At 46.0% G+C, this 55824-nt stretch carries 64 protein-coding genes and 1 tRNA gene (1 of these 65 only partly in view); 57 read left to right on the forward strand and 8 right to left on the reverse strand.

The window, feature by feature from the left end; genetic code table 11:
* From LG211_RS18595 to LG211_RS18605, 3 genes are all read left to right on the forward strand, one after another.
* Positions 1-498, forward strand: a 498-nt coding sequence (locus LG211_RS18595; RefSeq protein WP_269478176.1) for an EF-Tu C-terminal domain-related protein, incomplete at its 5' end; no start/stop codon positions are given.
* Positions 499-600: 102 nt separating this feature from the next.
* Positions 601-1014 (forward strand): hypothetical protein, encoded by a 414-nt coding sequence (locus LG211_RS18600; protein WP_269478177.1) that lies wholly within the window; start codon positions 601-603, stop codon positions 1012-1014.
* 673 nt (positions 1015-1687) lie between these two features.
* Complete coding sequence (locus tag LG211_RS18605) at positions 1688-2182, forward strand: FliH/SctL family protein (protein WP_269478178.1); 495 nt, start codon at positions 1688-1690, stop codon at positions 2180-2182.
* 45 nt (positions 2183-2227) lie between these two features.
* Here the strand turns inward: LG211_RS18605 and LG211_RS18610 are convergent, their stop codons facing one another.
* Together LG211_RS18610 and LG211_RS18615 are read right to left on the reverse strand one after the other, a co-directional pair.
* Entirely contained in the window at positions 2228-3328 is a 1101-nt protein-coding gene (locus LG211_RS18610; protein ID WP_148396134.1) for a DNA alkylation repair protein, read from the reverse strand.
* A gap of 63 nt (positions 3329-3391) precedes the next feature.
* The gene (locus tag LG211_RS18615; protein WP_269478179.1) at positions 3392-3631 is read right to left on the reverse strand and encodes a hypothetical protein; all 240 of its coding nucleotides are present in this window, start codon (positions 3629-3631) and stop codon (positions 3392-3394) included.
* Between the two features lie 107 nt (positions 3632-3738).
* Between LG211_RS18615 and LG211_RS18620 the strand changes: the two genes are divergently transcribed.
* A complete protein-coding gene (locus LG211_RS18620) occupies positions 3739-3936 on the forward strand; it encodes a hypothetical protein (RefSeq protein WP_148396135.1) in 198 nt (65 codons plus the stop codon).
* A 78-nt stretch (positions 3937-4014) separates the two neighbouring features.
* On the opposite strand, the gene LG211_RS18625 is transcribed toward LG211_RS18620, so the two are convergent.
* The 3 genes from LG211_RS18625 to LG211_RS18635 form a co-directional block, all read right to left on the reverse strand.
* Positions 4015-5502: a Na+/H+ antiporter NhaC family protein gene (locus tag LG211_RS18625; RefSeq protein WP_148396136.1), complete on the reverse strand. Its 1488-nt coding sequence runs from the start codon at positions 5500-5502 to the stop codon at positions 4015-4017.
* Positions 5503-5604: 102 nt separating this feature from the next.
* Positions 5605-6372 carry a response regulator gene (locus LG211_RS18630; RefSeq protein ID WP_269478180.1) on the reverse strand — a complete coding sequence of 256 codons (768 nt, stop codon included), beginning with the start codon at positions 6370-6372 and terminating at the stop codon, positions 5605-5607.
* A gap of 2 nt (positions 6373-6374) precedes the next feature.
* The gene (locus tag LG211_RS18635; RefSeq protein WP_269478181.1) at positions 6375-8108 is read right to left on the reverse strand and encodes a sensor histidine kinase; all 1734 of its coding nucleotides are present in this window, start codon (positions 8106-8108) and stop codon (positions 6375-6377) included.
* Between the two features lie 202 nt (positions 8109-8310).
* On the opposite strand from LG211_RS18635, the gene aroD reads away from it, so the two are divergent.
* The 7 genes from aroD (at position 8311) to LG211_RS18670 (ending at position 18545) form a co-directional block, all read left to right on the forward strand.
* Positions 8311-9096: a type I 3-dehydroquinate dehydratase gene (gene aroD, locus LG211_RS18640; protein ID WP_148396139.1), complete on the forward strand. Its 786-nt coding sequence runs from the start codon at positions 8311-8313 to the stop codon at positions 9094-9096.
* Between the two features lie 66 nt (positions 9097-9162).
* Complete coding sequence (locus tag LG211_RS18645; RefSeq protein ID WP_269478182.1) at positions 9163-9900, forward strand: hypothetical protein; 738 nt, start codon at positions 9163-9165, stop codon at positions 9898-9900.
* Positions 9901-10740 (forward strand): energy-coupling factor transporter ATPase, encoded by an 840-nt coding sequence (locus tag LG211_RS18650; protein ID WP_269478183.1) that lies wholly within the window; start codon positions 9901-9903, stop codon positions 10738-10740. It abuts the gene before it with no gap.
* Positions 10725-11588 carry an energy-coupling factor transporter ATPase gene (locus tag LG211_RS18655; RefSeq protein ID WP_148396142.1) on the forward strand — a complete coding sequence of 288 codons (864 nt, stop codon included), beginning with the start codon at positions 10725-10727 and terminating at the stop codon, positions 11586-11588. The genes LG211_RS18650 and LG211_RS18655 overlap by 16 nt, the downstream gene beginning before the upstream one ends.
* On the forward strand, positions 11585-12391 hold the full coding sequence (locus LG211_RS18660) for an energy-coupling factor transporter transmembrane component T family protein (protein WP_148396143.1): 807 nt from the start codon (positions 11585-11587) through the stop codon (positions 12389-12391). The genes LG211_RS18655 and LG211_RS18660 overlap by 4 nt, the downstream gene beginning before the upstream one ends.
* A gap of 14 nt (positions 12392-12405) precedes the next feature.
* Positions 12406-13038, forward strand: coding sequence for a tRNA (guanosine(46)-N7)-methyltransferase TrmB (gene trmB / locus LG211_RS18665; protein WP_253020375.1), 633 nt, complete (start codon positions 12406-12408; stop codon positions 13036-13038).
* A 245-nt stretch (positions 13039-13283) separates the two neighbouring features.
* Entirely contained in the window at positions 13284-18545 is a 5262-nt protein-coding gene (locus tag LG211_RS18670; protein ID WP_269478184.1) for a Cna B-type domain-containing protein, read from the forward strand.
* 101 nt (positions 18546-18646) lie between these two features.
* On the opposite strand, the gene LG211_RS18675 is transcribed toward LG211_RS18670, so the two are convergent.
* Positions 18647-19297 (reverse strand): M23 family metallopeptidase, encoded by a 651-nt coding sequence (locus LG211_RS18675; protein ID WP_253020373.1) that lies wholly within the window; start codon positions 19295-19297, stop codon positions 18647-18649.
* A 231-nt stretch (positions 19298-19528) separates the two neighbouring features.
* Between LG211_RS18675 and LG211_RS18680 the strand changes: the two genes are divergently transcribed.
* From LG211_RS18680 to LG211_RS18730, 11 genes are all read left to right on the forward strand, one after another.
* Positions 19529-20767: a pyridoxal phosphate-dependent aminotransferase gene (locus LG211_RS18680; protein ID WP_269478185.1), complete on the forward strand. Its 1239-nt coding sequence runs from the start codon at positions 19529-19531 to the stop codon at positions 20765-20767.
* Positions 20768-21241: 474 nt separating this feature from the next.
* Positions 21242-21315, forward strand: a tRNA-Gly gene (locus LG211_RS18685).
* A gap of 205 nt (positions 21316-21520) precedes the next feature.
* Positions 21521-21733: a cold-shock protein gene (locus LG211_RS18690; RefSeq protein ID WP_148396148.1), complete on the forward strand. Its 213-nt coding sequence runs from the start codon at positions 21521-21523 to the stop codon at positions 21731-21733.
* 155 nt (positions 21734-21888) lie between these two features.
* Positions 21889-22680 (forward strand): MerR family transcriptional regulator, encoded by a 792-nt coding sequence (locus LG211_RS18695; protein WP_253020371.1) that lies wholly within the window; start codon positions 21889-21891, stop codon positions 22678-22680.
* Positions 22681-22715: 35 nt separating this feature from the next.
* Positions 22716-23441 (forward strand): ABC transporter ATP-binding protein, encoded by a 726-nt coding sequence (locus tag LG211_RS18700; protein WP_148396150.1) that lies wholly within the window; start codon positions 22716-22718, stop codon positions 23439-23441.
* Positions 23431-24177 (forward strand): ABC transporter permease, encoded by a 747-nt coding sequence (locus LG211_RS18705; RefSeq protein WP_465250816.1) that lies wholly within the window; start codon positions 23431-23433, stop codon positions 24175-24177. Before LG211_RS18700 ends, LG211_RS18705 begins: the two co-directional genes overlap by 11 nt.
* 170 nt (positions 24178-24347) lie before the next feature.
* Complete coding sequence (locus LG211_RS18710) at positions 24348-25088, forward strand: TraX family protein (protein WP_148396152.1); 741 nt, start codon at positions 24348-24350, stop codon at positions 25086-25088.
* Positions 25089-25261: 173 nt separating this feature from the next.
* Positions 25262-26584, forward strand: a complete 1323-nt coding sequence (locus LG211_RS18715; protein ID WP_269478186.1) for an FAD-dependent oxidoreductase — start codon at positions 25262-25264, stop codon at positions 26582-26584.
* Positions 26581-27462: a tocopherol cyclase family protein gene (locus tag LG211_RS18720; RefSeq protein ID WP_269478187.1), complete on the forward strand. Its 882-nt coding sequence runs from the start codon at positions 26581-26583 to the stop codon at positions 27460-27462. Before LG211_RS18715 ends, LG211_RS18720 begins: the two co-directional genes overlap by 4 nt.
* A gap of 148 nt (positions 27463-27610) precedes the next feature.
* The gene (locus tag LG211_RS18725; RefSeq protein ID WP_269478188.1) at positions 27611-28174 is read left to right on the forward strand and encodes a TetR/AcrR family transcriptional regulator; all 564 of its coding nucleotides are present in this window, start codon (positions 27611-27613) and stop codon (positions 28172-28174) included.
* Positions 28175-28277: 103 nt separating this feature from the next.
* A complete protein-coding gene (locus tag LG211_RS18730; RefSeq protein WP_269478189.1) occupies positions 28278-29636 on the forward strand; it encodes an MATE family efflux transporter in 1359 nt (452 codons plus the stop codon).
* 72 nt (positions 29637-29708) lie between these two features.
* Here the strand turns inward: LG211_RS18730 and LG211_RS18735 are convergent, their stop codons facing one another.
* On the reverse strand, positions 29709-30680 hold the full coding sequence (locus LG211_RS18735) for an AraC family transcriptional regulator (RefSeq protein WP_253020365.1): 972 nt from the start codon (positions 30678-30680) through the stop codon (positions 29709-29711).
* Positions 30681-30847: 167 nt separating this feature from the next.
* On the opposite strand from LG211_RS18735, the gene LG211_RS18740 reads away from it, so the two are divergent.
* The 12 genes from LG211_RS18740 to LG211_RS18795 all read left to right on the forward strand — a co-directional run bounded on the left by LG211_RS18740 (position 30848) and on the right by LG211_RS18795 (position 41488).
* Complete coding sequence (locus LG211_RS18740) at positions 30848-32119, forward strand: MFS transporter (protein WP_269478190.1); 1272 nt, start codon at positions 30848-30850, stop codon at positions 32117-32119.
* A gap of 21 nt (positions 32120-32140) precedes the next feature.
* Positions 32141-33223 (forward strand): amidohydrolase family protein, encoded by a 1083-nt coding sequence (locus tag LG211_RS18745; protein WP_269478191.1) that lies wholly within the window; start codon positions 32141-32143, stop codon positions 33221-33223.
* 37 nt (positions 33224-33260) lie between these two features.
* Entirely contained in the window at positions 33261-34928 is a 1668-nt protein-coding gene (locus LG211_RS18750; RefSeq protein ID WP_269478192.1) for an amidohydrolase, read from the forward strand.
* A gap of 2 nt (positions 34929-34930) precedes the next feature.
* Positions 34931-35407 (forward strand): DUF3237 domain-containing protein, encoded by a 477-nt coding sequence (locus LG211_RS18755; RefSeq protein WP_253020360.1) that lies wholly within the window; start codon positions 34931-34933, stop codon positions 35405-35407.
* 17 nt (positions 35408-35424) lie between these two features.
* A complete protein-coding gene (locus LG211_RS18760; protein ID WP_253020359.1) occupies positions 35425-35904 on the forward strand; it encodes a DUF3237 domain-containing protein in 480 nt (159 codons plus the stop codon).
* A 15-nt stretch (positions 35905-35919) separates the two neighbouring features.
* Positions 35920-37140, forward strand: a complete 1221-nt coding sequence (locus LG211_RS18765) for a saccharopine dehydrogenase family protein (RefSeq protein WP_269478193.1) — start codon at positions 35920-35922, stop codon at positions 37138-37140.
* Between the two features lie 643 nt (positions 37141-37783).
* A complete protein-coding gene (locus LG211_RS18770; protein WP_148396164.1) occupies positions 37784-37996 on the forward strand; it encodes a DUF3791 domain-containing protein in 213 nt (70 codons plus the stop codon).
* The gene (locus tag LG211_RS18775) at positions 37993-38376 is read left to right on the forward strand and encodes a DUF3990 domain-containing protein (protein ID WP_269478194.1); all 384 of its coding nucleotides are present in this window, start codon (positions 37993-37995) and stop codon (positions 38374-38376) included. The genes LG211_RS18770 and LG211_RS18775 overlap by 4 nt, the downstream gene beginning before the upstream one ends.
* Positions 38377-38466: 90 nt before the next feature.
* Positions 38467-38694, forward strand: coding sequence for a hypothetical protein (locus tag LG211_RS18780; protein ID WP_148396165.1), 228 nt, complete (start codon positions 38467-38469; stop codon positions 38692-38694).
* A 268-nt stretch (positions 38695-38962) separates the two neighbouring features.
* Positions 38963-40942, forward strand: a complete 1980-nt coding sequence (locus LG211_RS18785) for a thioredoxin domain-containing protein (protein WP_269478195.1) — start codon at positions 38963-38965, stop codon at positions 40940-40942.
* 85 nt (positions 40943-41027) lie between these two features.
* The gene (locus LG211_RS18790; protein WP_148396167.1) at positions 41028-41264 is read left to right on the forward strand and encodes a YdbC family protein; all 237 of its coding nucleotides are present in this window, start codon (positions 41028-41030) and stop codon (positions 41262-41264) included.
* A gap of 68 nt (positions 41265-41332) precedes the next feature.
* Complete coding sequence (locus tag LG211_RS18795) at positions 41333-41488, forward strand: hypothetical protein (RefSeq protein ID WP_227755590.1); 156 nt, start codon at positions 41333-41335, stop codon at positions 41486-41488.
* A gap of 36 nt (positions 41489-41524) precedes the next feature.
* On the opposite strand, the gene LG211_RS18800 is transcribed toward LG211_RS18795, so the two are convergent.
* Entirely contained in the window at positions 41525-41722 is a 198-nt protein-coding gene (locus tag LG211_RS18800) for a DUF378 domain-containing protein (protein ID WP_265333498.1), read from the reverse strand.
* Positions 41723-41808: 86 nt separating this feature from the next.
* On the opposite strand from LG211_RS18800, the gene LG211_RS18805 reads away from it, so the two are divergent.
* The 23 genes from LG211_RS18805 to rpsE all read left to right on the forward strand — a co-directional run.
* On the forward strand, positions 41809-43473 hold the full coding sequence (locus LG211_RS18805) for a nucleoside kinase (protein WP_148396169.1): 1665 nt from the start codon (positions 41809-41811) through the stop codon (positions 43471-43473).
* 27 nt (positions 43474-43500) lie between these two features.
* Complete coding sequence (locus tag LG211_RS18810; RefSeq protein ID WP_269478196.1) at positions 43501-44403, forward strand: PfkB family carbohydrate kinase; 903 nt, start codon at positions 43501-43503, stop codon at positions 44401-44403.
* On the forward strand, positions 44400-45020 hold the full coding sequence (locus LG211_RS18815) for a lactate utilization protein (RefSeq protein WP_148396171.1): 621 nt from the start codon (positions 44400-44402) through the stop codon (positions 45018-45020). Before LG211_RS18810 ends, LG211_RS18815 begins: the two co-directional genes overlap by 4 nt.
* Positions 45021-45114: 94 nt before the next feature.
* Positions 45115-45936, forward strand: a complete 822-nt coding sequence (locus LG211_RS18820) for a PhzF family phenazine biosynthesis protein (protein ID WP_269478197.1) — start codon at positions 45115-45117, stop codon at positions 45934-45936.
* A 1184-nt stretch (positions 45937-47120) separates the two neighbouring features.
* The gene (gene rpsJ / locus LG211_RS18825; RefSeq protein ID WP_148396173.1) at positions 47121-47432 is read left to right on the forward strand and encodes a 30S ribosomal protein S10; all 312 of its coding nucleotides are present in this window, start codon (positions 47121-47123) and stop codon (positions 47430-47432) included.
* A gap of 289 nt (positions 47433-47721) precedes the next feature.
* Positions 47722-48357 carry a 50S ribosomal protein L3 gene (gene rplC / locus LG211_RS18830; protein ID WP_148396174.1) on the forward strand — a complete coding sequence of 212 codons (636 nt, stop codon included), beginning with the start codon at positions 47722-47724 and terminating at the stop codon, positions 48355-48357.
* 25 nt (positions 48358-48382) lie between these two features.
* Entirely contained in the window at positions 48383-49006 is a 624-nt protein-coding gene (gene rplD, locus LG211_RS18835) for a 50S ribosomal protein L4 (RefSeq protein WP_148396175.1), read from the forward strand.
* Positions 49006-49296 carry a 50S ribosomal protein L23 gene (rplW, locus tag LG211_RS18840; protein WP_148396176.1) on the forward strand — a complete coding sequence of 97 codons (291 nt, stop codon included), beginning with the start codon at positions 49006-49008 and terminating at the stop codon, positions 49294-49296. The genes rplD and rplW overlap by 1 nt, the downstream gene beginning before the upstream one ends.
* A gap of 18 nt (positions 49297-49314) precedes the next feature.
* Complete coding sequence (gene rplB, locus LG211_RS18845) at positions 49315-50148, forward strand: 50S ribosomal protein L2 (RefSeq protein WP_148396177.1); 834 nt, start codon at positions 49315-49317, stop codon at positions 50146-50148.
* A gap of 16 nt (positions 50149-50164) precedes the next feature.
* Positions 50165-50443 carry a 30S ribosomal protein S19 gene (rpsS, locus tag LG211_RS18850; protein ID WP_148396178.1) on the forward strand — a complete coding sequence of 93 codons (279 nt, stop codon included), beginning with the start codon at positions 50165-50167 and terminating at the stop codon, positions 50441-50443.
* An 18-nt stretch (positions 50444-50461) separates the two neighbouring features.
* Positions 50462-50794 (forward strand): 50S ribosomal protein L22, encoded by a 333-nt coding sequence (gene rplV / locus LG211_RS18855; RefSeq protein ID WP_148396179.1) that lies wholly within the window; start codon positions 50462-50464, stop codon positions 50792-50794.
* Between the two features lie 17 nt (positions 50795-50811).
* On the forward strand, positions 50812-51705 hold the full coding sequence (rpsC, locus tag LG211_RS18860) for a 30S ribosomal protein S3 (RefSeq protein ID WP_227755586.1): 894 nt from the start codon (positions 50812-50814) through the stop codon (positions 51703-51705).
* Between the two features lie 23 nt (positions 51706-51728).
* Positions 51729-52160: a 50S ribosomal protein L16 gene (gene rplP, locus LG211_RS18865; protein ID WP_148396181.1), complete on the forward strand. Its 432-nt coding sequence runs from the start codon at positions 51729-51731 to the stop codon at positions 52158-52160.
* Positions 52160-52363, forward strand: a complete 204-nt coding sequence (gene rpmC, locus LG211_RS18870) for a 50S ribosomal protein L29 (RefSeq protein WP_148396182.1) — start codon at positions 52160-52162, stop codon at positions 52361-52363. Before rplP ends, rpmC begins: the two co-directional genes overlap by 1 nt.
* Before the next feature lie 18 nt (positions 52364-52381).
* Positions 52382-52642, forward strand: coding sequence for a 30S ribosomal protein S17 (gene rpsQ, locus LG211_RS18875; RefSeq protein WP_148396183.1), 261 nt, complete (start codon positions 52382-52384; stop codon positions 52640-52642).
* A gap of 12 nt (positions 52643-52654) precedes the next feature.
* Positions 52655-53023 (forward strand): 50S ribosomal protein L14, encoded by a 369-nt coding sequence (rplN, locus tag LG211_RS18880; protein ID WP_148396184.1) that lies wholly within the window; start codon positions 52655-52657, stop codon positions 53021-53023.
* 11 nt (positions 53024-53034) lie between these two features.
* Positions 53035-53340, forward strand: a complete 306-nt coding sequence (gene rplX, locus LG211_RS18885) for a 50S ribosomal protein L24 (RefSeq protein WP_148396185.1) — start codon at positions 53035-53037, stop codon at positions 53338-53340.
* 17 nt (positions 53341-53357) lie between these two features.
* Positions 53358-53900 carry a 50S ribosomal protein L5 gene (rplE, locus tag LG211_RS18890; protein WP_148396186.1) on the forward strand — a complete coding sequence of 181 codons (543 nt, stop codon included), beginning with the start codon at positions 53358-53360 and terminating at the stop codon, positions 53898-53900.
* Positions 53901-53912: 12 nt separating this feature from the next.
* Positions 53913-54098 carry a type Z 30S ribosomal protein S14 gene (locus LG211_RS18895; protein ID WP_148396187.1) on the forward strand — a complete coding sequence of 62 codons (186 nt, stop codon included), beginning with the start codon at positions 53913-53915 and terminating at the stop codon, positions 54096-54098.
* 63 nt (positions 54099-54161) lie between these two features.
* Positions 54162-54560 carry a 30S ribosomal protein S8 gene (gene rpsH, locus LG211_RS18900; RefSeq protein ID WP_148396188.1) on the forward strand — a complete coding sequence of 133 codons (399 nt, stop codon included), beginning with the start codon at positions 54162-54164 and terminating at the stop codon, positions 54558-54560.
* 10 nt (positions 54561-54570) lie between these two features.
* Complete coding sequence (gene rplF / locus LG211_RS18905; RefSeq protein ID WP_269478198.1) at positions 54571-55113, forward strand: 50S ribosomal protein L6; 543 nt, start codon at positions 54571-54573, stop codon at positions 55111-55113.
* 18 nt (positions 55114-55131) lie between these two features.
* Complete coding sequence (gene rplR, locus LG211_RS18910; protein WP_148396190.1) at positions 55132-55494, forward strand: 50S ribosomal protein L18; 363 nt, start codon at positions 55132-55134, stop codon at positions 55492-55494.
* A gap of 15 nt (positions 55495-55509) precedes the next feature.
* Positions 55510-55824: the 5' portion of a 30S ribosomal protein S5 gene (rpsE, locus tag LG211_RS18915; protein ID WP_148396191.1), read on the forward strand. It continues 189 nt past the right edge of the window; 315 of the gene's 504 nt are visible here — the first part of the coding sequence; it begins with the start codon at positions 55510-55512; the stop codon falls past the right edge of the window.

Here is a 55824-nt window from a genome sequence, read left to right on the forward strand (position 1 = left end):
AGAGTCGAAAGAGGCTGCCTGAAGGTAGGAGAAGAAGTAGAAATCGTAGGACTGACCGAAGAAAAGAGAAAGGTCGTCGTAACGGGAATCGAAATGTTCAGAAAGCTGCTGGACGTAGCGGAGACCGGAGACAACATCGGAGCGCTCTTAAGAGGCGTGCAGAGAGATGAAATCGAAAGAGGGCAGGTACTGTCCGCACCGGGAACGATTCACCCGCACACAAAGTTCAAAGGCGAAGTATACGTGCTGAAGAAGGAAGAGGGCGGAAGACATACACCGTTCTTCAACGGATACAGACCGCAGTTCTATTTCAGAACAACGGACGTAACGGGAGATCTGCAGCTGCCAGAAGGAACAGAAATGTGCATGCCTGGAGATAACATCACCATGACAATCGAGCTGATCACACCGATCGCGATCGAAGAAGGACTGAGATTCGCCATCAGAGAAGGCGGAAGAACAGTCGGCTCCGGCGTCGTATCCGAGATCATCGAGTAATTAAAGATTGATATTAAAAAAGACCACCGGTTATCGGCGGTCTTTTTTTGCATTATTGCTTTTATTTATCATTTACACGGAAAGTTCAATAAGGAGAATACTATGAAGCGTAAAAAATGGATCGCGATATTATTGTGTCTCAGCCTGCTTTTGATCCCGGCAGCTGCGTATGCGGAAAGCCAGAAGGATAGCGCTGCGACAGAGAGCAGCAGCTCGTCGGAAGCGATGGATCCGGCAGAAAACACCACGGTAGAAGCAACAACGGAAGAATCCGCAGTATCGCCTTCTGAAAAGGCGGGGGGGGGGTATAGTATAGAAGAGAAAACCGCTGCCAAAGACACCATTGCCTTTTCCCAGCAAAAAGCCGCCGCCCCGTCCGCAGCCCAAGCCGCATGGGGAATAACAGTAAGCGGAGTGGAAAATCAAGACTGGGTTGCGGAGGCGAATCCGGACACAAACAAGATTGACCCCCTCACCCCGGAAACGTGGCACAAGATAAAAATAAAAAGCAATTAGCTGACGGTTAGTGGGACTACTACGGATTACGTCATGATTCAGCTGAAAACAATGTGGAGTCCATAACCCTTAACGCCCTGCAGCAGGGAGATAAAGAGAATATCCATAAAAAGCCGAAAACACACTTGCATTTAATAATGATCATATTACGGCTGGATTGATCTATGCCGCCCAACCCCTTTCCATAAAAGCAAAGTCCGTTATCACAGCAGGAACGACCGAGGAAATAAGGAATCAGGACGTGCTGTGAGGTATTGTTCCGAATCTGAAGGATTATCAAGACATTATTACTTCAGAACGAGAGATGCAACGCGGTTATAAATACGCCACAAGGCCCAGGGCAGGTAGGATACCGCAACCACCCCGCAGTCGGTGGAAGATCTCGAACTGTTATACTTGGACCTGCTTCTAGTGGTTTTGCCATGGTTATGGAAGCTACGCTAGACTACCCAAAATCGACCGAACCGACCGGAGAATCGACCGGACCGACGACCCCAACTGATCAGTCTGATCCCACTAATGCGACTGGCCCAACTAACACGACTGGCCAGATCGATCCGACCGAACCAGCCGCTCCGACTGACCGGATTGATCCGTCCAAAACCGCTGGATCTTCGGACAAGACTGCCGCTGAGACCTCTTCCACGCAGACGGGAGACTCCGGATTGTCTCTATGGATCTATCTGACTCTGATGTTGTCAGGTGTTGTGCTCGTGGCCTTTTTGTAAAGGTCATCAATGGCAATTACAAACAGGGAGCTGAAATTCTGGAGCGCTGTAAGGTTTTGAACGAATACAGCAGATTCATATACCTGGTACGGAAAAACTGGGAGAAAACGAATGACCTGGAAGCTGCCATCAAACAATCCATAGACACCTGTATTGAGGAAGGAGTCTTACGAGATTTTCTAAAGAAGAACGGTGGTGATGTTATGAGTTTTTTGTATGATGAACTGAGCAGAGAAGAGTGCGAAACGATTCGGGAGCAGGACGGCTATCAGAAGGGGTTATCGGAAGGCTTCGACAAAGGAATCGAACAGGGTATTGCAGCCCTGACAGAGCTCTGCCAGGATATGGAGCTTTCCAGAGCGGAAACGAAAGCCCGGATAGCGCAGAAGTTTTCCTTGTCGGAAGAAAAAGCTGAAAACTATATAGCAATACTGGACTGAGCATCCAGGCAAATGATTCTTTTGCCTGGATACGAGTCTTAGCCATTATAAGGCAGCCAATACTTCAAAATCCAGCGTGCCGCGTTCGGCGCCGTTTACAATCAGGGTGACCGAATGGATGCCTGGGTAGTGTTTCCTCGTACTTTTATCTGCAAAGGAATGGGATTTTGTGTAAGACTTCTTTCCATCGGCCTTGAAGGTAAGCTGGGATATTTGGAATATCTTACGATTTCGCCTGCCGCTTGATTTTACATAATCAATGCCATATTCCAGCCGCACCTTAGCTGCTTTTTTTGTCTCAATTTCAAAGGAAAAGATCATATCCGCCCCAATGGAAACAGATGCACTTACCAGCGAAAAGCCGTAAACCTTCACACAATCGGCATCTGCAAACCCTAAAAGGTCAAACACATCCCGGCGGCCCTTTTTTAGAAGCGTTCTGCATCCATGCCTTACAATCCAATCAGTGCCCTTGTCTTTGCCGTACCAGTCCCGAGCGATTTTTACCACAAGGTCAGGATGTGTTTTAGAGATATCGTTTAGATTGTTGGCTACACTTTTACGGACATACGGCGATGGGTCAGCTTTCAGCAGCTCTAAAATACAAAGAACGGGAACTGGGTTTTTTTGAAAACTGGGCAGGGCTTGTCCCCAAGGCAGCCTGGGGCGGCATCCCTCGCTGGCAAGCCGCCGGACATGTTCGTTGTCATCCTTAGCCCAGGCGGCCATCTGCGCCATCATGCGTTCTTCATCATTGAGAATGAAGGCTCTTACAGCAAATTCGGCAGAAGCGTACTGGGTATACCTTGCCAAAGCAGCCATAGAGACATCCCAATTTTCTTGATCCTGCCCGTAAAGCTCAACAAAGCCCGGAAAGAAAAAGGCAAATCCGTCCAAGGAAATTTCATAATTTCGTATCACTTGATTGATGATCTGAATCGCCCTTTTATAGTCAGCCGGCAAGTATTTCCCCAAATTCATACTAATCTGCATAATCCGCTGCTTGAATTCTAAACAGTCCCACGCTTTGTCCATCGTTGAATTCAAAAACGCTTCTGCCGGAAATTCATCATAGACCGTTTGAATCTCCAGTGCAAGCTTGTATAGCGATTCGTGATTAAACCTGTCTTTATATAAACCCGCCATATCCTTCTCCTTTGAATTTTATTTTGCCGAGAGCCCTTCAACACTAGCGGTTTCATTTTAATATTAGCCCATGGAAATGTCAAACAACGCATTTCCTCTCATGCGGCTGTTATGAAACCGGCTTGCCCGCTGGCGCCGTTCAGGAATCTTTTTCATCAGTACGGGCTTGCAAGGCACAACAAAGAAGTGGATCGCCATATTATTATGTCTCAGCTTGCTTTTGATCCCGTAGATCCGTATATATATTTTAATAAAAGGAAGCTCAACGATCCAGATGGTGATCGAACCTTGTGGCCCTTTCATATTAACGATGAGCTTATTTTAGGCACCTACACCTTCATACAAACACCGAAAAACGGGAAGATAGGCCCGCTTGATCCCCCGGATACGGTACTTGGGATCCTCAGATTGTGCCCAAGACAGGGCGGAAAGAAGGAACCTATAAGGCGGCCGTTACAGCGTCCGGGGACAGGGATCAGCAGACCCCTAAAACCGGCGATGAGAGGGCGTCAATGGGCTGGGAAGTATTGCTGGCGATCCTTTCCCTTATGATAGGAAGCGCAGTCATATTGGGATACAGGAGGGGAGTTGGAAGCGAACATAAGTAGAAATTTACGGGCCTTGGGCATCTGGTGAAATTCTGGACGCCGCGAGGCCCGTTTTCCCTTTGCTGAAAGCAACCCTATCTAGAATAAAAAGCCGCAGATTAAAAATCCGATGGCAGCGAAGACGCCGGCCAACAGGCCGAAAGGCATCTGTGTAAAAGCATGACGGAAGTTATCGCATCCGCAGGCCGAAGACGTGAGGATGGTGGCATCGGAATAGAAGCAGCAATGACTTCCCAGAACTCCGGCGGAGAGAACTGCGCCGACAGCCAGAGCCATGTTGACGTCCAGTTGCTGCGCCAGAGGAATGACGATTGGCAGGGCGATGATATACATGCCCCAGTTGGTACCGGTTATGAATTCGGTTACAGCCAGGGCCATGAAAATAATGAACGGCATCAGGGCCGGGGTCATAATCTTCGCCGCAGAGCTGATTACATAGGCCGTGAAGCCGATCTGGTCATTGACTTCGGCAAACAAGAAGGCGAGCACCATCAGCATCAGGGGCAGGATCATGCTTTGAATTCCCTTGACGCAGGTATCGGCAAAATCCATGGCCGACATGATGCCCTGCAGCAAATAAAGGATAAACATAAATACGAGGGTGCAGAGAACCCCCATCTGCATATCGACATCGAAGATGATGGTGGAACCCACTAAAACGATGATGGGCAGGAAAAGATTGATCATTCTCGGATTAGCCGGCATTTCAATATCCCCAGCATTGGCGTGGATATCGATTTTTTCCGACCCCGGAGGCGCCAGAGGTCCGCCTTCAGCAACACGTTTTTCCGCGCCTTTCATAGGACCGAATATGGGTACGATGCCAAAGACAACCAGCGGAACCAGCAGAGCTGCCGCCCAGCCGTAAAAGTTAAAAGGTATCGTATAAATAAAATAGATAAGGCCGTCTCCCTTGGGTGCCCAGCCGTTGGTTTCCAACAGCCTTCCGCAGAACACCGCCCAAGTGGAAATGGGGATCAGTACGCACAGCGGCGCGGCGGTGGAGCTGACAACATAGGATAAAAACTCACGGGGAACCTTATGCTTATCCGTGAGGGAAGTCATACAGGAACCTACGGTCAGGGAATTGAGATAGTCATCGATAAAGATAACCACGCCCAGCAGCCAGGTCCACATGAGTGCGGACTTTCTGCTCTTGGCTTTGGTGGCTGCCCACTCGCCGAAGGCAAAGGCGCCGCCGGACCGTTCGATAAGGCTGATAATACTGCCCATGAGGCCGCAGACGATAATCAGCCAGGCGATATCTTCGGCCATCATCACGTTGAGCAGAGAATCGCTGAAGGTACTCAGCAGATTGCCGCCTTCCGAAACCATGATAAAACCCATGATGGAAGCTAGAACCAGCGATTCCAGGATACGTTTGGTCGCAAAGATATAGATGACCAGGAATAACGCCGGGATCAGTGACCAGGCTCCCAGCTGGGAAGGATCGTCTGGTATGAAAAGTTTGGTTACGATATAAGTAATAAGGATGACGAGCACCACTGCGATCAAGGAACGCAAGGGTTTGAAGTTGTAGGCTTCCGCCTTTAGTTTGTCAGTCATGTTTCACTCCTTTCTTTGATATAAAAATAACAATTAAAAAAACCAACGCAAATCACTTTGCATTGGTTTTAATAAACGAACAGAAAACAGACTGTTTTTTCATTAACCTTTCCAATGAAATATCAGCTTATGAATATCTTGTTTCACGTCAATGGCGATTTCAGATACTTCCACATCCATGTTTAAGCAATCTGCGATCAGCCTCCGTATTTCCTCGCCTTTTATGGAGAAAAATAATTGCCTGTTCTGTTTAATTATAGCAATATTCTGAAAATTGTCAAGTAACGTTTTTTCATAAGGAGTCAAAACGCCTACTGCGGTCAGTTCCAGGCAGTTATCGGAAATCAGTACTTTAACGTCTAAAGGTCCCTTTCCGGTGGCGGCTTTTAAGAAGGATGAAAATTCTTTTTTGATGGAGGATTCAAATTCTTTTTTATGGGACAGAACGGTGGGAGGAAGAGCGTGGTCCGCACTGCAGCGCTGTTCCACTTCCCCGGCCATCAATGCCAGCTCATCCATCAATGCTGGCAGATCCAGGGGCTTGACGATATACTTGTCGATGCCCACATCCACGGCATCCAAAATGACCTTCGATTCGCTGACCGCTGTGGTGATAATTACAAAGGGCTTATGGCCGGCAGCCTTAATCTGCCGGATCATTTCGACCCCGCCCATATTGGGCATAAAGAGATCCGCAATAATGATTTCCGGCTGGTAAGTTTGAAAAAGGCTCAAGCCTTCTGCGCCGTCTCTAGCGGTAAACAAGCGGCCTACACGCCGTTTCAGCATGGATGCCAGAGCATCTCTGGCATTGTCATCGTCTTCTACATAGAGGACTTTTACCTTTTCCAAGGGCGTGTTTTCATGCATGGTTATTTCCCCCCTTCCGTAGGTATTTCGATAATACAGCTGACCCCGCCGCCGCCGTTTATGAGGCGGATGGTGCCGTTCATACGCTTTTCGATAATGATTCTTGAAATATAGAGGCCAAGTCCAGTGCCTTGGTCGGAGGACTTGGTGGTATAGTATTGATCGAAGAGTTTGGCAAGCTGCTCGTCTGGAATCGGATCGCCCGCATTAAAGATTTCCAGCTGAGTATGGTGGGTTCCTTGGTGCATACAAGTGTGGATGGATATGCGTATGCGGCGGTCTTCAGGACCACTTTCCAGGATCGCATCGCGGGCGTTATTTAAAATATTAAAGAGCACGTGGGAGCATTCGTTGGCATTCCCATAAGCATAATACGTCTGCTTTGCATCAAAATCCACAGTAATGTTATTTCTGCGCAAGCTTTCTTCCATCAGGGAAAGAGCTAGGGCGATGCACTTGTTAAGCTCAAAAGAGCAGTTTTTAGCAGGAGGCTTGAGAAACTGGGTGAAATCGGTGATGGTCCGCGCCATGGTTTTGGTGATGGTTTCGATTTTATCGGCGGCAGCAGTCATGGTTTCTTTGTCCAGGGCGTCATAATTATAGGCGTCCAGCAAATTTTCAATGATCAAGTGGATGCTGTTGAGGGGCTGCTTCCATTGATGGGTTATATTGCCCATCATTTCGCCGATTTTCGCTTGCCTTGCTTGATAGACCAGCAAAACGTCTTTTTCGTAGTTCTCCTTTTCCAAGAGCAGCTGCTTTTCTTCAATTGGTTTGGAAAAGGCTCGGGAAAAGAAAACGGCTAAAATGATAATCACTGTCAGTGTAATGATGAAAATGATAAGAAAGGCATTTTTTAGCTGGTCAATAGCATGGTAGGCTTCGGACTGGGGCTGTACTGTAGCTAGCATCCACCCGTTGGAAAGGGGAGCATAGGCCACCATCATCTTTTCACCGGCAGTAAATTCGGATACGGATGCCTGACCTGCCTTAATTAAGCTTTGCGCTTTTGGATTTTTTGGTGCAATAATAGGATTGCCTTTCTCATCAAGAAGAAAGGCATAACCGCGGGGATAAAGCTTCATGGAGCTGACCAAATCCAAAGTCGTATCTGTAGTAATGTCAGCTCCCGCCACACCGACAAATTGTCCGTTTATGCAGATGGCTCTGGAGTAAGAAAGGACACTGAGACTTACATCCCGATCGTAATAGGGGCCGGTCCAGGATGGGGAACCGGTTTCTTGGGGTTTGAAGAAGTAAGCCACGTCCTCGTCGTATGGCAGAGAAAAATTCCTTTTATTAGCGGCAAAATCTGCAGCAATATAAGTGATCTGGCCGTCCATCCGAGCGTACCATACTTCATCGTTACGGGATGTAAACTCTGGGTTATATGTGACGTAAAGGCCGTGGGCCAGCTGAGTGGCAGAGAGGCTATTTTTAATAATCCTTTTTAAATCGCGGTTAAAAGACTTTACATATTGCGGGTTGCTGCGGCCCTTTTTTGCATCAAAAGCAGCCGTAACCGTGCCGGTCAAAGAATCGACCAGTCCTTCGATATGGCTAAATTTGGAACTGAGCCCATTGGCCTGTTCTTTCGTTGATGCCAGGAGCTGGGTCCTGGTTTCATCCTCCAGCAAAGAGGAACTTCGATAAAGGGTCGCAGCACCGATGATCAGACTGACGGACAATGATATTAAAATAATGGTAAGAACGAGTCTTGCAGTTATACTTTTCATATTGTCATTATAGCAGTTTATCTGAACCTGGGGAAGATTTGTTTTGGCGGACACCGCTGGAATAGGGGAGGGGCTGTCCTTGTGATACTGGAATGTGCCTGGCAAAGCCTTTCCCGCAGTAAAACATTGTGCCGTCTGCTTGACGAACCCATAAAAGTGTACTAAACTAAGGAATAGCAAAGCATTGAGGAGAAGTGAGAATATGAATACATTGACAATCGGAGATTTGGTTTTGGGTAAAGGAATGCCGAAAATCTGTATACCTCTTACCGGGTTCAGCCAGAACGAGATATTAAAAGAAGCTGAGTTGACAGAAACGTTGCCGTGCCAGCTGGTAGAGTGGCGGGCTGATTATATGCTGAGCAAGATGAAAGAGGAAACTCCCCAGAGGCAGGGCGAAAAACTCAAGCAGGTGCTGGGCTATTTGCGCATTGCCCTCGACGTACCAATCATCTTTACCATCCGTACGGAAAAAGAAGGCGGGATGGTGAAGATGGATAAAGAAGACTATTTTAAGATCAACGAGCTGATCGCAGAAGGCGGGATGGCAGATTTTATGGATATAGAGACATTCGACGCACCGGGGCAGGTAGACGAAGAGCGAATTCGCGATTTCATTTTTTATGCCCATAAAAATGGATCGAGAGTGCTGCTTTCTAATCATGATTTTGAGAAGACACCTGATTTGGAGGAAATGCTGGCAAGGTTTTTTGTTATGCAGGAATTGGGAGCAGACATGATGAAACTTGCAGTTATGCCAGAGTCAGAAAGTGATGTGTTCAGCCTACTGGAAGTTGCGGCGTTGATGCGGGATACATATGCAGAAATTCCGTTTATCGCATTATCCATGGGAGAGCTGGGGGCTACTACCAGAATCTGCGGCGGCGAGTTCGGCTCGGTAATTACCTTTGCGGCCGGACAGAAGGTTTCTGCTCCTGGACAACTGGATGCCAACGCCCTGCATGAATTCCTCGTGCAATATTACTGATGGACATAGGAATTTCCTATGATATAATAGTGCGGGTGCACGGCAGATTTTAGGGAGAGGATGGATATGAAAAAGAGAGCGGTTCTTTTTTTTCTGCTTGCAGCCGTGCTGATGCTGGCAGCCTGCGGAAAAGATCCGGTTGACATACAAAAAGAATACGTGGCGATGATGGAAAAGCCGGTATCTGAACATCAAATTGAAAAAGTAGAGGCATATTTAAAAGAAACTATTCCCAATATGAGTGAAGAAGCGGCAGATGAAATGCTGATCGAATATGAAACCTATCTTTTCCCTTATTATGATGGAATGATCGATTATGACAAGATCTTGCAACTCTATGGATCCTACGCCAGCGACGATTATCGAAATCTATGCGCAATAAAGAATAAGGAACAGAAAAAACCGGCAACTAAGGCTGGAAAACTGACGATATCAAGACAGGAATTATGTAATAGAGCTGCAGAGGTAGAACACCTGATCCGCGGAGAAAAGGAGAAAAAGCCCATTCATCAGGATGCGGACGCGCTGTATAAAACGTATATAAAGCTGCTTCTTGCAGGCACTGCTGACAGCCCAAATTTTAATTTGAAAAGCGGCCGCTTTTTGGAAGATGCAGATAAGGTCTACCGGACCTATGCAGCAGAAAATCCGGATACGGTGCTTGCTGACATCCTCAGCCAATACTTGGAATATGTCAAGAACATGCACGGAACATTGGATTTGAAAAACGCGGAGGCGGTTAAAGCCTATTACAGCACCTGTACCTATCTGGAGGCAGAAGCAGGAAAGAGAGTAATGGAATAAATGAACAATATGATACAAATCGAAGATTTGGTATTTGAATATACGCGGGACGAAGATCAGAAGCATGTACGTGCCATTAAAGGAATCTCTCTGTCAATTGAAAGAGGCAGCTTTACGGCCATCATCGGTAAAAATGGTTCTGGGAAATCCACCCTGGCAAAGAATATCAACGCCTTGCTGCTGCCCAGCAGCGGGGCTGTTTATGTTAACGGTTATGATACGAGAAAAGAAGAGAACATTTGGGATGTTCGACAGAGCGCGGCCATGGTATTTCAGAATCCAGACAATCAGATCGTATCGTCCATCGTTGAAGATGACGTGGCTTTTGGTCCGGAAAACCTGGGTGTACCTCCAGGCGAGATTCGAATACGGGTCGACCATTCTCTGAAGGCAGTAAATATGTACCAGCATAGAAAAAAGGCTCCCCACCTGCTGTCGGGCGGACAGAAACAGCGGATTGCCATTGCCGGCGCTATCGCAATGAAGCCCGACTGCATTGTCTTTGATGAGCCTACTGCCATGCTGGATCCCAAGGGGCGCAGTGAAGTAATGTCTATTATTAAGGGCTTGCATGAAGAAGGGATTACTGTTGTTTTAATTACCCACTTTATGGAGGAAGCTGCTGAGGCAGAACGGATTGTAATTATGGACCAAGGAAAAATCGCCTTGGACGGCACTCCCAGGGAGGTGTTTTCCCGGGGCGACGAGATTCGGGCAATGAACCTGGATGTGCCTTTAACCATCGAACTATGTCATCGGCTGCGAAAGCGAGGCATTGCAGTGCCGGAAAATATCATCAATATGGAAGAAATGGTTGAATTCTTATGTCAATACAAGTAAAACATTTAACACATATCTATAGTGAAGGCATGCCCCATCAGTCTATCGCACTGGAGGATGTGACCTTTAGTGCTGAGGACGGCCAATTTGTCGGCATTATTGGACATACGGGATCGGGAAAATCTACCTTGGTTCAGCATTTGAACGGGCTGCTTAAACCGAAGTCCGGAACCATTGTTGTCAGTGGAACCGATATTACGGGGGAAGGTGTGGTGATGCGGGACATCCGCAAGAAGATTGGGCTGGTTTTCCAGTATCCGGAATACCAGTTGTTTGAAGAGACTGTGGAGAAGGATGTGGCTTTCGGGCCTCTTAATCTGGGTCTGAATGAAGACGAGGTAAAGGCCCGGGTCCGCGAAGCGCTTCTTTTGGTAGGTCTTGATTATGATGAAATTCATGAGCGGTCTCCATTCGATTTGTCAGGAGGGCAGAAGCGGCGTGTTGCCATTGCCGGGGTCATTGCCATGAAGCCGGAAGTCTTGATTCTGGACGAGCCGACAGCGGGTCTGGATCCAAAGGCTCACCAGGATGTGCTGCAGATGATCGAGACGATTCATACCCATGAGAAAAATATTATATTTCTAGTATCCCATAACATGAACGATATTGCCCGCATGGCTGATAAAATTTTGGTGATGGACAGCGGCCGGCTGGTGATGCAGGGGACTCCGGAGGAAGTATTTTCTAGAGAAGAAGAGCTGACTTCAATGGGGCTTGCACTGCCGGAATCTGCTCAACTGATGAAACTGGCCAAGCAAAAGAATTTGCCTTTTACAGGGAGTTTTCTTCGCATGGAAGACGCGGAAGAAGCACTATATCAATTTTTAAAAAAGGAATCGTTTAAATGATAAGAGATATTACACTGGGGCAGTATTACCCAGGTGAATCCTGGATCCACAGGTTGGATCCCAGGGTCAAAATTATAGTTACATTAGCTTATATTGTCGCCCTCTTTGTGGTGACGGATTTCTGGGGGCTTCTGATTGCGGTGGTGGTATTGGGCATTGTGATTGCCGTTTCGAGGGTGCCGCTTAAATTCATGCTCAAAGGTTTGAAACCCATATTTTTGATTATTTTATTCACCTTTGTGCTGAATATGTTTATGATACCAGGAAAGGTCATAGCCCATATCTGGATTCTGACGATTACTGAGGAAGGCTTAAATACCGCCTTTTTTATGGCAGCGAGGTTGATTTTGCTGATTATAGGCTCGTCCCTTCTGACGCTGACCACCAAACCCATCAGCCTTACCGATGGCATTGAAGCGCTGCTTTCTCCTTTAAAGCGGATTGGTGTCCCTGCTCATGAGCTGGCGATGATGATGACCATCGCCCTGCGATTTATTCCTACTCTGCTGGAGGAAACCGATAAGATTATGAAAGCGCAGCAGGCCAGAGGCGCCGATTTTGAAAGCGGCAATATCATCCGCCGGGCCAAAAGCCTGATTCCGCTGCTGGTGCCGTTGTTTATCAGTGCGTTTCGAATTGCTCAGGAATTAGCTATGGCGATGGAAGCCCGCTGCTACAGGGGTGGACAGCACCGCACCAGAATGAACGGAATGAAGCTTGGCAAGCGAGATTTGGCAGCCGCCATTTTGCTGATCGCTTTTCTGGCAGTGATTATTTTGGAAAGAGTATTGATAGGAAGATAAAGGATTGCAAGAAAATGAGACAGCGTAAAGCAAAAAATATGGAAGAACGTATGGCGGCTCTAAGTCATTACTTGATCGAGAAGCCGGAAACATACAAAGGAAATTGGACGTCAGCATTCGACCAGGAAGGCCCTCTTTATCTGGAGCTGGGCTGCGGAAAAGGCCAATTTCTGATTGGCCGCGCTCAATCATCTAAAGACGCCAATTTGATCGGTATTGAAGGGCAGGACAGCGTTCTGCTGCGGGCCCTCGAAAAAGTGGATGCGGCGCAAATCGTCAATTTGCGATTTGTGCATATGTTCGTGCGCGATATCCGAGATCTCTTTGAAGAAGGAGAGCTTGCTGGTATTTATCTCAACTTCAGCGATCCTTGGCCCAAAGCACGTCATGCCAAACGGCGTCTTACCTATGGTGAATATTTAACCCGTTATAAACAGATCCTTGCAAAGGATGGCTTTATCGCTGTCAAAACAGACAACGACGGCCTCTTTGACTTCACAATAGAAGAAGCCCAGCGAATGGGCCTGGAAGTGAAGGAAATGACCAGGGATTTGCATGGCAGCAAGTATGAAGCAAGGGATGTTACCACGGAATATGAGGATAAGTTTCGGGCTGCCGGTAAAAAGATCAATTATGTACTGCTGTAAACACAAATGAATAAAATGAAAGCCGGAAGCGGCCGGGCGTGAGCAAACAAGAAGCTCTACGCCCGGCTGCTTTTTTGTGGCCGCTGCTAGACAGCGATTGGTGCCATACTTCGGTTCTCCCATAGACAAAAAAACAGCTTGGCAAAATAAATTGTTCGAATTGTTAAAAACAGCCAAAATGTAACGTAGATGTAACAAATCGTGGTTACGATGTAACTATATTTAGCACGAACCAGGAGGAGAAAATGAAGAGGAAAAAGAAACGTACACGGCTTATCGCAATTTTAGCAGTCGTGATCATGGCCTTTATACAGGCGACGCCTGTATCCTTTGCGGAGCAAAACACCAATAGCGGCTCCAGCCAACAAATTACAGATACCAGTAAAAAGGTACAGATCTATGAGAATGGTGACCTGAAGATAGACAAATATATTGAAGGCACTGATACGGAAAACAAGTTTCAAGTCACTCTAGATGTAACAACTACGGAAAAACTGGATGAAATTCCGACATCAGCAGATGCAGCTGTTGTACTCGTGATGGATACATCCAATAGCATGAGCGATGAGAAGATAGCCGGCAGTAAAAAGAGCCGTGCCGATGCGGCAGTAGATGCAGCAAAAAGCTTTATTGATGCATTTGGTACAGTAGAAGGCAGTTTAACTGAAAAACGGCTTATCAAGCTGGTCCAGTTTGGAAGCAATGCAAAAGTAAAAAACGGATGGAATTGGGAGAATGTGCTTTCTTCTAGCGGTAAAAAACGCAGTAAAGAAGATATCAATAGTCTCGATTGGTCGAATGGAGGTACCAATATTGAGGGCGGCCTTCAGCTGGCATATAATGTAATAAAAGCCGCTGATCAGGATGGTACGCTCGAGGGTATTAAAAATGTAAATGTAATTATGCTGACGGACGGGTGCCCCACCTATCATATTGCTGATGATGCATCACGAAATTCAACCGCTTATATAAAAGGGGCGCGTGGAGGCGGAAACCGCGCTTCCTGGAACGATCATAACTCAGTAACAAAAGATGGAGGTATCGCTCAGAAAATAAAAGAACTGAAAGTTAATGAGAGCCCGGTTTCTTTGTACTCGATCGCATTTGCTACTGGAAATGCTTCCTTCCAGCAGTCGCCAAGAGGCAACTATAAAAATCAGAACGTCTTTACCTGGCTCAGCGGATTTTCCAGTAAAGCGTTTAAATCGGACGATACGGAGGAATTGATTAACAATTTCAACGCAATCTTGACGCTGATCAAATTAGGCGCCGAGGCATGGTATGCGACAGATCCAATGGGGGAAAACATTCTTTATCTTGGAAAGTCCAGCCAGGGAGGCTCTCAAACCGAGAATGCCTTTACATATAATGAAAGCAAAAGACAGCTGACCTGGGATCTTAAGAACAGCCCGAGGACGGAACAGAAAGACGGGAGAAAAACGTATTACTCGTATACGTTGACCTATCCAATTGCACTGGATACAACTCAAAAAGGGTTCGAGTTCCAAAAATCAGTCGAAACAAACGGGTTGACGGACTTGGCTTACTTTATGTTCTCTAAGGTAAATGACGATCAGGTCCTCAGCAAATTAAACCATCAACAATTTGAAGTGCCCAAAATCCAAGGATTTTGCGGGGACTTCACTTTCAAAAAAGTAAAAGAGGATAAAAAGACGGCCTTACCGGGAGCGAACTTTCAATTAAGCGGCACTGCTTCAGGCAGCGAAAAAACCGTCATAATGAATGCTGCATCCGGCGAGGATGGTACTGTATCCTTTGACAAAATCCCTGCAGGAAATTATAAACTTAGTGAAACAACAGCACCGGAAGGTTATGAAGCGAGTTCGTCAAAGTATGATGTAAAAGTGGCTTATGGAAACGTAACCATTGAAGGAAAGCCAGCAGAAGAATTTACGGCTATCGCAAATACGCCAAAAAAAGTTCAGCTGAACGTTCATAAAACAATTAAACTGGAAGCCCAGGCGAATCCGAAGGATATTCCGGACACGCTTTGCTTTACCTTCAATCTGTATAAAAACGGCGGCAGCGCCGGAGAGCCAAAAGTCGAGGGCAATGCTCTGCAATCTTTGACAATCACGGCAAAAGAATTGAAAGAACAGGGATTGGCCTTGGAAAAAGCGTTTACAGATAAAGTTAAGTCAGGAGAGTACGTAATTATAGAGGATACGTCTAAGGTTCCTGCAGGGTGGGAATACGACACAAAAATGGTCGCGGTAACGGTTGCCGATGGAAAGGCGGTCTACAGCAGCGGAGGAAACAACTTTGAAAATAAATTCTACGGATTAACGGATATCACTGCGCAAAAAGAATGGAAATACAACGATTTCCAAGATAAAAAAACTCCAACCAGTGTTCAGTTTGAGCTGTGGCATAAGATCGGCACACAAGAGAGTAAGGTGGATATTACTGGAAATCCGGCCACTTTAAGACCGGACTCAAACGGAGAATGGAAGGCAAGCACTAAGGTGACCTGGGAGAACCTTCCCCAGTATTCAATTGCACAAAACGGAATCGCTACAAAAATTCATTATTTTGTAAAGGAAATCAATATTGCAGATGATGATGCAGATCATTATGATTCCAATATAGATGACAGCGGGCTGAACGTTACCAATGAATATAAGAAGCCAGGTCCGACTCCCGAAATTTCCAAGAAAATTGAAATTGCGGGCGATGAAGCAGGTACGATTCCAAAGGAATTCTCTTTCCAATTCAAGCTGTATAAAGGAACACAAGAACTCGGTACTGCAGTGATCAGTAATGACACCGAAAAGCAAGAAGGTGTTTACGGCCCGGTAAAGTTTGTCGGTTCTGATAATAAACCCGTCAAATTGGCGAAGGGTGACTATATAATCCAAGAGACCGCTGCTGATGGGTGGGGAAAAGCCGATGACATAAGAGTCAAAGTTGATTCGTACGGCGATATTACCTACAATAATCAAAACAGCGTGACCGCTACCAACACATGGCTGGGTCTTAAAGATGTGACCGCCGAAAAAATTTGGTCGGATGGAAATGACCAGGATAAAGTAAGACCAGACAAAATTACGCTGGCGCTGAAAAAGGATGGCACGCTCATCGAAGACAGCAAGCAGGAAATTACAGTTGATGGGTCCAAAAACAAAGATGTTGCAGTATGGAAGAAGCTCCCGGTTTATCATCCGGATAAAACAAAGATTCATTATACAGTGGTCGAGTTCAACGGAGACAAGGAAGTGACTGACAGCTACGATGACGAGTATACAACCGTTTACAGCGGCCTTACAGTAACAAATACACATGTACCGGATAAAACTGCAGTAAAGGGCACGAAAATCTGGAAAGACGGGGAGGATTTATTTAAGACCAGACCGGACAGCGTTGAAGTAACACTCTTTGCTGACGGCGCTGCGACCAATCGAAAAACAAAGGTGACAAAAGAAAATAACTGGACATATGAATTCAAGGAACTGCCCGTGTATAAAGATGGTGTAAAAATCGACTATTCGGTAAAGGAAACAAAAATAGGCGATCAGAAGGTGGAGACAGAAAATCAAAAAGAAACTGCTGCCGGCTATATTGTAACCTATGATGGTACCAATATCATCAATACACTGGATGATTATGAGGCTTATTCCTGGGATGGAACGATTAAAGTCACAAAGAACGTTACCGCGGACAGCCGGCCGCAGAAGGTAACGGATACCTTCTATGTGGCACTCTTCAGCGATAAAGAATGCACCATTAGAGCGCAGATGCCGGATCCGAATCCTGAAGGTCAGGGGGCAGACATGGATATCCCTGTTCAGAAAATCCAACTCAGCGGCAGTGATACAGGCACGGCAGAATTTAAAGGCATCCCGGTCGGCACCGCTGATGAGGCGATCACTTACTATCTGGCCGAAGTAGCAGATGACAGCGGACAACTACTTGGTGAGGATTATGAATATCGTGCATCCATAAAGGTTGACGGAACACCAGGCAATCAGATCGAACTGACTGTAAAAAACCATCAGGGGAAAGCAGAAATAACCAACTCCTTTAATAATGAAACCTCTGTCAAGGGTGTTAAGAATTGGGAAAACGATCAATTCGTAGCAGATTTGTTCCGGCCGGACAGCATTACGGTAAAATTGCTTCAAAATGGGAAAGTATATCAAACGAAAGAGGTAAAAGCCGACGACAATGGGGAGTGGATTTATACCTTTGATAAGCTGCCTAAATTTGATAAGCACGGAACCTTATATCAATATACGGTAGATGAAGTGGCGGTAGATGGATATTCAGTGACTGCAGAAGGAATGGATTTGACGAACACGCTGCAAGGTTATCTGGCCGGCTCAGTTTCCATTACCAAAAAGGTTACGCTCAGAGGCAGTCCATACAATGTGGCCGGTGTGTTCTACGCAGGAATATTTACAGATCCGGCGTGCAAGAATATTCTTACTGTAAATCAGGACGGCAGGGAAGTGTCTGCAGTAGCAGCCCTTCCGGTGGATGGCACTCAGAGTCAGGCTGTGACGGTCGATGGCCTGCCCTTGGGAGCTGGCGGAGAACCAGTTAAATACTATATTGCGGAAACGGACAGTAAGGGAAATGCCATCACCGAAGGCAATGAGTTTACCATCAGCATTGATCACCCAGAGGTAACGGTAGACGCGCGTGGTACAAAAGCAGTAACAATTACCAACGAATATACCCAAAAAGCAGAACTGAGCGGGACCAAAACCTGGAATGACGATAATAACGCAGAAAATAAACGGCCGGCTTCCATCAAAGTAACGCTGCTGCAAAATGGAAAGGTATATAAAGATCCCATTACAGACAGCGCGCTTGTAAAAACGGTTACTGCAAAAGATAATTGGTCCTATCATTTTGTTAATCTTGCGGATAAAGATGAAACGGGAAAACCATATGAGTATTCGGTAATGGAAACAGGCGCTGAAGCAGCGTATACGTCGGAAGTGAGCGGTATGAATCTGGTCAATACCCTCAACGTGGAGCAATACTACTACCAAGGGACCATCGACATTACGAAAAAGACGATGCTGAGGGATAAAGCCTATAATGTGGATGATGTATATTATGCAGGTGTTTTTACTGACAGCCATTATACAAATTTGCTGACCGATGAAAACGGCGAGGATATCATCTACGCGATCGCACTGGATAATGAATCGCAGGCTTCGATCCAGGTGCCTGTTCCTGCAGGAGCGAAGGGGGAAGCAATCACTTATTATGTAACAGAAGTTGATGAATATGGAACTCCTGTCGATTCGTCCGGCAGTCAGCAGTTTACCTGCGAAGTCAAAGGCGGGGTCTGTTCCGTTAAGGGCGGCGGCACTGGTAAGGTCACATTTACAAATACTTATCAAGTCAAAAAAGTTCCTCAGACGGGTGATTCTGATTCCAGCATGCTTTGGCTGCTGCTTCTATTGATCCTGGCAACACTCACATTAGGCTATGTTTTGATTTATAGAAAATTGGTCTCAGGAAGAAATAAATAGTTTACAGATATATGAAAAACCATATACTGGAGGATCTCATTCCTCTTTGTATATGGTTTTTTGATACAATTGACATGATCCCAGCAGATCGTTTTATTCGATTATAAGCCTTTAATATAATCGGTTGGGTCGACATAAGCGCTATCTCTAGTCATTTCCAGATGCAGATGTGATTCCTCCAACGTCTCGAATAGAGCAGTTTCCCCTACAATCCCGATGACATCTCCTTGCTTTACTACATTGCCTTCCTCGGTAAGCCCCTTCTCCGCAAGATTGGAATAAATGGATACAATGCCATTACCATGCGTAATTTCCACTGTCATACCATAGCGATCATCTTCAGCAACTTTTGTAACCGTGCCGCCTGCGATGGCTTTGACTTTCGTACTAAGAGCAGCGGCGATATCGATGCCCGGATGGGTCATATACTGGTCCAGAGTCTTTGAATAGATGGGCATATCCATGGAATACTCCATTTGTATCTTTCCATTTAAGGGTGCGATGTAATCGGCGGATGCTTTTTTCTCAGCTTTTTTTTCCGAATTCTTGCTGTCCACTACCGGGGTCTGCGCAGCCGCCTGTGTACCTTCCGTTTCCGTTTTCGTATTTTTGGAAATTTCCATATTCTTGTCTTCGGTATTCAATTTATCCAAATTGGATTTAACTGCAAATACTGAGGTAAGCGCTACGACACAGAAACACAGGACCAACGCCAGTGCTGCCCGATCTTTTTTCTTTTTCTTTTCTCGCATAAAGTTTCACCTCCAATATTCTTTATTATCGCCATAGTTGAAAATTTTCATACTGTCAATTGCTTGTAATTCATATGACTTGTGGTATAATGTTCGCATGGATTTATACGGCGTTGCCGAAAGGAGGCGAACATTGAAATACGGCTCGACATAGCTCGGGTATTATAATGTTCGCGTGGATTTATACGGCGGTGCGCTGCTGTAGTGTTTGATGAGGTAATGAGGTGAAATATGTCAGATTATATTTTAGCAAAACAAAACGGAAGAAAAATCCCTTTAGAGGATAAAATATTTGGTATCAGCAATCGGGCGAAGAAGATGATTGCGGAAAAGGGCGCCGGACAGGTAATCAATGCTACAATTGGTTCGCTGCTGGATGACGACGGCAATCTGGTTGTGCTATCTTCAGTGGCAGAAGCGGTAAAGGAGCTTGAACCTGTTGATTTTGCCGATTATGCACCCATCGGCGGTATTCCACAGTTTCGCGAGGCCGTAAAAAAAGCAGCTTTTGGAAGCTTTCAGCCAAAACGTTTTACCGAGGCGGTTTCAACGCCTGGAGGCACAGGCGCAATTCGAAATGCCATCGCCAATTACTCGGAGCCGGGCGACAAGATTTTGACATCTGATTGGCATTGGGCTCCCTATAATACGATCGCCGGCGAAATGGGCCGGACCATTGACACTTACCGGATGTTTGACGAACAGGGCAGATTTAATGGAGCTGCTTTTGCTGAAAAGGTTGAAGAACTGTCTGAGGCGCAGGGAAGCTTAGTAATTATTTTAAACACGCCGGCTCACAATCCCACCGGCTATTCACTGACACTGGAAGATTGGGACCGAGTGATGGATTCGATCAAGTCGGCGGCTGTAAAGGCGGAAAGCATCGTGCTTTTGGTGGATGTGGCTTATATTGATTTTGCAGGAGATGAAGAAGAGTACAGGAGATTTCTGCCTAGGCTGGAAGCTGTACCTGAGAATGTTCTTCCCATCATCGCTTATAGTTTATCCAAAACATACACGCTTTATGGCACCAGATGCGGAGCAATGATCTGTATGGCGCAGACCGAAGCTATTGCGGCTGAGTTCAAACGCGTATGCGAGTTTTCATCAAGAGGTTCCTGGTCCAACAGCGCCAAACTGGCTCAGGTGATTTTGTCGAAAATCTATGGCGATCCTGAACTCTTGAAAAAAGTTGACCAGGAGCGCGCTGGCTATCGTGAGATGCTCATTAAGAGAGGGCGTGCTTTTGAAGAGGAAGCAAAAAAAGCAGACTTAGAGATTGTTCCTTTTGATGCAGGCTTCTTCGTATCAATTCCTTGTGAACGTCCGGATGAAATCAGCAAACAATTGGAAAACCAAGGACTTTTCATTGTTCCTTTGGCAAAAGGTCTGCGCGTATCGATAGCATCTGTATCAGAAGCTGCCTGCAGAAAGATTCCGGGAATGGTCAAGGCAGCAATGGAAAAATAAAGAGATTTGTTTCATATCGGTTGCGTTTTTCGGGGATGAGTGCGCGCAGAAAATGTAAATTTGTCCCTTTTATATTCGAAACTCGGTGTTTTTATGGTAATGTCCATATAAAATTTGCTTTTTTGACCCATTTTCAGAGGGTGGAAGCTGATTTGTAAATTTTTTAGTTTTAGTTAGTGCAAACTTATGACTATGAATTGCTGATATACAACAAACTAATTGAGATTAAGGTTGAATACATGAAAAACAGGGCGTTTTTATATGGACATTCGTCCTGATTTTGTTCATTTCGAATATAAATCCGCAAATAAACGGAAAAAAGCCAAGAACTCCCAAGATTTTGCCGCAGCTGTCGAATAGAGGCTAGAGTCAGAAAATTTTTAATAGAAGACGAGCTTTTTCTAAAAAGCCTATTTGACTATCCGATAAATATTGGTTATAATAAATAACAGTTTATGAAAGAAATATAATTTTGCGGATGTGGTTCAATGGTAGAACTCCAGCTTCCCAAGCTGGCGACGAGGGTTCGATTCCCTTCATCCGCTCCATGTTGAAAACCCGCCAAAGCGCGGGTTTTTCATTATATTTAAAATACCCTTGACAATCGCCAGCTTCCATGGTATATTAAATACATATTCTAAATGTCGCATTGTCTCACATGTTTTTGTAAGTCACTGGTTCATTCGATGATTTACAAAAGCATGTGTTTTTTTGTCTAACAGTTGGGGTATAATAAAAAATGGAGGTGCCACAATGAATAATGGTACAGTAAAATGGTTTAATGCTGATAAGGGATTTGGATTTATTACGAATGATGATACAAAGGAAGAAGTTTTTGTTCATTTTTCTGCGATTCAGGGAGAGGGATATAAGACCCTTGCTGACGGACAGAACGTAACCTTCGATACAGAAGCGGATCCGAAGAACAGTCAGAAAGTAAGAGCGATCAACGTATACGCAGCTTAACCTCCGCTATGGAGAAGGCCAGCACTAGTTGATGCATCCAAATACAAGCCCTGGAAGATTGAATCTTTCGGGGTTTTTTCATAGAAAAAAAGCAAACCCTACATTTTAACACCAGGGTTTGAGAATCTGTCATAATCGGGAAGGAGGTGCAAGAAATGAACACATTTAGAACCAATGAAGTGGCAAAAATGATCGGGATTCATGTAAATACGGTCCGGCTTTATGAGGAATGCGGCCTAATCCCAAAACCCGAGCGTCAGGAAAATGGCTACAGAATTTTTACCGATCTGCATATTGAACAATTTCGGCTGGCTCGTAAGGTCTTGCAAACCGAAATCCTGCAAAACGGACTTCGTAAGCTGGCTGTATGCATCGTTAAGACTTCAGCTGCGGGAGATTATGATAAAGCTGAGGATCTGATCGGGCAATATGTTGAACGGGTAAATGCAGAGGAAGAGAAGGCAAATGAAGCAATCAAAATTGCCAGAAAGATACTTTCAGGCATTGAAGGAAATTGTGAAATAGAGGATAAAACCTATTCGCGAAAAGAAGCAGCCGATTTTCTGGAGGTGTCTATCGATACACTTCGAAACTGGGAATTGAATGGCCTTTTTACCATAAAACGCCGTCAGAATGGGTATCGGGTTTATACAGAAGCGGATTTGCAGGGGCTTATGATCATCCGCTCACTGCGATGCGCAAACTATTCCCTCGCTGCAATATTGAGAATGCTGCGGGCATTGTCAAGCGATCCAAAGGCGAATATTCTGGAAATCATCGATACGCCGGAATTAGATGACGACATTATCACCGCCTGTGATCGGCTGCTGACTTCATTAAAAGAGGCGAAAGACAATGCGCTGTTTGCAGCCCAACAAATTAAAAAATTGAAGAGGATGACCAGCAATAAGCCTACACTTACCCACCAGAGCGACGGAACATGCTAGTCTTTATACACATCAACATAAGGAGGTATAAAGACATGGATCAAACAATCCAAATTTCCGGCCTGAGCAAATCCTACGCCGGAAAGAACGTAATCGATCATCTCAGCATATCGGTTGCGGCAGGTGAAGTATATGGGCTTTTGGGGGCCAATGGGGCAGGGAAGAGTACCACCATCGAGTGCGTCCTGGGAACGAGAAGCGCTGACAGCGGCATTGTGCGCATCCTGGGGGTTGGCCCGCAAAAAAAACGTAAACAACTTTTTGAGCAAGTGGGCGTTCAGTTTCAGGAGGCTAATTACCCGGATAAAATCAAGGTCAAAGAGCTGTGCGAAGAAACAGCCTGCCTTTACAAAACACCTGCAGACTATGTGCAGCTGCTGGATCGGTTTGGCTTGATAGAAAAGAAAGGTGCCTTTATCAGCGAATTGTCAGGGGGGCAGAAACAAAAACTGTTTATTGTTTTGGCATTGATACCGGACCCGAAAGTCGTCTTTTTAGATGAGCTGACGACCGGCCTGGATCCTAAAGCACGGCGCAGCGTGTGGAAAAGCCTGCTGGAATTGAAAGCGCAGGGGCTAACCATATTTTTGACTTCTCATTATATGGATGAAGTCGAGGTGCTTTGCGACAGAATCGGAATACTGAAAGCAGGAAAGCTGATTTTTACCGGTACAGTACGAGAAGCGATGGAGCAGAGCGCCTGTTCCAAGTTTGAAGATGCCTATCTATGGTTTAGCGGAGAGGAGGCCGATGATGAATAAATTCCTTACCATGCTCAAAACAGAGCTGAAACTATCATTCCGGGGAATGGATATGATTATTTTTGCTCTGATTATGCCATTGGTTGTTACCGTTATTCTGGGAATGATTTATGGAGAGGAGCCGGCAGCTGCAGGTGCAGAATACACGTTTTTGCAGCAATCCTTCGGAGCATTGTCCTCCATTGCCATATGTGCCGGAGGCGTTATGGGGCTCCCCCTGGTTGTATCTGAGTATCGACAGCAAAAAATTCTCAAACGTTTTAAAGTGACACCGACAAGTCCTGCATTGCTGCTGGCTGTTCAGGCAGCCGTATATGTGCTCTACTCGCTGTTATCCCTGCTCTTGATTTTCGTAACAGCATCCTGGTTCTTTGGATATAGGTTTACGGGGTCTGCGGGGCTGTTTCTATGCGCATATTTTCTGGTCATGTTATCAATGTTCAGTATCGGCATGCTGGTTGGCGGCCTATCTCCCAACGGAAAAATTGCCGGTGCTGCGGCCAGTATTCTCTATTTTCCGATGATCATTTTTTCAGGGGCTACCCTGCCTTATGAGGTGATGCCCTCTGTATTACAAAAAGTTGCCGATCTTATGCCTTTGACACAAGGCATTAAGCTGCTCAAGTCCTCGTCTCTCGGGTTGCCGGTAGAATCCGTATGGCTGCCAGCGTTCATTATACTCGCCTGCCTGCTCATTTGCGGCGGAATCTCGATCCTGTTTTTCAAATGGGAATAAACGCTGCGGTGTTTGTTCTTTTGAAGCTTTCACAGCTCAAAATCAGCATGTCCAACATCGGACGCTCATAGGAAAATCATAAAAAATTAATATTTATATCCTGCAATGTTAATAAATGTATGATAGGATATAATCAATATAGATGAAAGACTGGAAAGGAATGTTTGGACATGCAAAAAATAGGATTGAATTCATTTCAACTGAAATTTATCGCACTGCTTTTTATGACTTTGGATAATGTGGACATCCTCTTGAACCAGGAGCCGTTTCCATACTACCATATTTTTTCCAGATTTGTGGGAGCCCTGTTCGCCTATTTGCTGGTGCAAGGCTTTTTCCACACTTCGGACCGGACCAAATATTTTATCCGTCTGGCTGCGGCAGGAATTATCATGTGGGGCGGAAACAAGCTTGTGGCGTATCTGACAGGTAATGATGCTCCAATCGGCCATAGTATGTTCCTGACCTTGGCTGCCGGATTTGGGGCCATGTGGGTCTTTGAATGGTCGCGAAAGCAGGCTGAAACCATACAGAGCAAGCTGGTGGCATTTACAGCGGGAGCGATTATCTGTGTCATGGCCATGATGTATACAGAAGGTGGGTTTTATATTATTCCGGTCATTGCGGCCAGCTATTTTCTTTACAAAAAGAGATGGCTACTGTGCCTGATATTGATTGCCATTGGCGCAGTCCTTGCTTTTACCAGCCTTACTTACAATTCCTCCGGCGAGATCGAGTGGGAGCTGTTCTTTGCAGTAAACTGCGACTGGGCGATGGTGAGCGTGATTCCCTTTATCCTGCTGTATAACGGCAGAACGGGTCCGAGAAACGGATTTTCCAAGTGGATGTTCTACGTCTATTACCCGCTCCATATCTGGGTATTTACAGTGATAGGCACGTTTTTGCAATAAAAAAACATACAGACAGCGCTTCAACGGGGCGCTGTTTTCTTTTGCAAAAAAAGGCCGGCCTTTTGCTTGCAGTTAAAGGAATCCTCACTGATAAGGATGATTCATGGGTCTTTTGTTCATACTAAGGCTGAGGTGGAATTATGAATAAGGGAAAATCAATTTGGCAGGAACAAATGAGACCAATCGAATATCCTCGGCTGTCACGGACTATGAAGCGGGAAGCCGTGGTCATCGGAGGCGGTTTGGCCGGAATCCTGACCGCCTACTTTCTTCAAAGCAGAGGCATGGATGTGGCGGTCCTGGAGGCGGACCGAATTGGAAGCGGACAGACGGAAAACACAACCGCTAAAATTACCATCCAGCATGGAGCCGTGTATCACAAATTATTATCCTGGTTCGGAAAAGATGGGGCGGGTGAATACGCGCGCCGCAATCAGCAGGCGATCGAGGACTATGAGCAGATTGTACAAAAAGAAAAGATCGATTGCGATTTTAAACGATTGCCTTCGTTTTTGTATACGATAAAGCAGCGGGAAATTTTGCGTCAGGAGGAAAGAGCCGCCAGGTCCCTGGGTATTAAATGCAAAGTCAAAGGCGACACAGAACTGCCCATTGAGATTGCAGGAGCATTGGAGTTTTCTGATCAAGCCCAGTTTCATCCGCTCAAATTTCTTACTGCTGTCAGCCGGGGCCTGGAGATTTACGAGCGGACGCCGGTCCTGAAAGTGGAAGGAAACCGGATTTTTACTCCCAGGGGCGGCGTGCTGGCGCAGACGATTGTATTTGCATCCCATTACCCCTTTATCAATCGGCCGGGATACTATTTCATGCGCATGCATCAAGAGCGAAGCTACGCGGCGGCCCTGGAAAACGCCCAACCCCTGGAAGGAATGTATTATGGAATCGATCAAGACGCAGGCTGGTCCTTCCGCAGTGAGCAGGATCGCCTGATCATCGGCGGCGGCAATCATAGAACTGGGGACATGCCTGAGGAGGATCCGTATGAGAAGCTGCTAGCCGCATCAAAAGAATTTTGGCCTGGCTGCCGGCCAGCAGCATGTTGGTCAGCTCAGGACTGTATGACAGCCGACCAGGTTCCCTTTATCGGCAGGTTTTCCCGCCGCACGCCCGGCTGGTATGTGGCAACGGGATTTAATAAATGGGGAATGACCCATTCAATGGCAGCAGCCAGGCTTCTGACAGAAGAAATTTTGGACCAGCGGGATGAGAAAGAAAGCATCTTCAGCCCGCGCAGATTCAAATGGTCCAAGGAGCCCTTTTCTATGCTCCGGGATGGGGCCATCACCAGCAAGAACCTCTTTATGGCCTGGGCGGGAGCATCTCCCAAATGCCCTCATTTGGGATGCCGTCTCGACTGGAATCCTTTTGAAAAGACGTGGGAATGCCAATGCCACGGCTCCCGCTTCGATAAAGACGGAAAGCTGCTTGCCGGACCGGCTCAAACCCGCTTGATACAAAAAGGAGAGAAGCGATGAGTCACTTTCATGGAACCGGAAAGCGAAGCGCTTATTTTGAAGGATGGTATTTCAAGCAAACTGGAGAAGACGGTACCGCAGCGTTTATCCCCGCGTTTCATATCGATGAAGCGGGGAACCGGTGGGCCTCTATGCAGATCATCACTCAGGAGGCTTCGTTTGGACTGGAGTTCAGCAACCAGGACTTTCACGCAGCGCAGAGCCGTTTTCTGGTTGAGATCGGCATGTGTAGATTCTCCAAATCGGGCTGTCGTTTAGATGCCAAAGCCGGGGAGCATTCTGTAACTGGCATTTTGAACTTTGAAGAAAGAAAAAAGCCAAGGTACGATATCATGGGACCCTTTGCCTTAGTGCCCTTCATGGAATGCCGCCATAAGGTAATCAGTCTCCACCATAAGGTAAGCGGCCAACTTTCCATTGATGGAAAACGATATCGTTTTCAGCAGGGCCTGGGTTATATTGAGGGGGATCGTGGAAGCTCCTTTCCCTCCGAATATCTTTGGACCCAATGCTATTGGGAAACAGGGAGCATCATGCTTTCCATTGCGAAGATCCCGTTTGCCGGGCGATCATTTACGGGCTGCGTTGGTTTTATCTATCTCAATGGGAAGGAATACCGGCTTGCAACTTATCTGGGAGTAAAGCTGATAAAAGTGACCAAGGAAGAAATTCAGATATCCCAGGGCGGATTGCAGCTGGCGGTTCGTCTGATCGAGGAAGCTGCCCATCCGTTGAAGGCGCCCCAGGGGGGGAGCATGGGTCGTATCATCCACGAAAGCCCTTCCTGCGCCGTTTTCTATGAGGTTCGCAAAGACGGACAAGTTATATTAGAGCATTATAGCCAAAACGCAGGATTTGAGTGGGCGATGGACGGCTAGGCTATCTCGGTACTGGCTGGCGGTTGCGGGTTGTGCTGGGGGCAGCTATGGAGTATTCGGGGGGGGGCGAATGTCAAACGGGGGTATTGACAAGAAAGCGAAAAGGATATAATATTAAACATGAGTTCAATATTGAAAGGCGGAATATATGCCACAGGTACTGAAAGATGAGATAAGGGAAAAAATTCGAAAGGCGGCGGAGGAAGAGTTTTACGAAAAAGGATTTTCTAAGGCAACGATGCGTAAGATTGCTGAAAAAGCAAGCATTCCAGCTGGTTTGATCTATTCTTACTATTCCAGTAAAGATGCGCTTCTCCAAGCGGTTTTGCAGCCGGTTATCTACGACTGGAAAAAGGTCCTCACTTCAGGGAATCAGTATCATGAGGGCGGAGGAGCTGACTGGCTCAGCAGAGAAGAACGGAACTGCCTTCAGACGCTGCTGCATGATAGACAGGCATTCATCATTATGATGGACAAATGCAGGAATACCAAGTATGAAGAGGAAAAAGAACGTCTGATCGAGGAGATCGAAAACCATCTCAATTTGCATAAGGAGCAGATTTCGGATTATGACCCAGTGTATATACATATTATCGCCAGTAATTTTGTGGACGGACTTTTGCAGATTATGTACCATTACAAAGGAGAAGAATGGGCAATGAAACTTTTGAATAAATTAATAACTGCATACTTACAAGGAATCGGCATCTAGGAAGGTGCCTTTTTTTATTGAACAATATTGAACGATTGTTTAATATTAAATGCAGAGAACTTTCCATTAAATGGTAATTCTGCAGTAAACAGGAGGAAATTTTATGATGACAAGAAATGAAGAAAAAGTAAGTGTTCTAAAGACCGAGCGTGTGCCGAAAGCACTATTGAAACTGGGAATACCAACCATGACGGGTATGCTGATATCGGCACTTTACAATGCGATAGACGCATACTTTGTGGCCGGACTGGGTATTGCGCAAATGGGTGCCGTTTCAGTTGTTTTTCCCATTGTCCAGCTTATCATCGGACTGGGAATGATGTTTGGAGCTGGAGCTTCCTCCTATATATCCAGGCTTTTGGGAAGTCGGGATTATGTGCAGGCGGGAAAAACAGCATCAACAGCATTGCTGTCTGGCCTGCTTTTCGGCGGTATTTCCATTATCCTGATTTTGCTGTTTTTGGATCCGGTACTGACAGGACTGGGGGCTACTGGTACGATTCTTCCGTATGCACATGCATATGCAAAGATTTATGTCACAGGTTCGATTTTAAATATTTTTACTGTCACGATGAACAACTTATTGACTGCCCAAGGCGCTGCAAAATATACAATGATCGCTATGGCCAGCGGCAGCCTGGCCAATGTCATACTGGATCCGATTTTCATCTACGGTTTGCATTTGGGAATTGAAGGAGCTGCAATTGCCACGATTTTGTCTTTGTGTTTCAATGCAGCGTTTTACATCAGTTTTTTAGCAAAAGGAAAAGGTGTACTGCAAATTTCTTTAATGCTGTTTTCACCTAGGAAAGACATTTACAGCCAGATTCTCAAAATTGGGGTGCCGGTGCTGGCCTATCAGCTCTTTACGAGTGCATCTTTAGGCTTGACCAATATCGCTGCGAAAAGCTATGGGGACTATGCGGTGGCAGCGATGGGAGCGGTTACCAGAACCATGACTGTCGGAAGCTATGTGGTCTTCGGTTTTATGAAAGGGTATCAACCTTTTGCTGGATTCAACTACGGAGCCAAGCAGTACGAACGATTAAAGAATGCAACCCGGCTTTGTCTGTGGGGTGCGACTTGCTTTTGTGTGATCCAGGCGATGGTTTGTATCTTTTTTGCTGAGCCAATCATCCGTTTTTTCGGAAGTGATCCGGCGATGATCGATCTGGGAATACAGGCTTTGCGGGCGAATGGGGCTCTGTTTATCACATTTGGGCTGCAAATGGTATATGCATCCTTGTATCTTTCTGCCGGTAAGAGTTTGGCAGGCAGTATTCTCAGTCTGGGCAGGCAGGGAATCTTTTTCTTCCCTCTGATTATTGCATTGCCGCTTCTTTTGGGGATCCAGGGGCTCATCTGGGCCCAGCCTCTTGCGGATTTGTGCGCCTCGGTTGTTGCGTGTATATTTGCGGTACAATTGGATAAGAGGCTGCACATTCCTGCACAAAAGAAATGAGGTATCTGCAGAGCATTCAACAACCTATTTTTCTGACACTGGCGCGTTGACACGATGGAATCCGTGCGCTTGCTATGCTCCCACTTCCAGCATAAGCTTCGAAAAATACTCCGCAGCATAAGGCTCAATGATTCTATGTGCCTCTTCCTTGGATATGGCGATGATTTCATCCTTGACTTTAATATAGTTCTGAAACCACTTACGGTACTGGCTGGGCGTCTGGCCCCAGGCCAGCTTAAAATGTTTGTAAAAATATTTGTCGTCTGAAAAGCCGCAGCGGTTGGATATGTCGATCACGGACAGATCCGTAGTTAAAAGCAGAGACTGGGCGGCGAAACAACGCATGTAGCCAATCATATTACTGAAGCTGCCATACGGTGATTTTTTTATGAATTGGGAGAGATAGTTTTCATTGATATGCACGGTTTTCGCCAGTTCGGAAATCGTCACTTTACGTCTGAAATTGGTTTGACAATAAGAGGAAATCGCCTGAAACCGTTCCCTTATTTCGTCATTGCTGTTGGGATAGATGTTAATGTAATTGAACCAATCAAAATAATTCAAAAGAATCGATATGATTTTATTGGCAGCAGCGGCGCATTCTTTTTCCGAGAGAGCGCCCTTTTTGCTGTGCAGATAAGCGATTGACAAAATAAGATTTTTAATTTGCTGCAGCGGAGCCTGCTGGTAGGGCTTGCAAGTGCTGTCCTCACATGCGAAATAAACAAACTGGAGGTAGGACCAGGGAATGTAAACTTTTTTCAGATTGATATGAAGCATAACAATTAAATTATCGCAGCTGGAATAGAGGCAATGGACATCTTCAAAATCAATGGTGAACATTTGGCCCTTTTTGAGCGTGATAAATTCATGGTTGCAATGGATATCGACTTGGCCGTCAAGACAGTAAACAAGCTCAACAGCATCGGCGTGGTAGTGTACGGAAGTATGCCTGATTTTGCAGATGTCGATGGAAACCACCGAACCGTTCCTGTAATCAGGCAATTGTTGTTTTAAGTCCAAAATTTTGTTGATTTTACGCATAGCGCCCTCCTATCAGTATACTGTTAGTATATAAAAAAAGTTAAATGCCGTCAAATCTTATATAAAATTATTGAATTGTAACAAGAAATGCCGGTTGTTACCTTAAAGTCAGAATAGTAGGATAATAATACAAAGCAAAGCTGCTCGAAAATTAAGGAGGTAACAAGATGAACAACAAAATGAAGCTGAGGGATGAGAACGGGAAAGTATACTTTGGCTGGTATATTCTCATCATGTCTGCAATCGTCGGAACTCTAATTTATAACGGAATTATTTCCACATCGGGCGTATTTCTATTGCCGGTTACGACGGAGCTGGGAATCCCTGTGGGGGCATTTTCCTTCTACATTTCCATTTTATCGATCGCCAATATTATTACACTGTATTTTATATCCAGAAAGCTGAACAAAGGAAACATGAAAAAGATCATGCTCATAACAGGAGCCTTGGGTGCTTTGTCCTTTGTGGGGTTCGCCTTCAGCACGCAGATCTGGCACTTCTATTTATTTTCCATCCCAATGGGAGTTTGCTTCGGCGCATGCACCATGACACCTTGCACGATTTTAGTCAGTAATTGGTTTGGGCCAAAGGTAAGAGGAAAAGCAATGAGCTTTTATATTGCAGGGGTTTCCTTGATCGGTATGCCGGTTATTAATCTTTTAAACTATGTGATCTTAGGAAACGGCTGGAGAGGCGGATATGTTTTCTGTGCGGTCGGCGTGCTGATCTGCCTGCCTCTGATGGCAAAGCTGGCAGTCTGGAGCCCGGCCGATAAAGGCGTAGCAAGAATGGGAGATGAAGAGGAGGCGGTTGAGGCAGGACCGGTGGACCCGGATGCGACTGCCGGATACACCGCAAGAGAAGGGCTTAAAAAATCCGCTGTATGGATTGCGCTCCTTTCATGTTTATTCGTTACATTAGCATCCAGCTCCATGCTGCAGCACGGTATCCCGACCCTCATAATGTCAGGACAGTCTCCGGCAATCGCGACCTTTATTTCATCACTAATTTCCATTGCCCTCATCGGCACCAACATCATCATCGGCTGGGCAACGGACCGGTTTGGCGTTCAGTTCGGCGCCGTAGCAACATGCCTTTTGTTCGCCGTCGGCGTATTGGGCTATGCCATGGTGGGAACCATCCCGGGCCTGATGTATCCTGCGATTCTTCTTTACGCCTTTGGCGTGCCTGCGGTCAATACGGTTTCACCTCTGATTATCGCCTACATATGCGGAGAAAAAGCAATCCAAAAATTTATCAGCTACATGAATATGCTGATCGCCGTAGGCGGAATCTTCGGCGCAACAGTTGTGGGATTGCTGTTTGACGCAACAGGCGGCTATAAAATCCCATGGCTGATCATGGCGGCGGTATTGCTGATCGCGGCAATCATGAGAGCTGCGGCAACCTCGAAAATGAACAAGTATGCAGCAGAATAACTGGAGAAAGAGATCAGGAAAATGAAAGCAGATATTATTATAAAAAACGGCAGGGTGTTTTCCGCGGAAAAAGCCGATTGCATTGCGATCGGTGAGGGGAAAATCATCAAAGTCGGCACTGAAAAAGACATGAAGGATTATGAAGATAAGGGCGCAACGATCCTTGACGCAGAGAGAAACAGCGTGATCCCCGTATTTATCGACGCTCATCTGCATGCGTCCTCCTGTACGGAACTCTTTAAAACAAAACTGATGTATGGTTTTGAAAGACATGAAGGGGAAGGCAGGCAGGAATACATTGATCGAATGGTGACGGAAATCAAGGCGTATTGCGACTCGAAACCGGACGCCCCGATCATCCGGATCGTTGGCTGGAACCCTGCGGAGTTTCAGCAGGACCCGGAAGGCGAGCCGACCTGCAAAGATCTTGATAAAATATGCGAAGATAGGCCGTTAACCATGAGGTCCTATGACCATCATTATCTGCTGGTCAATAGTAAAGTGCTGGAAAGGGCCGGAATAACACAGGATACGGAAGACCCTTCAGGCGGCATGAAACGGGATTCGGACGGGAACCCCACCGGACTTTTTCGGGAAATGCAGGCCATAAACATTGTGTTTGACCATTTGGAGCTGGCGGACTTCTCTGTTGAAGAATACAAGGAAGGTCTGCTGGCCTTCCAGGACCAGCATGCGCTGCCCAACGGAATCATGGGGATCTTCGACGCATATGCCAGTAAAAATGCCATGGCTGCCTATCAACAGCTTGCAAAAGCAGGGGAATTGAAAATAAGGGTGCGGACCGCATGGCTGGCAGATCCGGGAAAAGATGACAGCCAGTTTGACCGGATGATCGCGGAAAAAGGCAAATATGATGTGGGCGATGACTTTAAAATTGAAACCATCAAGTTCTTTTGCGACGACGGCCTGTTTGGGTTTTATATGAATGAACCCTTTGAAAAAGAGATTTTAAGGGTTCACGGATTGCAGCAGGATTACAGAGGGTCTTCCCAGTGGTCCGATGAAAGGTTGAAAGCTATTGCGATTTGGAGAAAACAGACGAAATGGAACTTGAATTCACGAAAATCACCCATCGTATTTTGAAAGGTGAAATTCTGTAAATCATTTGGGAGAAAGCAAAATGAAGAAATACATAATAAAAAATTCCAGGATATGGACAGCAGATGAAAAACATCCATGGGCGGATTGCATTGCGATCAAGGATAAGCGCATCGAATATGTGGGAGCTTATGAGGACCTCAATGCCGATGAAGATTTCGCTGAAGTGGATGCGCAAGGGAAGATGATGATTCCTGCATTTCTTGACAGCCATACCCATGTGGCCGCCACAGCGAAAACCCTATGGTGCCTTCTGCTAGAAAAGAAGGAATACGGCTCCATCGATGCGGTCATGGAAGTCGTTAAGGAATACGCATTGGAACATCCAAAAGAGGAGGCGCCGTACATATATGCCTATTCCTGCCCGACCTATCTCATGGATGTAAGTTATGCGGACCGGTATTTTATGGATCAGTATATTTCAGACCGGCCTGTGCTGCTCTGCGATATGAATTTTCACCGGTGCCTGGTGAACAGCAAGATGCTGGAGCTGATGGAAGTGGATGAGACGGTGGAATACGACCCTTCCACATCCTGCAATTATGAAAGGTTTGAAGGAAATATCCCAAACGGCATCATTCAGGAGCGCGCATTTGAGTTCCGACATGACATTGAAAAAATGTTTGAAAAACTCAATTGGTACCCGCCGTCAGAATCAGACCCGGAAATCTTGAGCAGGGTGTTTGAAAAAATGACAGACTATGGCATCTGCGGGCTCCATGACGGGTTTTCTGATTCAGAGGATGTCTTTGCAGGCGTTAAGGCTCTTGAGAATCAGGGCAGGCTGAATCATTATTACCATACGATGCCATTGATGGCCAGTTTTTCGGATCTTGAAGAAACGATCAAAACGGCCAAGGAATGGGCGGCCAAGTATAACGATGATTTTATTCGGGTCGACAGTATCAAGTATTTCCTGGACGGAACCAATGAATTGGGGACAGGGGCTGTGCTAGAGCCTTTTGTCAATGACCCCAATAATTTTGGCAAGATCAATATGTCGGAGGAGGAACTTACCCAGGTATTTGAGCGGCTGAACCAAGAAAGCCTGAGTATCCAGATCCATCTGGTCGGCGACCGCTCTTTCCGAACAGCCCTTAATGCTGTAGAACGCGCGCAGGAGCAGGAACGAAAAAAAGGCAGGGATTTTACCATCCGCGTAACCTTGCTCCATTGCGAGCTCATACATCCTGACGACAGAAAACGTGCCGCAAAGCTGGGCGTATATATTAATTTCACACCAATCTGGGCAGGCGGAGCCTTTGGAGACGGTGCAAAAAAATATCTTGGCGAAAGACGATACAATAGCATGTATTCCTTTAATGAAGTGATAAAATCAGGGGCAACTGTAAACTTTTCGGCAGATGTGGTCGATGAGGAAAGTCTTCCTGAAGCAGAGCCGCTTGTGGGAATTCAAGTAGGTCATACGAGAAAAGAGGTGGGCCCGGAGAGTCCGGTCAGAGAGCCGGCCGATGAGTGTCTGTCGCTGGAAGACCTGCTGAAAGGTTATACCATAAATAATGCAAAGGGAATGGGTATCGCGGATAAAACGGGAAGTCTGGAAATGGGTAAAATGGCGAATCTATGTATTCTATCGGGCAATCTATTTGAGACACCCGCAGAGGACATACATAACATAAAGGCTGAGGTTGTTATCTTTGAAGGAAATGTGGTCAGGGGGGAGTTATAGCTATGGAAATGAAAAAGTATCCTTTGCCTGCTCCCAAATTTGAAAAGCTGTTTCGGGCCGAAGTGCTGCTTGGCGATGTGTATCCCCTTGGAAACATTGGCGGAGGCTATCAGGAGATTGTAGCGGTCACTGGCGGCAGCTTTGAAGGGAGCATCCATGGAGAAATTATGAGTTTCGGCGGCGACTGGGGCCTGCTTTATGACGATACGGTAAACAACCTGGACACCAAATACCTCCTTAAAACGGATGACGGAGCATATATTTCTGTTCATTGCAGGGGACGGCTGATTATGAGTCTGGAGGACATGCAGAAATCAGATGAAGGGCTTTTAGCGGAAGAGGATTACTATTTCAGGCAGAGCATCAGCTTTACAACAGGGGCCGATCCATATCGCTGGATGAACGAGATTGTCGCTGTCGGCATTTCTGCTATCACGGATGACGGAAATATTTGTCTGGATGTATATAAGCTTATATAATAGAAAGGAAAGATGGTATGAAAAATAGAATGAAACTGCCCAAAGCGGAGCTGGAGCATCTGTTTTATATTGAAGTGGATCTGCATCAGAATCTATATGAAATCGGGGATGTGGGGCGGGGAGATCTGGTGATCTGCCCGATCGCCGGCGGAAGATTTGAAGGTAAGATAACGGGAGAAGTGCTGAATTTCGGTGCGGACTGGAACCTGATGTATCCAAACTATTTGAATTGCGTGGATACGCGATATCTTCTGAAGACGGACGATGGCGCGCTGATTTCGCTGACAACCATTGGCAGAGCAGTAATCAAACCGGAACAGGATGAAGCCATGGAGCGGGGCGAATATGTGGACCCGGCGGACTACTATTTTAGACAGCATCTGCTGTTTGAAACCGGGGACGAAAGATATGACTGGATAAATGGCGCCTGCTGTTTTGGGGTGCTTGGGTGCAAGGATGAATGGACGATTGTATATGATGCATATATGGTGAAATAAAAGGAGTGAATAAACATGAAAAAGATTTTAGTATTAGGAACAGGAGCGCAAGGCTCGACCGTAGCGCAGAGAATGGACGAGGAACCCAATGTAAGCGAAATCATCTGTGCGGACTACGACAAAAAAGCAGTTGACGAATTGGTGAAAATTTTAAACAAAGCAAAAGGCATGATCGTGGATGCCAATGACGTCGACAGCATCATCAAAGCGGCGGATGGCGTGGACCTGATCGTAAACGCGCTGCCCATCGCCTTTGCACCAAATGTTTTGGAGGCGGCAATCGCTGTGAAAGCCAACTACCAGGACTTTGCGGCCACCGATGTTTTGGATACCTGGTGGCCGAAATGCGTAGAAATCATGTATGAAGATTATGGAAAGCGTTTCGCGGAGATCGGCAAGATGGCGATTATCGGTACCGGCTCCGCACCCGGAATGATGTGCGTAGCGACGAAAAGCTGCATGAGATACCTGGACACTTGCGATGACATTCTCATGATGGTTTACGAAGGCGTGGAGGCCAAGCGTTTCCTGCCATTCTGGTGGTCGCCCTTTACGGCTCTTTCCGATATGATCGACCCGACTTTTGCCCTCAAAGACGGCGTTCTGGTGGAAACAGAGCCCCATAGCCTGCCGGTAACAAGAAACTTCAAGGGCTGCGCCGCGCCGGTGACCCTGGTGGAACACGCCCATGACGAAACGGTTTACATGGGACTGAACAAAGATACCCACTTCAAGGGAGCAAAGAATATTAACTTTAAGTACGGCGGCGTAGGAATCAACTTTTCCACTCCGCTCTACCGGGCGGGCCTGCTTTCCAGAGAAGAAGAGACTTACAAGGGCCATACCTTCGTGCCATTTGATGTCATTGTATCCCACTTGCCGCCTGCGCCAAAGTTTAAGGAAGAAATCAAGGAAATCCTGGACGAGGGCCTTGTAAAGGATGAGGGCGCGTTCGTAATCGAAGCCACCGGAACCAAGGACGGCAAGAAGGTTATGGTTGAAACTTACTTGTACGCTCCGGGCTGTGTGGAATCCTTTGAAAGAGCCGGCATCACAGGCGAAATGTATTTGACCGGACAGTGCGGCTCCCTTTTTACAAAGATGTTTGTAAACGATGACTACACCCAGACCGGGCTCATTTCCTCCGATATGCTGACCTATGAGGAATGCGACCTGTATCTGGACTATGCGAAAGCCTTGGACATCACTCTGGAAACGGAAGTGAAGCCTCTATAAAACATAATTACGGTTAGGGAAGAAACCTGGCTGGTTTGCTGGGTTTCTTTTCGTTTACAGTCCTGGGAGGGGCTGCGGCTGAGATGACTCCCGGGCGGGGCGGTTTAGCGCGACTGGAGCGGGGCGCCTTTTCTTGATCTGGTGTGGCCCTCATAGAAGCTCTTCGGGAAAAAAGCAAAAAAATCATCCAAAATTTACGCAGTTTTCAACGGCCGCAGCCTCTTGAAATGAGCTTTCAGCAACCATCCGCGCCTTTTCTCGATCAGAGGCCCCGCAATCCCACAACTTTGCGTAAAGAATGCAGATTTTTACAGAAGTTTTCCGGGAATCTGCGGCCGTGGCGGTTGGGATAGAATGGTAAGAAAGCTATTAATACTGAATGTGAAAATAATTGGAGGGAATAGAATGAAACAAATTATGATGAACGAAATGAATTTCAGCATATTCCGCTCTTTGATTTTCTTGACAGCAAATTTCCTAAAAATGGATGTAAACACGATTGTTCTCTATTAGAAAAATATTGCAACACAAAAAACTTGATGCGTTAGTCCTTAAAAAATGGTTTGAGAAGCATGGTGTTTTTAGTTAAACGAAACGAATTATTTGTGATATACTATATTTGAATCAAGAAAGGAGAACAGCGATGTTTAAAAACATAATGGACGAAAATTTAATCGTCGTGGCTGCGGTAGAGGGCTATGCTCGTAAGCACAGTATGGACGAAAAGACCGTCTTCGAAATCTTTCATAAATTTAATCTTTTGCATTTGCTGCGCTCTCAATATGAAGTCCTCCATACACAGGATTTGGATGAAAGCGTTTTTTTTGCCGAAGATGTGATAAAGAGGAACAAATGATGAAGAAACTGACATTATATCACGGATCGAATCAAAAATTCGATGTTGTTGATCTTTCAAAATCACGGGACAAACGAGATTTCGGGCGGGGATTTTATATGACAACACTACAAGAACAGGCGGAACATTGGGCAGAGAATATGTATATCCGCTATGGTGGTGAAGGCCAGTATATTTATGAATTTACCTTAGAGATGCCAGATGATCTAAAAGTAAAAATATACCAGGGACTCTGTGAAGAGTGGCTGAACATGGTAAAAGCAAACCGAATGGAAGGTAATGTTCAACACGAGTATGATATTGTTTGCGGCCCTGTTGCAAATGATAACACCATGAGAACGATTGCACTGAGGGTATCTATACTGTGGATATGGCTTTAGAGCAATTAAAGTTTTTCAAGGCAAATGATCAAGTTTCCATTCATACGGAAAGTGCACTTGCGTATCTCACGTTGGAAGGGAGGCGCTCCATTGAAAGGTAAATATATTTATCGAGGGCAAGATATCACATTGGATGTGCTCATGAAAATTGAGCATGTTGTTCGCATCCTTTCCGAAAGGGAAGGGAGAGAATTTGATGATATGTATCAGGATTTTTTAGGATCAAAGACATATGCCGCATTGAAAAAGATGGAATCCCTTTTGTGGGCTGAGAGCGCAGAGTTTATCGCCGATGAATATGATCGCGAAACGCATTAAAACAGTGAAGGAAAACATTAAAAGCAAAGATGGCAGAGGCTAAAAAATGATTAAACTACAAATAAACCCAAAAGTATATGGTAATCTTTTATACATCTATCAGTGATTTCTTTAATCTTTGAAGATCAGTTGAATAAAGAATAAAATACAAGAAGTTCAAAAATAGAGCTTGCCTTTCAGGCTCTATTTTTAATTCTCCCAAAACCGGGTATCAATAAACCATCTTCGGAAACACTAATACAAAATGTCAAAAAAGGTGGTACCCATCATGGAAAATAAACTTATAAACGAAAAGTCCCCGTATCTTCACCAACATGCAAACAACCCGGTGAACTGGTACCCGTGGGGCGAAGAGGCCTTCCAAAAAGCAGAACAAGAAGACAAGCCGATCTTCCTTTCCATCGGCTATTCGACCTGTCACTGGTGCCACGTGATGGCCCACGAATCCTTTGAAGACCAGGAAGTTGCCCAGCTTCTCAACGATGGCTTCGTTTCCATAAAAGTGGACCGGGAGGAGCGTCCGGATGTGGATGCGGTATATATGGCCGTCTGCCAGGCTCTGACCGGATCCGGCGGCTGGCCCCTGACCATTATCATGACGCCAAAAAAAGAACCGTTCTTCGCAGGAACGTATTTCCCCAAACGGGGAAAACGCGGCCAGGCCGGTCTGATCGAGCTGCTTACCTTTATCCAGGAAACCTGGCAGGAGAACAAAAGCAAGCTGATCTTGGAAGGGCATAAAATAACCAACTTCATAAAAGAACATGCACAAGAGACCGCAGCAGGAGGCGCAGACGACGAGGACTTGATGGAAAAAGCCCGGGACTACTACAAGCAGACCTTTGATGCACGATGGGGCGGATTTGGCCCCATGCCGAAATTCCCTTCGCCTCATAATCTTTTGTTTCTGATGGAAACAGGGGGAAGCGAAGAATTGGGTATGGCCCAAAAGACGCTGATCCAGATGTATCGGGGTGGTCTGTTCGACCACATCGGCGGCGGATTCAGCCGCTATTCAACCGATGAACGGTGGCTGGCGCCCCATTTTGAAAAAATGCTCTACGACAATGCGCTGCTGATTCTGGCATATGCCAAAGGTTATGAAAAGACCGAAAACCAACTGTATAAGGAGATCGTCCAGCGGACAGTTCAATATATCGAGCGGGAGCTGACGGATGAAGAAGGCGGTTTTTATTGCGGACAAGACGCGGACAGCGAAGGTGAAGAGGGAAAATACTACCTTTTTACTCCCGGCGAAATCATCCAAGTGCTGGGCGAAGAGGATGGCGGCGCATTCTGCCGGCAATTCGACATCACGGCCGCCGGTAATTTTGAGGGAAAAAGCATTCCCAACCGGATTAAAGATGCCCAATATGAGCAGATGCCGTCCAAAGACCAGGTGGAAAAACTGTTGGAATATCGGAAAAAGAGGACCTGGCTGCACAAGGACGATAAAGTGCTGACGGGTTGGAACGGCTTGATGATCGCAGCGCTGTGCAGAGCGTCGAGATTGATGAATGAGTCTCAGTACCTTGAGCTGGCAGAGGCGGGAGCACGTTTTATCTGGAACAATCTGCAGCAGGACGGATATTTAAAAGCAAGATGGCGCCAGGGAGAAGCCGCCCATGCAGGAACACTGGATGACTATGCATTTATAGCCTGGGGCCTGCTGGAGTGCTATCGGAGCACCCTGGAAGCCGACTATTTGGAACGTGCCATACAGATTGGAAAGCGAATGACGGAGCAGTTCTTTGATTGGGAAAATGGCGGCTGCTACCTGTACGGTAAAGATAGCGAACAGCTGATTATCCGCCCCAAAGAGGCATATGACGGTGCGATGCCGTCGGGAAATTCTGTTGCTGCCCTGGTGATGGACCAGCTGGCTTTTTATACCGGCGAGGACAGCTGGCGGCAGGCGCGGGAAAAACAATGGGACTTTATGAGGGGAAAAGCGGCAGGACATCCTGCGGCGCTTAGCTTCTTTCTTTGGCAAATGGAAGAAGAACAGAGCTCCAGCCAGTTGATCTGTACTTCGCAGGCGGCGCTTCCTCCACAAAGCTTTCAAAACTGTAACGTGAAGATTCTGCAGGTTACAGAAGAAAACCGGAAAAAAATGCTCACAATCGCCCCGTTTCTAAGCCAATACCCAATCCCGGAAAAAGAGGCTTCCTATTACCTTTGCAGAGGGCAGCGATGCGAAAGTCCGGTCAGCAGCTTGAAAGAATTGGAAGAAAAATACAATTTATGATTGACAAAATATGTAAATTAAAATATAATATGGATGCGGGTAAAAAGGGGCCCGCATTCATTCTGGGAAAGGAGATACATAGAAAATGCATGATAATGAAAGAAGCGAGATCGTATTTGAGATCAAAGAACAGATTGGTGTGATAAAGCCGTATCCTACCGGCTGGAACAAAGAACTGAACCTGGTATCATGGAACGGTAATCCCGTAAAATATGATATAAGGGATTGGGATCCGGAGCATGAACATATGTCCAGGGGAATTACACTGCATCCGGATGAGATGCGTAAGATTGTTCAATTGCTCAAAGACCGGCAGGTATGAGGGAAAGACACATAATCGGGGGAAATGCATATAGTGATAGAAAAAGACTTTTTAGGAGGTATTTCCATATGAGATGCTATAACAAAAACGAAGAAGGCATTGAGCCTGCTCTGTTATTTTTCTTCTTGATCCTTGTGCTGATCTTCTGCAAACCAGGAATCGTCGGATGCGGCGATGAATGCTGCGAAAGAGAACCGGTATGTGAACCGTCCTGTGACTGTTAAACGCTTGCTTAGCACCAGTAAAAATTCCGTCTGTAATCAGACGGAATTTTTACTTCTATCAAAGAAGAATGAAATGGCATAAAGTCCGGCGAGCCCAACTACAGCGAAAATGATTTTGCTGATAAAGAGCAGGCTGTTCCCAAAGATTGCTGTGACCAGATTAAAGTTAAAGAATCCAATCAAGCCCCAATTTATTGCGCCGATGATGATCAGCGCAAGAACTAATTTTTTCAAAGTACTCACCCCTTTCAATAGGTATTTTGCCCATTTCTACATAAAATATGATATACTAATCAGTAATCGTTTAAGGAGGAAGTCACGTGAAGATTAAATTAAAAACAGGCCCAAAAGAGCCGGAACGTGAAATTGAAATAAAAAAACCTGTTCCCATAGAAGAATTAAAAGACACTTGGGGCAAAGAACTGCCCTATACAATTCTTGCTGCTAAGGTGGATAATAAAATAGAAGAGTTGACCATGATTGTTGACCATGACTGCAGTATCGAGTTTCTGGACATGCGCACGCAAGCTGCAAATCTGATTTATCAATACAGTCTGTGTTTGATTTATCTAAAAGCAATCGAGGATGTGCTGGGAAAGATACCTGTGGAAATTCAGAACTCTCTTAACAAAGGACTTTATACAGAAATTAAAACTGCCAGGGCCGTAACCGAACCGCAAGTGCGTGCTATTGAAAGACGGATGAAGCTGCTGGTGAAAGAGAACCGGCCTATTGTAAAAGAATCTGTATCCTGGGATCAGGCAATTAAGCTGCTGACCGAACGAGGTTATGAAGAAAAGATTCGAATTTTAAAAAATCACCCGGAGATTGAGCATCCCGTGTTCTACTGCCTGGATAATTATAAAAATTTCTTTTACGGAGCCATGGTTCCTTCAACCGGATATATCAAGTTCTTTGAGCTGGTAAAATATCGCCGCGGCGTTATTCTCCGGTTCCCCTATCCTTCTGAGCCCAACCGCATTCCGCCGTATGTGGATGAGAAAAAGCTTTGCTCTGCGTTTGGTGAAGCGAAAAAATGGCACAAGCTTTTAAAGATTTCTTATCTGGCCGATCTCAACGAAAAGGTTCGGGACGGAGAATATAAAGAAATCATTTTGCTTTCGGAAGCACTCCATGAGAAAAAGGTGGCCGAGATTGCAGACCAGATCACAAGAGGTAAAAAACGCATCATACTGATAGCAGGCCCGTCATCTTCCGGGAAAACTACTTTTGCCAGACGGCTGTGCATACAACTTAAGGTCAACGGGCTGGATCCGCTGTATATGGGTACGGACGATTATTTTGTAGAACGGAAGGACACTCCGCTGGATGAAGATGGGGAACCTAACTACGAAGATTTATCCGCCATTGACATCGATCTGTTCAACAGTAACATGAATGGCCTGCTCTGCGGCAAGCAGGTAGACCTTCCTACGTTTGATTTCATTGAAGGAACGAAGCTTTACGGCAAACGGATTACGTCGATCAAACCCCATCAGCCTATTGTCATAGAAGGGATTCATGCCCTCAACAAAGAACTGACCAAATATATATCGGAGGAAGAAAAGTTCCGCATTTATATCAGTCCGTTCACCCAATTGAATATTGACAGCCATAATCGGATTCCCACTACCGATGCCCGGATTCTGAGGCGAATGGTCAGAGATCATCTTTTCAGAGGCCATTCTGCAAAGATGACCATTGCTGACTGGCCCAAGGTACGCAAGGGGGAGGACAAAAATATTTTTCCATTTAATGGAGAGGCGGATGTGCTGTTTAATTCGGCATTGACCTATGAGCTGGCTGTTTTGAAAAAATATGCCCAGCCCCTATTGGAAGAAATCGATCGATCAGAGCCGGAATACAGCGACGCGCGGAGACTGCTCAAGTTTCTGACCTTTTTCGAGGCCATTGAGGAGGAATCGATCATTCCCAACAATTCGATCCTGAGAGAGTTTATAGGCGGAAGTATATTTGTAGAATGATTCATATAGGAAAAGGAGAAATATTGAATGAGCGAAATTACAGTAATTGGTGGAATTAAAGGAAATGTTGTAGCAAATGCACAAGAGCAGCTGATGGCTGCCCAGCAGAATGGAGGAACCATCTCCGTTTCGTACGGCGGAACAGGACGTAATATTGCGGAAAACCTGGGACGGCTGGGTGCTGCTACGGCTTTTGTGGGCGCAGCGGGAAATGATATCGTAGGCAGGGGGGCCAAGTTGCAACTGGAAGCCTTGGGGGTGGATACGTCTCAGCTGCATTTGATTGAAGGACAAAATACTGCCATGAATATCTCAATTCTCGATATTGTCGGCGATCTGGAATTTGGGGTGGAGAACATCGACGCGTACGGCTTGATCGATCTTGAGGCGATCGATCAAGCGCTGCCCATGATCAATAATTCTGAGATCGTGTGTGTGGATGGAACCTTGTCCGAAGGCGTTTTAACCTATTTGGCAGAAACGGTAGAAGTGCCGCTGTTTTTCGACCCGCATACGGAAGAGGACGCAACAAAAGTCAAAGAATTCATCGGCTCTTTCCATACCATCAAGCCCAATCGAGGAGAAGCGTCCGCTATCTGCGGCCTGGATATTTTCAGCGAAGACCAGTTGATGGAAGCTGGCAAATGGTTTGCTGATCAGGGGGTGAAACGTGTATTTATCACCATGAGCGGCGGCGGTGTCTATTATAAGGAAGGGATGAAGGAAGGAATTCTGCGGCCGGAGCAGGTGCTGCCTTTTGCCAATGAAGAGGGGGCCGGCGATGCTTTTTCCGCGGCTATCCTGGACGGAACGAGAAAGAACATGGATATAGAGGCGATTGCAGCATACGGAATGAAGGCGGCGGCCATCGCCTTGGAAAGTAAATGCGCGGTAAATCCGCTGATGAGTGAGAGGAGGATGCAGGAATGAATGAACACGTAAAAGAAGCCAATAAAAAACGGATCGAAGCCATTATTAAAAATCTAGAAACTCGAAACATGAGCGGTTACTATTGTGAAACCGCAGAGGATGCCAAGAATAAGATTTTGTCCATGATCAGCGAGGGCGACCTGGTTTCTTGGGGCGGATCGGCTTCTCTGGATGAGCTGGGAATTAAAAAAGAATTGAAAAACGTGCTGGACGGAACAGCTCCTTCCAAGGAGGAAGCCCTGGAAAACCGCCGCAAAGCGTTTATGGCAGATGTATATCTGACTGGAACCAATGCCGTTACTATGGATGGAGAGCTGGTCAATATTGACAAGACGGGCAACCGGGTAGCGGCCATGTGCTTTGGACCTAAAAAAGTCATTGTAGTGGCAGGAATTAATAAAATTGTTGAAAATGAAGATGCTGCTGTCGGCAGGATCCGGACAGAGGCCTGCGTGCCCAATGCCATTCGCTTGGGGTTGATGACACCGTGCGCAGTAACTGGAAAATGCGCCCACTGCCTGGGACAGTCCATGTGCTGCTATACTGTGACTACCAGAGCCAGCGCGATTAAGGACAGGATACATATTATATTGGTTAATGAACACTTAGGCTATTAAAGTCTTACGGCCCAGTGAACGCCTGTCCGCGTCTGCCCGCTGTTAGAAGCGGAGTGCGGGGCAGGCGTTTTGTTTAAATGAAAGGGAGGAGCCTATGCAAATTGAATATTATATTGTGGACGTTTTTACAAATGATAAGTTCGGCGGTAATCCGGCGGCGGTCTGCCTTTTAGAGGAGGCGATTTCCACGAAACTGCAGCAAAAAATTGCGTCAGAGATTAATTTGTCTGAGACGGCATTTCTCATTAAAAGGAGCGATGCCGGCGCGGTTTATGATCTGCGTTGGTTTACACCTAAAGTGGAAGTGGAATTGTGCGGCCATGCGACCTTGGCATCCGGATATGTTTTGTATGAGCAAGCAGGCGTGAATGCGGATGCGATCCGGTTCAACACCTTATCGGGCGTTCTTTCAGTTGCCAAAGCCCAAGAGCGCTTCTGGCTAACGCTGCCCAAAAGAAAACCCAGTCCGACAGGATGTTACAAGTCTTTTGCTTCGGCGTTTGGTACGGACAATTTTCAGACATTGAAAGCCAATGATTTTTTTCTGGTCTTTGATTCACCGGAAGAAGTGGCAGCGCTCGAGCCGGATTTTGAGAAGTTGAAGCTGGTGAAAGAAGAGGCGGGACTGGAGGATGACGTATTCGGCATCATTGTTACGGCCCGCGGCGGCGGATTTGGCTGCGATTTTGTTTCGCGATTTTTTGCGCCTAATGCAGGCATTAATGAAGATCCGGTTACCGGGAGAGCCCATAGCAGCCTGGTGCCGTATTGGTCAGACGTTCTGCATAAAAAGGATTTGACCGCAAAGCAGCTGTCGGAGCGGCGAGGAGATATCGCCTGCGTCAATAACGATGATGATACGGTGAGCTTGGGAGCGGAACTCCAAATCTTCTCCAAAGGGTACATTTTGCTTTAACAAGGTGATAGTGTTTTATCGGGTTTGGCTGGCCAGCCTGGTTGGGCAGCGGGATTGAGCAGCCGGAGAAACTTTCTGGAAATATCTGATTTATTTACGCAAAGCTGTGGATTTGTGGGGCGTCATATTGAGAATAAAGGGAGTTTCCTGTCCCATCTCCAATTCGAGAGGGAATAACCGTTGAAAAATGCGTAAATTCTGCGACGTATCCTTAATTATTTCACAGACGGCCCCATTCCTTTCAAAAACCAAACCTTAACCAACTGAGCCGGCGGGCCAGAAAAGGGCTTACTATCAAAAACCATGAAAGAAATATTGGAAACCAGACTGTTTCTGGTTTACAGCCTGCCTTTCCAGAGCCAAGCCGCACCAAAACTATCAGGATTGGTCCCGCAACCATTTAATGCTGATCGTTTCCAAGTACTAAACATCAAGCACCCGGCACCAAGCAGCGGGAAAGCCCGCCCGCAATAAATCCTCTTAAAACTGCCGCTTATCTTCCCGCCCCCCTCCCAATACTACAGGCCTCACCCCTCAATTCAAAAAAACGCAGCAATTTCTCCCTCAACTCTATCGTCAGCCCGCATCTTCAACAATCCCAGCATCTCGTATCAAGCTCTGCCAAAACTATGACCCAGCATACAAAAAACATGCAACCCGTGCGGCAACCTGCACTGCCCAAGCCGCCGCCAGATTTCGCAGAAGCTGCCTCCCAACAATCGTCCGCTGCATCCGCCAAATCCCATATCTTGTAGGCAAATCGCTAAAACTAAGAAAAGATACACTAGAAATGCAGCGAAAAAGGAACACCAGGATGCGTGTTCAGAAAACATCTCTTTTATGCATTGGAAACACAGCCTTTTGCCTGTCCAAAAAACATAAAAAATAGATCAATTTTTTTACCAAAAACTCTTGCAATTTCCAATCATGTGGTATATACTACAAAAGCTTGTGTAAGGCGATGAAGTAGGAAGTTACCTTGCTATAGGATAATTTCTACCGAGAATTGTCCCCACCAGATGGGGGCGAAGGGATTCGCCGGCTTTTTGCTTTGTGTAAAAAAATAAGAAACACACGGAGCCGTGTACTAAGCAAGCAAGACCTCGTACACGCACTTGAAAAGCGGGCAGCAGAACCCCCTGTACGAGCATAGCGAAAACAGTACAAAAAATTAGGAGGATGAAATGAGCGAATTACAGAAAATCAGAATTAAGCTTAAGGCTTATGACCACGCACTGCTGGATCAGAGCGCAGCCAAGATCGTCGAAACAGCAAAGAAGACCGGCGCAGAAGTTTCCGGCCCGATTCCGCTGCCGACAGAAAAAGAGGTCATCACGATCTTAAGAGCGGTCCACAAATACAAGGACTCCAGAGAACAGTTCGAACAGAGAACACATAAGAGACTGATCGACATCACCAGTGCTACGGCTAAGACGACCGACGCACTGACAAAGCTCGATCTGCCTGCCGGCGTGGACATTGAAATTAAGCTGTAAAACGTTGCATTCCGGTAGATTACTGCCGGCGCGATAACTTTTTACAGAACAAAAGCTGCTTTGCAGCAGCACAAAAAATGTAAGGGAACTCCCCTTAGTAAGATTGCATGAGAGGGAAGACGGCCTAAAAGAAAGAGTTGCAGATACAGGTCAGGGCTTCCAGCAGTAAAGCGCAGCCAAAAGCAAGTTTTGGGCGCTTCTTGCAGGAGAACTTCGGCGATTTGCATCAGCAAATCGGGATAGGGCTTCCAAACCAGAGCAATCCGCTGTAAGAATTAGGAGGAAAAATATGAAAGCGATTTTAGGAAAGAAAGTCGGAATGACTCAGATCTTTACTGACGCAGGCGAAGTGATTCCTGTAACAGTGATCGAGGCAGGTCCGGAAACAGTAACACAGATCAAAACGGTTGAAAACGATGGTTATGCCGCGGCTCAAGTAGCGTTCGAAGATGCGAAAGCCCACAGAATCAACAAGCCGATGACAGGCCATTTTGAAAAAGCAGGCGTTTCTGTCAAGAAGCACCTGGCGGAATTCATAATTGAAGACGGCGAAGCTTATGAAGTAGGACAGGTCATCACCGTAGCTGATTTTGAAGAAGGCAAGAAGCTGGACATTACCGGAACCTCCAAAGGTAAAGGTACCCAGGGCGAAATCAAACGGCACGGACACCATAGAGGCCCGATGACCCACGGCTCCAAGCATAAGAGACTGCCGGGCGGCAAGGCCGGCGCATCCTATCCGGGAAGAGTTTTCAAAGGAAACAAAGAATCCGGAAGAATGGGACGCGATACTGTGACCGTACAGAATGTCGTATTAGTAAAAGTTATTGAAGACAGAAACCTGATGCTGGTAAAAGGTGCTGTACCGGGAAACAAAGGTGGCCTGGTTCGCATTCAGTACGCAGTAAAGGGCGAGGACAAATAGAAGACTTCAGGAAGGAGGAAGTAAAATGGCAAAAGTAACGATGCTTAACATGACTGGAGCAGAAGCCGGAACCATCGAACTGAACGATGAAATCTTCGGAATCGAGCCTAACCAGAACGCAGTACACGCTGTAGTAAAAAATTACTTGGCGAACCAGAGACAGGGAACGCAGTCCGCAAAGACAAGAGCAGAAGTAAGAGGCGGCGGAAGAAAGCCTTTCAGACAGAAGGGAACAGGACGCCATAGACAGGGAAGCACCACAGACCCATCTCAGGTAGGCGGTGGAGTAGTATTTGCTCCAAAGCCAAGAAGTTACAGATATACACTGCCTAAGAAGCTGAGAAGACTGGCAATGAAATCCGCGCTTTCCTCAAAGGTAGAGGAAAAGGAAATCATCGTTTTAGACGAGCTGAAATTGGATGCTCCTAAGACAAAAGAAATGGTAAAAGTTCTGGAAAATATCAAAGCTGGTAAAAAAGCGCTGATCGTTATGGCTGAAAAAGATGAGAACGTGATCCGTTCTGCGGCCAATATTCCGGGAGTTAGAACAGAGCTGGTATCCACAATGAACGTATACGAGATCATCAATCACCCCAGCTTCATTGTAACAAAAGATGCGATTAACAAGATTGAGGAGGTGTACTCATAATGAAAACGCCTTACGATGTAATTTTAAAACCTGTCATCTCTGAAAAAAGTATGGAAGATGCGCAGAACAAAAAATACACATTCAAGGTTGCGGTAGATGCGAACAAGACACAGGTTAAGCACGCTGTAGAAGAAATCTTCGATGTGGAAGTGAAAAAAGTAAACATTATGAACGTTGTCGGCAAACAGAAAAGAATGGGAAGAAGCGTAGGAATGACTGCCGCTAGCAAAAAGGCAATCGTTACTCTGACAGATAAGAGTAAAGAGATCGAATTCTTCCAGAGCTTATAATATAGGAGGTAGGAAAGAATGGGAATCAAAAAATATAATCCGACTACTCCTGGTTTAAGAGGAATGACGGTTTCTACTTTTGAGGAAATCACCAAGGACGCCCCTGAAAAATCCCTTACCGTGACACTGAAAAAGCATGCTGGAAGAAACTCCAGAGGCAAGATCACCGTAAGACACAGAGGCGGCGGATACAGACCCAAATACAGAATCATCGATTTCAAGAGAAATAAAGATGGTGTTCCAGGAACAGTAGCAGCGATCGAATACGATCCGAACAGAAGTGCCAACATCGCCCTGATCAACTATGCTGACGGCGAAAAAAGATATATCATCGCTCCTGAAAAATTAATGGTAGGCGATATGATTGAATCCGGCCCAGAAGCCGATATCAAAGTAGGAAACACCCTTCCGCTGGCAAATATTCCGGTAGGTACCGTGATCCACAACATCGAGCTCAAGCCTGGCAAAGGCGGCCAGATGGTAAGATCCGCAGGTAACGGAGCCCAGCTCATGGCCAAAGAAGGAAAAGAAGCTCAGGTAAGACTTCCTTCCGGCGAAGTGAGAAAAGTGAGAATGGAATGCAGAGCGACCATCGGAGAAGTTGGTAACGGAGACCACGCCAACATCCAGATCGGTAAAGCGGGAAGAAAAAGACACATGGGTATCAGACCTACCGTTCGCGGTTCTGTCATGAACCCCAACGACCACCCACATGGTGGTGGTGAAGGTAAGGCTGGAATTGGTCGTGTAAGTCCGGTTACACCTTGGGGCAAGCCTGCTCTCGGATACAAGACGAGAAAGAAGAACAAGGCTTCCGACAAGTATATCGTTAAGAGAAGAAATGAAAAATAAGGAAGGAGCATAGATAATGGGTAGATCACTGAAAAAAGGCCCTTTCGTCAACAGAAAACTGCTTAAGGCTATCGAAGATATGAATGCAGCCAACGAAAAGAAAGTCATAAAAACATGGTCAAGACCATCCACGATATTCCCGCAGATGGTGGGACACACAATCGCAGTGCATGATGGAAGAAAGCACGTACCTGTATATATCACCGAAGATATGGTAGGACACAGACTTGGAGAATTTGCTCCAACCAGAACTTACAGGGGCCACGCTGCAGACAAGTCATCAAAAGTAAAGTAAGAAAAGGAGAACATGAAAATGGAAGCAAAAGCAATTGCAAAATATGTAAGAATGTCTCCGATCAAGCTTAAGCCTGTTGCAGATCTTGTAAGAGGAAAAGATATAAATGAGGCGCTTACTATATTAAAATTCACACCGGGCAAAGGTGCTGAAATCGTAGAAAAGGTTGTTCAGTCCGCTCTGGCTAATGCTGACGTAAAAGAAATGGACACAGACAACTTATATGTAGCGGAAGTTTATGCTAACCAGGGACCGACTATGAAGAGATGGAGAGCTGGATCACAGGGCAGAGCATCGATCATCTTAAAGAGAAGCAGTCATGTCGGCGTCACTTTAAGAGAAAAGAATTAAGATAGGAGGTTCATTTAATGGGTCAGAAAGTAAGTCCACATGGATTGAGAGTGGGCATCATCAAAGACTGGGATTCCAAATGGTATGCTGACAAAGGAAACTTTGCCGACTACCTGATCGAAGATAATAAAGTTAGAGAGTTCGTAAAGAAAAAGCTGTATGTAGCAGGCGTTTCCAAAATACTGCTGGAGCGTCAGGCTGACAATAAACTGAAAGTCATCGTGCTGACCGCAAAACCCGGTATGGTTATCGGAAGATCCGGAAACGGCATTGACGAACTGAAGAGCGATCTGGAAAAAATGACCGGAAAGGCCATTAATATCGAGATCAAAGAAGTGAGAAGATCCGAGCTGGATGCCCAGCTGACAGCTGAAAGCATCGCACAGGCTCTGGAAAGAAGAATTTCCTTCAGAAGAGCGATGAAGCAGGCCATCGGCAGAACCATGAAAGCCGGCGCAAAAGGTATCAAAGTACTGGTATCCGGCAGATTGGGCGGAGCTGAAATCGCCAGAAACGAAAAGTACAGCGAAGGAAACGTTCCTCTCCACACACTGAGAGCGGACATCGACTATGGATTCGCGGAAGCCGATACCACTTACGGAAAGATCGGCGTCAAAGTGTGGATCAACCACGGAGAAATCCTTGACAAGGGACTCAAGAGCGCGGTTCGCGATGAAGGAAACGGAAGAAGAGACGGCAAAAGAAACAGAAGAGACGGCGACAGAAGACCGAGAAGAGATAACGACAGAAGAAGAAATGATCGCAGAAGAGACGATAAGCCGGAACTTCCAAAGGCAGTAAATCCGAGAAAGAGAAAAGCTCCGAAGGAAGAACCAGCTAAAGCAGCCGAAGCGCAGACCACAGAAGCACAGGTTGATGCAGCGACCGAAGCAGCAACAACTGAAGAATAGACGAAAGAGAGGAGGAAACGCTGATGTTAATGCCAAAGCGCGTTAAACGCAGAAGAGTCCACAGAGGTAGAATGAAGGGCGTTGCTACCAAAGGTAACAAGGTTACTTACGGAGATTACGGCCTGGTGGCTACCGAATGCGGATGGATAACTTCAAATCAGATCGAGGCAGCCAGAATTGCCATGACCAGATCGGTAAAAAGAGGTGGTAAGGTTTATATCAAAATCTTCCCCCACAAGTCTGTAACAAAGAAACCTGCAGAAGTACGTATGGGTTCCGGTAAAGGTGCTCCGGAGTACTGGGTAGCAGTTGTAAAACCAGGCAGAGTTATGTTTGAAATCGAGGGTGTAACCGAGGCCCAGGCAAGAGAGGCTATGCGTCTTGCATCTCACAAGCTGCCTGTTAAATGTAAATTTGCCATCAAAGAAATGGAAGCAAAGGGTGGTGAAGCATAATGGAACTGAAGAAGATGAGAGAAATGTCAGAAGTGGAACTCAATGCTGAACTGGTAAAGATGAAGAAAGATTTATTCAATCTCAGATTCCAGCACGTTACCGGACAGCTTGAAAACCCGATTAAAATGAGAGATACAAAGAAAGACATCGCCAGAGTCAAGACGATCATCAGAGAAAAACAGCTTGAAAAGGCTCAGGGCTAGTAGAAAGGAGGATGTAATATGACAGTTGAAAGAAACCTCAGAAAAACAAGAGTTGGCGTTGTTGTAAGCGACAAGATGGATAAGACTGTTGTCGTTGCGCTGGAAGACTTCGTAAGACATTCCCTTTATGGTAAAGCTGTAAAGAGAACCAAGAAGGTCAAGGCTCACGATGAAAACAACGAATGCAACATTGGTGATAAAGTTAGAATTATGGAAACAAGACCTCTGTCCAAAGACAAGAGATGGAGACTTGTGAACATCGTAGAGAAAGTTAAGTAAGGAGGCACCAGAATGATTCAGACAGAAACAAGACTGAAAGTCGCTGACAACTCCGGTGCAAAAGAACTTCTGTGTATCCGTATTCTCGGCGGAACAAGCCGTCAGTACGCGAACATCGGAGATGTGATCGTTTGCGCAGTAAAAGACGCGACACCGGGCGGCGTTGTTAAAAAGGGCGACGTTGTTAAGGCAGTTGTAGTTAGATCGAAAAAGGGTGCCAGAAGAGTTGACGGCAGCTATGTAAAATTCGACCAGAACGCGGCTGTAATTTTGAAGGATGATATGACACCGGTCGGCACTCGTATCTTCGGGCCAGTAGCCAGAGAGCTCAGAGAAAAGAGCTTTATGAAGATCGTATCGCTGGCACCGGAAGTATTATAGGAGGCGAGCGGATGCGAATTAAGAAAGACGATACAGTAATTGTACTTACTGGAAAAGATAAAGGTAAGACTGGCAAAGTGCTGAAAGCTATGCCCAAAGACGGCAAAGTGATCGTAGAAGGCATCAACATGCAGACCAAGCACCAGAAGCAGACCCAGAAAGAGGCTGCCGAGATCAAGCATCAGGAAGGTCCGCTGGACGTTTCCAACGTTATGTACTACGATACAAAATCAAAGACCGCCAGCAAGATTGGCTACAAGATGGACGGCGACAAAAAAGTCAGAGTAGCTAAGAAAACCGGCGAAGTAATCGACTAAGAAAGGAGGAGACGATTTTGACAGCCAGATTAAAAGAAAACTATGACAACAATGTCTTTCAGGCATTGATGGAAAAATTCTCATATAAGAATGCAATGGAAGTTCCCAAGCTGGAAAAAGTGACCATTAACATGGGCCTTGGCGAAGCCAAAGAAAATGCCAAAATTATGGAAAGCGCAGTCGAAGAGCTGGCCCTCATAACCGGCCAGAGACCTGTGGTTACCAAGGCGAAAAAATCAATCGCCAACTTTAAGGTAAGACAGGGTATGCCTGTAGGAGCGAAAGTCACTTTAAGAGGAGAGAACATGTACACCTTCGTTGATAAATTCATCAACATCGCTCTTCCCAGAGTGAGAGACTTCAAGGGCGTCAGCAAGAACTCCTTTGACGGAAGAGGCAATTATTCCATGGGGATCAAGGAACAGCTCATCTTCCCGGAAATCAACTACGATAAAGTTGACATGATCAAAGGTATGAACATTGTATTCACTACAACGGCTAAAACAGATGAAGAAGCGGCAGCTCTGCTGGAACTTCTCGGAATGCCGTTCGAGAAATAATAGGAGGGAAACATGGCGAAAACATCTCTCAAAATAAAACAGCAAAGAAAACCGAAATACTCAACACGCGCATATACAAGATGCAGAATCTGCGGAAGACCCCATTCTGTTCTCAAGAAATATGGAATATGCCGTATCTGTTTTAGAGAGCTTGCTTACAAGGGAGAAATTCCCGGCGTGAAAAAAGCGAGCTGGTAGAAAAGTGAAATTGCCAGAACTGCACGTGCGTGCAAAGCTGGTCAAGAAAGGAGAAATACTGTAATGACAATGACAGATCCAATAGCAGATATGCTGACAAGAATCAGAAATGCCAATACTGTAGGTCATGACACGGTTGATATTCCGGCTTCAAAGATGAAAAAGTCCATCGCAGGAATTTTGACGGAAGAAGGCTACATTAAAGGATTTGACGTTATAGACGACAACAAGCAGGGCATGATCCGCGTTCAGATGAAATATGGTCCTGACAAAGAAAGAGTTATCACCGGGATCAAAAAGATCTCAAAGCCAGGCCTGAAGGTTTATGCTAAGGCAAGCGACGTTCCAAAAGTTCTGGGCGGACTGGGAATCGCGATCATCTCCACGTCAAGCGGAGTTATCAGCGACAAAGAAGCCAGAAAACTGGGCGTTGGCGGCGAAGTAGTTTGTTATGTTTGGTAGGAGGTAGACAATGTCAAGAATAGGTATCAAACCTGTTGATCTTCCTGCTGGCGTTGAGGTTAAGGTTGACGGTAATAATGCAGTTACTGTTAAAGGACCAAAAGGCGAACTTACAGAGCAGATCAGCAAGTTATTAAAAATCGAAGTAAAAGATAATCAGGTTAACGTTTCCAGAGATTCGGACGCCAAGGCTTACAGAGAACAGCACGGGCTGGCAAGAAGCTTGATCCTGAACATGGTGACCGGCGTAACCCAGGGCTACGAAAAGAAACTGGAACTGGTCGGTGTTGGATATAAGGCTGAAAAGAAGGGCAAGAAACTGGTCCTGAGCCTGGGATATTCCCATCCGGTAGAGCTGGAAGACCCGGACGGAATTACCACCGAGGCACCTTCCAATACCGAAATTACGGTTAAAGGAATCGATAAAGCAGTTGTTGGCAACTATGCTGCCAATATCCGTGCCTGGAGAAAACCGGAACCTTACAAAGGCAAAGGTATTCGCTATGTCGGCGAACACATCCGCAGAAAAGAAGGTAAAACCGGAGCAAAATAAGGAAAGGAGTGAAATAAGATGGCAAACAGCAGAAATGATAGGCGTGTCGCAAGACACCAGAGAGTTAGAAAAGACCTTTATGGAACTCCTGAGAAACCTAGACTTTGCGTTTTCAGAAGTAATAAGAACATTTCCGTTCAGATTATCGATGACGTAAATGGAGTTACCCTTGCTTCCGCTTCCACATTGGATAAGGAGCTGAAAGGCCAGATCGAATACGGCGGAAACAAAGACGCTGCTAAGAAGGTCGGAGAAGCTATTGCTAAGAGAGCACTGGATAAGGGCATCGAAACCGTTGCTTTTGACAGGGGCGGATTCCTTTATCACGGACGTGTAAAGGAACTTGCTGACGGCGCTCGCGAAGCTGGATTGAAATTCTAACAGGAGGTAAAAGGAATGCGAAATACTATCGATGCTTCCAAGCTAGACTTAAACGAAACGATCGTCAGCATCAGACGTGTAGCTAAGACAGTTAAGGGCGGCAGAAACATGAGATTCAGCGTAACTGTAGTAGTTGGAGACGGCGAAGGCCATGTAGGAGTTGGTCTTGGCAAAGCTCAGGAAATCCCTGAAGCAGTAAGGAAAGCGACGGAAGACGCAAAGAAAAAACTGATCAAAGTTCCGACTGTAGGAACTACGATCCCACACAGAATCCTGGGAATTTTCGGAGCAGGCAGAGTACAGCTTATGCCGGCTGCGGAAGGTACAGGA

This window comes from Hominibacterium faecale, assembly GCF_020734085.1.
GTDB classification, from domain to species: domain Bacteria; phylum Bacillota; class Clostridia; order Peptostreptococcales; family Anaerovoracaceae; genus Hominibacterium; species Hominibacterium faecale.

Excerpts from the sequence above, each read along its gene's own strand:
- LG211_RS18600 (WP_269478177.1), top strand. The coding sequence starts at position 601 with ATGAAGCGTAAAAAATGGATCGCGATATTATTGTGTCTCAGCCTGCTT.
- LG211_RS18605 (WP_269478178.1), top strand. The coding sequence starts at position 1,688 with ATGGATCTATCTGACTCTGATGTTGTCAGGTGTTGTGCTCGTGGCCTT.
- LG211_RS18610 (WP_148396134.1), bottom strand. The coding sequence starts at position 3,328 with ATGGCGGGTTTATATAAAGACAGGTTTAATCACGAATCGCTATACAAG.
- LG211_RS18615 (WP_269478179.1), bottom strand. The coding sequence starts at position 3,631 with ATGAAAGGGCCACAAGGTTCGATCACCATCTGGATCGTTGAGCTTCCT.
- LG211_RS18625 (WP_148396136.1), bottom strand. The coding sequence starts at position 5,502 with ATGACTGACAAACTAAAGGCGGAAGCCTACAACTTCAAACCCTTGCGT.
- LG211_RS18630 (WP_269478180.1), bottom strand. The coding sequence starts at position 6,372 with ATGCATGAAAACACGCCCTTGGAAAAGGTAAAAGTCCTCTATGTAGAA.
- LG211_RS18635 (WP_269478181.1), bottom strand. The coding sequence starts at position 8,108 with ATGAAAAGTATAACTGCAAGACTCGTTCTTACCATTATTTTAATATCA.
- aroD (WP_148396139.1), top strand. The coding sequence starts at position 8,311 with ATGAATACATTGACAATCGGAGATTTGGTTTTGGGTAAAGGAATGCCG.
- LG211_RS18645 (WP_269478182.1), top strand. The coding sequence starts at position 9,163 with ATGAAAAAGAGAGCGGTTCTTTTTTTTCTGCTTGCAGCCGTGCTGATG.
- LG211_RS18650 (WP_269478183.1), top strand. The coding sequence starts at position 9,901 with ATGAACAATATGATACAAATCGAAGATTTGGTATTTGAATATACGCGG.
- LG211_RS18655 (WP_148396142.1), top strand. The coding sequence starts at position 10,725 with ATGTCAATACAAGTAAAACATTTAACACATATCTATAGTGAAGGCATG.
- LG211_RS18660 (WP_148396143.1), top strand. The coding sequence starts at position 11,585 with ATGATAAGAGATATTACACTGGGGCAGTATTACCCAGGTGAATCCTGG.
- trmB (WP_253020375.1), top strand. The coding sequence starts at position 12,406 with ATGAGACAGCGTAAAGCAAAAAATATGGAAGAACGTATGGCGGCTCTA.
- LG211_RS18670 (WP_269478184.1), top strand. The coding sequence starts at position 13,284 with ATGAAGAGGAAAAAGAAACGTACACGGCTTATCGCAATTTTAGCAGTC.
- LG211_RS18675 (WP_253020373.1), bottom strand. The coding sequence starts at position 19,297 with ATGCGAGAAAAGAAAAAGAAAAAAGATCGGGCAGCACTGGCGTTGGTC.
- LG211_RS18680 (WP_269478185.1), top strand. The coding sequence starts at position 19,529 with ATGTCAGATTATATTTTAGCAAAACAAAACGGAAGAAAAATCCCTTTA.
- LG211_RS18690 (WP_148396148.1), top strand. The coding sequence starts at position 21,521 with ATGAATAATGGTACAGTAAAATGGTTTAATGCTGATAAGGGATTTGGA.
- LG211_RS18695 (WP_253020371.1), top strand. The coding sequence starts at position 21,889 with ATGAACACATTTAGAACCAATGAAGTGGCAAAAATGATCGGGATTCAT.
- LG211_RS18700 (WP_148396150.1), top strand. The coding sequence starts at position 22,716 with ATGGATCAAACAATCCAAATTTCCGGCCTGAGCAAATCCTACGCCGGA.
- LG211_RS18705 (WP_465250816.1), top strand. The coding sequence starts at position 23,431 with ATGATGAATAAATTCCTTACCATGCTCAAAACAGAGCTGAAACTATCA.
- LG211_RS18710 (WP_148396152.1), top strand. The coding sequence starts at position 24,348 with ATGCAAAAAATAGGATTGAATTCATTTCAACTGAAATTTATCGCACTG.
- LG211_RS18715 (WP_269478186.1), top strand. The coding sequence starts at position 25,262 with ATGAGACCAATCGAATATCCTCGGCTGTCACGGACTATGAAGCGGGAA.
- LG211_RS18720 (WP_269478187.1), top strand. The coding sequence starts at position 26,581 with ATGAGTCACTTTCATGGAACCGGAAAGCGAAGCGCTTATTTTGAAGGA.
- LG211_RS18725 (WP_269478188.1), top strand. The coding sequence starts at position 27,611 with ATGCCACAGGTACTGAAAGATGAGATAAGGGAAAAAATTCGAAAGGCG.
- LG211_RS18730 (WP_269478189.1), top strand. The coding sequence starts at position 28,278 with ATGATGACAAGAAATGAAGAAAAAGTAAGTGTTCTAAAGACCGAGCGT.
- LG211_RS18735 (WP_253020365.1), bottom strand. The coding sequence starts at position 30,680 with ATGCGTAAAATCAACAAAATTTTGGACTTAAAACAACAATTGCCTGAT.
- LG211_RS18740 (WP_269478190.1), top strand. The coding sequence starts at position 30,848 with ATGAACAACAAAATGAAGCTGAGGGATGAGAACGGGAAAGTATACTTT.
- LG211_RS18745 (WP_269478191.1), top strand. The coding sequence starts at position 32,141 with ATGAAAGCAGATATTATTATAAAAAACGGCAGGGTGTTTTCCGCGGAA.
- LG211_RS18750 (WP_269478192.1), top strand. The coding sequence starts at position 33,261 with ATGAAGAAATACATAATAAAAAATTCCAGGATATGGACAGCAGATGAA.
- LG211_RS18755 (WP_253020360.1), top strand. The coding sequence starts at position 34,931 with ATGGAAATGAAAAAGTATCCTTTGCCTGCTCCCAAATTTGAAAAGCTG.
- LG211_RS18760 (WP_253020359.1), top strand. The coding sequence starts at position 35,425 with ATGAAAAATAGAATGAAACTGCCCAAAGCGGAGCTGGAGCATCTGTTT.
- LG211_RS18765 (WP_269478193.1), top strand. The coding sequence starts at position 35,920 with ATGAAAAAGATTTTAGTATTAGGAACAGGAGCGCAAGGCTCGACCGTA.
- LG211_RS18770 (WP_148396164.1), top strand. The coding sequence starts at position 37,784 with ATGTTTAAAAACATAATGGACGAAAATTTAATCGTCGTGGCTGCGGTA.
- LG211_RS18775 (WP_269478194.1), top strand. The coding sequence starts at position 37,993 with ATGATGAAGAAACTGACATTATATCACGGATCGAATCAAAAATTCGAT.
- LG211_RS18785 (WP_269478195.1), top strand. The coding sequence starts at position 38,963 with ATGGAAAATAAACTTATAAACGAAAAGTCCCCGTATCTTCACCAACAT.
- LG211_RS18790 (WP_148396167.1), top strand. The coding sequence starts at position 41,028 with ATGCATGATAATGAAAGAAGCGAGATCGTATTTGAGATCAAAGAACAG.
- LG211_RS18795 (WP_227755590.1), top strand. The coding sequence starts at position 41,333 with ATGAGATGCTATAACAAAAACGAAGAAGGCATTGAGCCTGCTCTGTTA.
- LG211_RS18810 (WP_269478196.1), top strand. The coding sequence starts at position 43,501 with ATGAGCGAAATTACAGTAATTGGTGGAATTAAAGGAAATGTTGTAGCA.
- LG211_RS18815 (WP_148396171.1), top strand. The coding sequence starts at position 44,400 with ATGAATGAACACGTAAAAGAAGCCAATAAAAAACGGATCGAAGCCATT.
- LG211_RS18820 (WP_269478197.1), top strand. The coding sequence starts at position 45,115 with ATGCAAATTGAATATTATATTGTGGACGTTTTTACAAATGATAAGTTC.
- rpsJ (WP_148396173.1), top strand. The coding sequence starts at position 47,121 with ATGAGCGAATTACAGAAAATCAGAATTAAGCTTAAGGCTTATGACCAC.
- rplC (WP_148396174.1), top strand. The coding sequence starts at position 47,722 with ATGAAAGCGATTTTAGGAAAGAAAGTCGGAATGACTCAGATCTTTACT.
- rplD (WP_148396175.1), top strand. The coding sequence starts at position 48,383 with ATGGCAAAAGTAACGATGCTTAACATGACTGGAGCAGAAGCCGGAACC.
- rplW (WP_148396176.1), top strand. The coding sequence starts at position 49,006 with ATGAAAACGCCTTACGATGTAATTTTAAAACCTGTCATCTCTGAAAAA.
- rplB (WP_148396177.1), top strand. The coding sequence starts at position 49,315 with ATGGGAATCAAAAAATATAATCCGACTACTCCTGGTTTAAGAGGAATG.
- rpsS (WP_148396178.1), top strand. The coding sequence starts at position 50,165 with ATGGGTAGATCACTGAAAAAAGGCCCTTTCGTCAACAGAAAACTGCTT.
- rplV (WP_148396179.1), top strand. The coding sequence starts at position 50,462 with ATGGAAGCAAAAGCAATTGCAAAATATGTAAGAATGTCTCCGATCAAG.
- rpsC (WP_227755586.1), top strand. The coding sequence starts at position 50,812 with ATGGGTCAGAAAGTAAGTCCACATGGATTGAGAGTGGGCATCATCAAA.
- rplP (WP_148396181.1), top strand. The coding sequence starts at position 51,729 with ATGTTAATGCCAAAGCGCGTTAAACGCAGAAGAGTCCACAGAGGTAGA.
- rpmC (WP_148396182.1), top strand. The coding sequence starts at position 52,160 with ATGGAACTGAAGAAGATGAGAGAAATGTCAGAAGTGGAACTCAATGCT.
- rpsQ (WP_148396183.1), top strand. The coding sequence starts at position 52,382 with ATGACAGTTGAAAGAAACCTCAGAAAAACAAGAGTTGGCGTTGTTGTA.
- rplN (WP_148396184.1), top strand. The coding sequence starts at position 52,655 with ATGATTCAGACAGAAACAAGACTGAAAGTCGCTGACAACTCCGGTGCA.
- rplX (WP_148396185.1), top strand. The coding sequence starts at position 53,035 with ATGCGAATTAAGAAAGACGATACAGTAATTGTACTTACTGGAAAAGAT.
- LG211_RS18895 (WP_148396187.1), top strand. The coding sequence starts at position 53,913 with ATGGCGAAAACATCTCTCAAAATAAAACAGCAAAGAAAACCGAAATAC.
- rpsH (WP_148396188.1), top strand. The coding sequence starts at position 54,162 with ATGACAATGACAGATCCAATAGCAGATATGCTGACAAGAATCAGAAAT.
- rplF (WP_269478198.1), top strand. The coding sequence starts at position 54,571 with ATGTCAAGAATAGGTATCAAACCTGTTGATCTTCCTGCTGGCGTTGAG.
- rplR (WP_148396190.1), top strand. The coding sequence starts at position 55,132 with ATGGCAAACAGCAGAAATGATAGGCGTGTCGCAAGACACCAGAGAGTT.